Here is a 57,671-nt window from a genome sequence, read left to right on the forward strand (position 1 = left end):
TAAGTCAGGCCGATCGGCAGGCCTTCGATATGTTCGACGGCGGCATTCACCATGCCCATGGAGAAAACAATCATGGAGAACCGCGCCAGCATCAGACTCTCAGCCGTCATCACCGAAGCGAGCGCCAGAACGAGGCCGACGCAGCCGAGCACGACGAAGATGCGGCGCTCGGAGACATGGGCGATGACGATTCCGGCTGCATTGCCGAGCACGAAAACGAGAATGGCCGAGATCAGCACCGCCGCGTGATAAAGATTACCCTCGCTCAAGGCGAGTGCGGCCCGGGTCGTATTGCCGGTCATGAACGAGACGAAATCGCCGGTCAGCAGCAGCCCGGTCGCATCGGTCATGCCGGCCAGAAATGAAATTGAGCCGACGAGGGCGAGCCCGGTCATGGTTCGTCGTGTACGGATGATACGGCGGCGTCTTGCTCTGGTCATTGGCGGAGGGTCCTGAAACCGGATCGGTGAGTTTCCTGCAGGAAGGATAACTCCTCTTCCTTGAGGAATTGGCAAGGAGGGTTGGTGGGGGCGGGACTTGATTGGCAGGCTGTTTTCAATCATAAAACGGCGTCGCTTCAGACTGAAGCTCCGTAAGCGTTTACGTCAATCAACGCGCAATCCGCCGGTCGGGCGCTGCGCGATTATTCGATCGGCATCTTACGGAGCCAACTATGCCCAAAGCCAAACTTCCCAAACGTTACCACATGATCGTCATGCCGCTGATCCTCTCGCTGCTGATGACATCGGTCGTCTCGGCGATCAGCATCGTCCGAGCGCAAGGCCTGACCACGGCTGCACTTGCCATGTGGCCATCCGCCTGGGCGCTCTCCTGGGTCATCGCTTTCCCCGTACTGTTATTGGTGCTACCCCTGGTGAAGCGGGTGACGGCGGCGATCGTAGAGATGTGAGGCGGAAGGCGTCAGCGGGCCGTAGCGCGGCCTGCTGGAGTTGAGTTGGGTCGTTAAATCTTAACCAGAATCAGAACCGCTCCTCCGGTTGGCAAGGCTTGGATCCTGAGTCGGCTGGATCAATCTCTTGCTGGCAGAAGCTCTACCGGAATGCGATTTCAGATAGGCCTCGAATTCGAGGGCTTTGTGCTTATCGGGAAGGGCGCAATACCAGAGCAAATTCCACGGAGCGAATTTGGCGGTGTGGGTGGATTTTCCAGCATTGTGCGCGGCAAAGCGTTGCTTCAGGTCGGCGGTAGACCGGTGTATTCCTGATCGGGAAAATCGATGCTGCGGAGAATATAGACATACCACATCAGCGTTTCAGCCCGTCGTCGCCCTTCGGGCTATGCCGGGCACTGCTTCGTGCTAACGGTTTCTCGCGGCTGCGCCACGCGAAGCCCGTAAGGGCAAAGCGTGGTGGAGCTAAGCGGGAGACAACCTCACCCGACAAAATGGTGTTCCTGGTCAAATATTTATTGAAATTCAATCAGCTATTGGTCTACATATGGGTACTTTCTTGGGTACTCGGAGGCTGTTTTGTCCCTCTCATCCGACCGCAAATATTTGGAGCTTCACGGGAACCAGTGGCGCGTGGTCGTCAATGTCCCGAAGAAGCTTCACGCGAAACTAGGTACAAAGCTAAAGAAGCCACTCGGGACAGATAGTCTTAGAGAGGCGAATCGACTTAAGTGGGATGCATTAGCGGACCTCAAAGCGACCATCGCACACGCGGAAAATCCATCGCTCTCACTGAAGGCCGCGCGATCGGCCAGCCGTCAACAGGCCATACAGCAGGCTGTCCAATTCGCAGAGCAACGCAGAACCGCGTTCGATCCGGCGCAGCGAGACGAGATTGATGAGGAGATCGATTGGCAGGCAGAGTCGCTCGCAGGCCGGCCCATTGCCACCGACGAAGGCGGCTATGAAATTTTCGACCCCGAGCGCTTACGCCTCGCTAAGGATTTCTCCCAGTTAGCGCGTGGGGACAGAACACCGATCGACCTCTATCATGAGAAGTTCCTGGCGATGTCGCACGTCAAGGCTCGCACCCAGGCAGACGACAAGCGAGCTATAAAGCTCTTGAAGGATTGGTGCAGCAAAGCCGGTGTTCCGCCGTATCTCCAGGCAATGACCAAGAAGGAGGCCGTGCGATTCTGCGATGAGCTTCCCACACTCGCGGCCAACCTCTCTCCCGTCACCCTCAACAAATACGTCAGCCGACTTTCAGTCTATTGGACGTGGCTAGAAAACCGCCACGAAGTCGATTCCAACATCTGGCAAGGACGGCGCTTACGTGAGCCTCAGCAGACCACCGATCAAAAGGAACGCCCGTTTACCGACGACGAAGTGGAGATTTTGCTGAAAGGTCCCGCTGAGCAGAAAATGCACGACCTCATGAGGATAGCCGCCCTTTCCGGTGCCCGCTTGGACGCCATCGTGTGCCTCAAGGTGAAGGACTGCCGAGACGATGGGGTGTTCGTATTCAAGCCCCAAAAGAAAGAGCCGGGACCACGTCTCTGCCCCATTCACCCTGACCTAATCGAAATCGTTGAACGGAGGAAAAAGGGTAAGGCACCTGAGGACGACATTTTCCCCGAATGGCCCGGCGTGAAGAAATCGGATTCGCTGCGTGAGCGCTCCTTCAAGACGTCCAACGAGTTCACCGCATACCGCCGCATCGTTGGCGTTGAGGAAAGGCGCGAAGGCAAGCGCCGTGGTCTTGTAAACTTCCACAGCTTCCGTCGGTGGTTCATCACCAAAGCGGAGCAGGCGGGACAGCTAGAAAGCACCATCGCCGTTGTAGTCGGCCACAAGCGGCAAGGGATGACCTTTGGGGTTTATTCGGGAGGGCCGCTTCTTCAGCAGGCGCGCGAGTGCGTAGAGGCCGTCCGGCTGCCGCCGAATCTCTTAGCATGAGCAATTGAAGACTTACTCATCTACCACATCGCCCTGAGCGGATAGTTTCAGAACCACAGGAACTGGCAGATCCGTCACTTTCGCGCTTGTCAATCGGGGATCGCCAACCGAACTTCTGAAAAACTCTAGGAAAAATCTATAAGAAGTCCACCTGCAAGCATCATAAAGGTCCCTATTCGTGGAACCGGATATCTTGCTTGCGGAACCGCACCTCATGTCCGACGTCGTGTAGTCAAAAACAAATGATGCAGGTGTAACAGCCAGCATTTTCTGGCACTGGTCGCCAAGTTGCTCCTGCTCCTGTGGCGTCATAAGGGCTCCAGGCTGATGGCGTTTCGCCTGGATCAGTACGGCCTTCGAGTATTTCACTAACGGGGTCGTCAAAGCGACGTGAAGCACCATGTCAGCGCCAATGCGCTTCTCTTCGGCAGCCCTGCCTCTTCGGTGGCGCAAAATGGAGCTGGACCACTGAATGCCTGCGATGTTTTTATCGAATTCCGCATCCAGGCTTCCGATAAGAACTCCGGTTAAATCGTCCTCATCAACTGTAAGCCCGTCTCGGTATTTGCGCATTGCGCGTGCGACCGCAGCATCTGCCGCCTTCGCGGCCTCTCGCATTGCTTCGTCGAATCCCATTATCACCCAGACCCAGGCCGTAGCCTTCCGTTTAAATTGCTTCTCTCAACGATGATGAGGCTCTTAATGCCAATGTGGTCAAACAGGAATTGCGATCCCAAGAGCAAGCTTGCGGTGCAGCACACGGTGACAATTCGCGCACAAGCACTTCAAGTCTTCCATGCTGGTTTTGTGACCGGGTTCCATATTCGCTACGTGAGTTCGGTGGTGGTGAACCTCAATGCACGCGGCCGCTGCCTCTGGACCATACTTTTCCATCGGGTCAAACTTGCAGTCCTCGCAAAAAAGCCGCTTGTGCTCAGCCATAAAAGCAGCTCGCTTTTCTCTCGCTAGACCAGGGGCTCTTTCACGCTTCAGGTGAGAAACGATTTTCGGGTTGCCTTCAATCCAACTGCGTTCCTCTTCAGTAGGCACAAAGCCTGTCAGCCCTAATTCAATCTTCTTGGGGTCCGGCTTGGGCCGGGCAACGCCCTCCTTTTTCGGCGTGATCCAGAGGCCCGCTTCTTCGAGCAGATCGAAGGATATTTGACCCCATCCAGCGCTAAAGTGCCCAGGGTAAGCCTCTATTCCTAGCGCCTCTTCAAGGGCCAGGCCGAATACTTTTTTGGGTGCAAGGGGGAGGCCGGCATCAGTGAACGCATCATAGTCGCGGGATGGCGCAAAGTTAGGAGCGTCACCTCCTGAAAGAAGCTTCTGGACGGCATTGTGGATATGCGCAGTCGTAACCTTCCTCAGTTCGCTCGCGGGCAGACGAACTATGCCGCCTTTTCGTTCAATGATTTCGCGCACCCTGACAGCCGACGTACCCGGGGTCTCAATCAAAAGCCGCCTCCATGCACCATGGCTTGAACTGCCTTCATTCATCGCCCGAACAAGCTCGTCAAAATCGCGTTGCGACGGGGGATAGGCGATCAAAGGAAAGTTCCCGCTCAGCCAGATCGACCCCCTGCACTGGGCGGCTATCAAGATAGATTCGATAGGAAACTTGCCCATGATCTAGCCGGCTCATCAGCATTTCGAGTGCAGCGCGGTAGTCGCGGTTGCGATCGGTCCCGCTACGGCTGTGAAGGATAAGTCCGAGATCATGCAACTCAACTTTAGCATTGAGCTGCGCACCATCATCGTCAACGAGAATCAATTGGTCAGACATAACGCGAGGTTGCGCAGCATCAGCACAAGTTGTCTAGTCGCAGGCGGACACAAATCCGCTGGGTTAATCCTTCGAGTAGCCTCGTATCTGCTGCAGACGGCGCACCAGCAAGTTTCTTTGTCGTCGTTCTCCTACCATCCTCAAGCTGACCTGCGATCCAGTACGGACCCTAACGGCTATAAAAATTATAATCTATATGCCACTTGACATCTGTATGAGACTGAGGCATCCTCCTGGCATTGAAACAGAGGAGATTGCCAATGTCGCATAATATTATCATTTCTGACGAACTCTTTAGCCGTCTTCAGGCCCGCGCAGTGCCGCTCGTGGACACCATCGAGAGTGTTATTACACGGATCTTAGACGGTGATACAGGCGATAAAATCGATAGCACGCCTGAAGGCTACCGCCTATTTGACCCGGCTTCCCCGCCCAATCTCGGGCATACTTCGGTCTTGTCCGCAACCGTCGATGGTCAACTTCTCAAGTCTGCGGATACGTTCTGGAACAGCATCATTGTCGCCATGATTAGGGTGTTGGCAGCAAGGGGAATGTCAGCGAAGGATATTGACGCCACACTGCCCAGCAACAGCGCAGTGGGCCAGAAGTCAGGCAACGGCTACAAATTCATTAAAGAGGCCGGGGTTTCGATTCAGGGCCTCGACGCGAACAATGCTTGGCGAACCATCTTTCTACTCTCCACGGTGGCCAATATTTCGGTCGACGTGAAATTTAAATGGCAGAACAAAGAGGGGGCCCAAATGCCTGGGGTGATTGGCGCATTCATCATACCGCCAGAGCAGCGCAAAGTTGCTTGAAAAACCAAGGGCCACCGTAGGCATTTAGGCTGGCGACGATAAAACACAAACCCCATCATCCCGGCACTGGCGGCCCCGCAACGGGAGCGAACTTCAAGGCAGTCCCGCTAGCGAACGCAAGGAACGGCTGTGGGGAACTGTGCTACTGGTGGATTGTCCATCACTCATCTCGTCTCTACAAGGCAGCCCCGAGAGGTGCACAAAGGTGAAGGTGATGATGGGGGTCTAAATCAAGAGGTCCATCACTCTAAGCCCGACCGAGAGGCTATAGGGGCAAGTTATTTTCGCCATCTTGGCCGGGTCGAGGAATTGGCTTTTCCGCCACCGGAAGGCTAACGCCGAGCTTTGATAAGCTAACCCTTCCCATCGTCTGGGCGGCAATCTCCTTTTTGCTTTCCGCCACCATCAGGCCGTCATGCATGGGGAGCGCGACAACGCCCTGCGAGATCAGCTCCAGCAATATGGCCACAAGCAGGTTGCTTTCAGTCGCCATTAGCTCAAAGCCCACATTTGTGTCCAGCAAGGGGGCTATAGCAGGATGGGCAACAACAATACCATTCCGAACCTGCGCCATCGTCGAGCCTTCGGGCAATAACGGTTTGGCGTCGTGTGGAAGTCTCCTGGAAATTTTCTCCCGAAAGAACAGTGAGGCGATAACACGCTTGACCCCCTCCCTGTGATCCTCCAGCCCCGGAATGGCATAGAGGTCGCCTTCCGGCGGCGTTGCGCCCCGCCTCACATAAGCAAGACGGAGGAACATAGACGAGAAATCGAGGTCTGCTACCGTTTCACCGCCGATGGTCAGGCGATGACGCTCCACACGTGGCAGGCTCTCCCAGAGGCCACCGTAAAGCCGTCCATGCCGATTGAAGCTGAAAGGAGCAGAGTTTCCAGCATCGAATCGTCGGGTAAGGTGAATCGGTCCTAGCGTCTCGCCATCAACACGGATATCGGCTTTGTCGAGGGCCTGGTTTATCGCCGACATCTCTCCCCTAAGTGCTATGGTCTCTGGTGTGTCTCGGTAGTCAACCAAGGCTCTTTCGCAGTCTACCTCCGCTAGAAGCACGATGGTTTCGCCGCCGCTGGTTCGTCCAACATCCTGCCTCTTGACCTCATGCCGTTTCAGCAGTGACACGAATTCTATCGTCGGAATTAGTCTCGTCCGTTGCTCCTTATAAATGGCACCTTCGACCTCAACGTGGCCATGAGCAGCCAACTCATCTATCGCCCAGCGTAGACCATTGGGGCTGACCTCCTCGCGATCGTAGCGGCTGCGCTTCAATTTCCTTAGCGATATCACGCAGTCGCGGTTCTGGGCTGATCCAAGAACTGCCATGACAAGGTTTGCCATAAGCGTCTCTGTGCACGCCCTTCTCCTTGCGGTCGCATCGGCTCTATGCCGTCTGCCTGGTGTAATGGCTGGCGGAGTCAATGTGGAGAATAGACGGTCTATCAGTGCCGTGAGGTTGTCCCCGCGGGCTACCAGCCAAGGGTCGAAATGACGAGACGTGTCCCGCTCGACTTGGTCGTGTTTTGAGTGTAGCGGCCGCGATGGGCTTCGAATATCCAAGATAAGCTCCAACATGCGCGTCCCCACCCCCGAGAGGAGATCAAACGGAGGTGAGGACTTTTATTTGCTTAGGACGCCTGGGCGATAGGTGGATGGGACGGATGGGGTCCAAAGCGTTGTGTGCGTATGGCGATCACCTCGGGCACCACAGCGCGGGCTAGCTCATTGCAGGCCTTTTCCAGCTCGGCTCCGATCTTCCTCAGCACGTGCCCCGATGAGCGAGGATAAGCGTGAAGCTCAACCAGCCGCGTTCCGCCTGTTCGGGGGTCCCACGCGTCCCACTTACGGTGAGTGCCGCTCGCGAGCCTATGGACGGCCTTAGCGGCCTGCACAATGCGGAACTCTCGGACATTGTGGCTCTTCCAATCGTCCTCGATAAGCGCTGCTACTCCAAGGTAGATGGTGATGATTCGCTGAGCGGGAATGTTCGCTGCTCGCAGCCGCGCAAAGGCAATTCGAGCACGTTGCTCAGCCGACTGGCCGCGCAGGTTGGTTGCTGAGTCCGGCCGCCCAGCGCCGGCCAGAAGATACTCTAGCTGCCAATATGCGGTCCGATATGTGGGGTCTTGCCGATGCTCCTTGACCCAGCGTTCCGCACTTTTGACATAGGGCAGCAATTCGGCCGCTTTATAGGTCGGGTGCCAATGCGAGCCGTGCCGGGACTTGTGCTGGACGTGGTAACGGCAATGGAAATGTGAGAGACCTTGCCCCACCGACCTTTCGGCATGTCTCCTGCATCCGGGCAACACACAACGACGTTTCTCGCCGTCCGGACGGAGGAATTTCGAGGAAAGCGCCGCATCGCTGCGACGCCCTCCATAAGGACCTTCATGCATTCGCGTGTCGTTCCAACGTTTCTCTTAGCCGATCGCGAGCAAAATCGGACGCCTGGTAGTACATAGCGTATTCCTCGCTGGTGTGTGGTTTGAGGGCCAGCAGTTCCGCATCCTTTGCGACGGCCAGATCAAACACAGCCCTAATCTGGTCGCGATGGGCAAAGGGCTTCCTGTCTCGCTTTCTGAAATCCCTTTTCTGTAGATGCGCCAGTCCTTCACCGAACACATGAAGCAGTTCTTCCTGTGGGGCAAAGAGGCCCACCACTGCTCCCACTGAAACATGCGAAAGGGCTTGCTCAATTGCAGTGTAGAGCCCGAGATTATTTGGCCCGTCCAAGAGCACCAGCGGCGCGGCGTCATTTGATGCGAGCAGTTCTCCGTCGAGGCTGACCAATCGCCACGCGTGTACGTGCTGCGGCGCATGAAACGGAGATTTTTGAGTTCCGGCTACTGAGAGAAACAGCTTGCAGGTTAGCAGCGCTTGATCTGTAGCCTTAGGAAGATGGTGGTTTATTTTTCAGTTCCTTCTAATTCACTCGGGACATCCGAGCGCAACAATCACCATATAGACCAAAAAGCCGATCTAGTCACTACAAAATTAGAATAATTTTCGCAGTTCCCCCATTTTGCGAAATAGATATGCCAACAACAGCGTGACCATACCCGGACTATACAGTCCACCACTAAGTAGACCAGCCCACATGACCAAAGATCATGGCGACAATACCCCCAGCAACCTTTAGGCGCCCAGGACAATACACAGGTCAGGACACTCAAACCAAGTAAGGAGATGGCCCACCCCCACTCCACTTAGCCCCGCCCAGGCACCCCAACCCAGGCAGACCGCCCACCCCACTTAGCCCCACCCAGACCAGTGGCCAACCCCAGCACGGCCCCGCCCACGCACGCCACCGACCTGCCCTCAAGGTGTACCGAGTCCGGCTCGTTAGTGCCGCCACCACTATTGCGATTTTCAGCTTGCCTCAAAACACCGGATCGCTAGAGATATTCCTGAGCGCAAACGCGGCGCTACGGGGCGTGGAAACCCCGAACTCGGCGGTATGATCCCCACCGGAAGGGAGATCGATCCTTGACCTTCTCTAGGTCGGGGGGCCTGTGGCGTATGTCCAGGTTCACCGAACTAAAGGCCTCAGGGACCGACCGAGTCGGTTTTCCAACTCCCCGATCAGGGGTCATGGAGGCAAGCTTGCGGGGGCGCACCGCAGGCAGCAGCCCAAAGGGAAGCCGAGATGGAAAACACTGAGACAACGCCGCTGCAAATGAACCGTCTGACAATCGGCGGTGAGCGCGAGCCCATTAGAGAGCTTTTCGAGCTGCTGGCCTGCTACGTTGCGACAGGAGCTGTAGCCTATGGCGTAGTGGTGGGGTCGGGCAAATTGGCTGTCCGGCTGCTACCCGCACTGTCACAGTACTCCAAGGGCTTTCTCGTCTGCCTCGCGGTTTCCTTCGTGGTATTGCTGGCGGCTTCGAACTCCTGGCTAAGGACGGCGAAGGGGCAGCCTATTAGGCGGGCCATCGCGGCGTGGGCATACCCCATCATCCTCGCTGCTGGTCTTTGGGGTGGCTATAGGTATAGCGAATACGATTTCCCAAGAACCGAGCAAGGCCGGCAATACGAGGCCGCGCTGTCAGCGTGCATGGAACATCCGATGTGCGCTCGCCGCCTGCAACGGAAGGACTATTGAGATTAGTTAGCAGCGATCCTAAACCCTTGCGCAGGACCAGAATGAGGGAGTCGGGTCCTTGTTGCCGGTCGTTATTCGCATGGCCACACCTCGGCGAAAGCGTTGTTAATCAAGGTTGGACCGTATTTGTGTCGATCCGCTGGGTGTTCGTTCAACCATTTGCAAATTACATCGACCATCTGGCCCGACGTGGCTCCGTCAGGCACACAACGATTAGTTCGTACAAACGTACCAATCACCTTCAGCTCTCGCGAATCCGGCTCGCGCGTGAGCCCGTAGTCAGCAGCGCTGCTGTCATAAAGGCCTTTGTCCACCACGCCCATCATATAGCCCACCACAAAAAGCCTGTTCGTCTGGCAATACTCAAATAGCTTATTGCCTGTCATGAAGGCCGGATCCGCGTGGGCAGTGGTTGAACTGAAAAGGGCGAGAAGTGGCAGTACGAATCGCAAGACTGCTGGTCTTTTCATCGATTTTCCCTCTCAGCGGGAGTGATTTGCTTGTCCAACGTTATCTGCCTCTTTCACTATCCTGAAGTAGCTGGCACGGCTGATCCCCAACGTTGATTGAATCTGGAGAGGCGTCATTCCTTCGGCCTTCAAGGATAGGACTTTCTCTGCTTTGCTCCGGGCGGTAGGAGCGCGCCCCTTGTACTTACCTTCCGCTTTGGCCTTTGCGATGCCTTCCCGCTGCCTCTCCAGCATCAACTCCCGCTCAAACTCAGCGATAGACCCCAGCAGATTTAGCATCAGCTTTCCGGTGGGCGTGGAGGTGTCCAAATTGAGCGCCAAGATGCGCAGCTCAACGCCCTTCCGCCGAAGCTTCTCCGTGATTGCGATAAGGTCCGCCACTGAGCGGGCCAGACGGTCCAGCTTGGTGACCACCATCACGTCACCTTCACGCACGAAATCTAGAGCCCGCTCCAGCTCGGGCCTTTCGGTGGCGACCGAAGAAAGCTGCTCCTTGAAAATCTTCGTGCAGCCGGCAGTTTCGAGGTCGCGGAGTTGGACCTCTAAGCCGGCCTTTTGGTCGGTGGTCGAGGTGCGGGCATAACCTATCATCACTGCTGTCATCGTGGCGTCCTCAGAGTCTCACATAAATTTTCAGCTATGAGATACCGGTAGTCTCAAAATGTCAACGGCACTTGTGTGAGACCCTCGCGGCGATCTAATGACAGACTCATAAGGGCTTGCCTCAAAGAGACTGCCGTCGCTTTGGGCGCCTCTTGCCCAGTTCAAAGACTCAACTTAGGGTGCAGTCGGTCCCAGATCGGTGGCTCCTTTGCATCTGCTTTATTGCGACGAGACGAACTTAGAGAAAAAGTCCGGAGACTTCCTCATCTACGGGGGTCTGTTCATTGACGGAACGAAGGCTAAAGACTTTTCGCTCGCCGTCGACTCGCTACGGAGCAAGCACAAGGTCCCCCAGGATTATCGGCTCAAATTTAATCCTGGACCGCCAGGCTTCACCCAGGATCAGTTTAACGTGCTGAAGCAAGAGTTGATTGAGCTTGCCGCCCGTTTTGATATTGGCCTGATCGCGTACGTAATCCTACATGACATATCCATTAGCCCCAACTTGGCGAGAAGGAATGGAATCAACGCTGTCTGCTATCATTTCGATTGCATCCTGAACCGATTGCAAGGTTCGGGCTTAGTACTCATCGACCGGTTCAACGATGAGGGGAACGCCATAGAGGCACACCTGCGCGAGAAATTTACCGTTGGGCTGACAGGCATGCCATACGGCGACGGGAATAAACGCTTGGCAAACATCGTAGGCTTTCACTACTCGGCCATTGGGCAGGCCCATTTGCCAAGTGTCGTGGATGTAGTTCTTGGGTCCCTACGGTTTTCGATCAACGCTCACACGCGAAACCGTCCAGAGCAAATTGCCACCGCCGGAAAGTTGCTTGGGCTCATCTCCCCTCTCTTTGTTCGCTTCAAGGATTCGGTTGCGGTGCCAGAGCTTGGATTTCTGTACAGTCCCAAGGTAATCAAGGCTGCTAAATACCGAGACAAATATCGAGGCTTGAAGAACTTTCTTGCTGATGCAGGCATCGAGACAGCGCAACAAATAACTGACCAGCGTACCTACTAAACACGTGGGGCGGCGGCGCGTTGCGAACCGGCAACGGGTCCCATCAAGGGGTACCGGGGGAAATCACGCGGTCACTGGCACGTAGATCGTCTCTCGGGCGTGTGACCCCAGATTTCATTGAAGATATTGCACATCGGAGCTGTCTGTGGGGTAGCCCAGCGAAAGGGAAATTATCGAATGCTTGAACTTTTTGGCGCGTTGATGAGCGATTACATGTCCAGCAATAACCTTCCCATGGACGCAACGGTCTCTGGCGCAGGAGTCATTGCGCTAAAGGCACTTCTTCAGAAACGCGCACAGAAGGCCAGGGATATATTGCTCGAAGAAATCCGGCTCGGCAACCGGCCGATCACCTTCAAGAGTGCTGACGAAGCAGCGGCGATTACCTACAGGTACATGCGGGCAGGCGAGGAAGGAGCAGCAAGGACCAATCTACGGCTCCTCGCTAGGGTAATTGTAGGCAGCGCAGAGGGACCGGGGCTCTATGCTGATGACTTCTTGCGGTGGGCAGATGTCCTGGCGGGGCTAAGGCGAGAGGAAGTCATTGTGCTTGGCGTAATGCAACGCCTTAACGATCAGCCGCCAAATCCTGAACACGCAGAAAATCGCGCATTTTTGTCTTGGAGGGAATGTCGAACCATCTTGAGTGCTGACTATGGCATGGAACCACAGGTGTCTGTTGCCTACGCCAACGCGCTGCTGCGCACAGGTCTCGTACAGCTCGTGTCCGGCTCGATGGAAACTCCAATGGTTCCACACCCCACCACCGCACTGAAGGACCTGTCTGCGCTCCTTTCTGTCGAAGGGATCGTGCGGTCTGAGCAAAGCGCCGTCGCGCCGTAAACATCGCTCGGCCCCCGGGTCCCATCGAGGGGTACCGGGGGGAATCGCGGGGTCACTGGCACGTAGATCGCCTCTGAAATGCGTGACCCCTGGTTTGATTCTGCCTTCCAATTTTGTGCTCCCGCAGCCTTTGACTGAGCAATATTGCGTGGCGAAAAAGCCGGTGCGGCAGGAGCCCCGACCTTTGAACATTCCTGTTGAAAAAAACTGCCTGATGCTATCTGTCGTTGTTCAGAAACGGATTTGGTGCTTGATGGTAATGGGCTTGCGGACAGATTTTGTTGCCAAGTTTCATGGCAGTTGAAACCATTGTTGGGTGATTTGCCTGACGATACTTACAGACGATGCAATATTGGATAATTCCTACGTTCGCATAAGAGTGTCCGCAAGCCTTTCGAAATTGAATAAATGTCCAAACTTGACGCTTTAAAACAGGCAAAATCGCTTTCAGACTTGGCTTATATACTAGGCGAGCAACCTAAAGTACTGTCATATGTCTTATATATGATTCCCAGCACGCTGAAATACACACCATTTCTCATCCCAAAAAAGTCTGGCGGCACGCGCACGATACAGGCGCCCATTGACCGCCTAAAGAGAATTCAGAGGGCACTCGCTGACCTGCTGCAGGACATACAGGAAGAAATCTCCACCAAACGAAAAGTGGATAAGCGGCACGCCGTCTCTCATGGTTTCAAAAGAAAACTGTCGATAATCACGAACGCTCGAAATCATAGAAATAAGACATACGTCTTCAATTCAGACCTTGAGAACTTCTTTCCGTCAATAAATTTTGGTCGGGTTTACGGCTTCTTCGTGCACAATGAGACGTTTTCCTTAGATCCTAAAGTGGCCACTGTCATCGCTCAAATCGCTTGCCACGACAATAGTCTCCCCCAAGGTAGTCCTTGTTCGCCGATCATTTCAGACTACATCGGACACATTCTGGATATGAGGCTTTCAAGACTAGCCTCCCGCCATCGATGTACTTACACGAGATATGTTGACGACTTAAGCTTTTCGACCAGCCAACCTAATTTTCCGAAGGAGATCGCTTATCAACATGAAGGCGATCACAAATGGCTTGCAGGCGATGCGCTGGTTAAAAATGTCTTCAAAACGGGATTTAAGCTGAATCACGCAAAAACGCGTGTGCAATACAAGCTCTCCCGTCAGGAGGCGACGGGGCTGATTGTAAACAGGAAGGTGGGGGTCCCAACCGAATTTTATCATTTAACGCGAGCAATGTGCCACAGCCTATTCAATCAAGGCTTTGCGTTCGTTGTGAAAGATGGAATCGCCCAGCCAGTTTCCGACGCCGTAGTCAGAGGAAGACTGAGTTATATTCATCACGTGCGCTCGATGCAAAACACACTCGAAAAGGGCCCCTCTCTTCAGGGTACAGCCCCATTTCGGTTATATCAACGATACCTCAATTTCAAATCTTTCTACGGCATTTCCCAGCCCGTGATTATTGGAGAAGGTGTCACAGATACAATCTATTTAAAGGCCGCCCTCAATCAGCTTGCCGGAAAATTCCCAAACTTGATAGACGTTGGGCACGGGACAAAAGAACATAAGCTGACGTTCTTTAAGTACGGAAAGTCTAGCCGTGAGCTGATGGGGTTATCAGGGGGCACAGGAGAGCTAAAAAATCTACTCGGTGACTATAGAAAGCGCATTAGTGGCTTTAAGTTCGGTGGGGCAAACCCGGTTATTATTCTTGTCGACAATGATGACGGGGCAGAAAAGTTCTTTAAGACGCTTGGCTCCATGACCAAAACAAAGGTAACGGGGACGGACCCGTTCTACTACGTCTATGCCAATTTATATGCAGTTCCTATCCCGCCCACAGGAGGCCCTGTTGCGGCAATAGAAGGCCTCTTCGATCCATCCTTGTTAAATATTCCTCATGAAGGAAAAAAGCTCGATTTGACGAACAAAGAAACGGATGGAACTAAGTTTTATTCAAAACATACGTTTGCGAAGAGCGTGGTCCGACCAAATCAGGATAAAATTGACTTCACCGGTTTTGAACCGCTACTCCTTGCGATTGAACAGGTCATCGCCGATTTCGCTGGCCGTTTGGCGGCTGGAACCGCTCCTTAGAACTTGTTTTTCGCGCCCTCTAGCCGGCCAAGGCGCGCGCTCGCGGATGCGGCCTGGTGGCTGTCGAGGTGATAGCATTTTAAAGCAGATTGTCGGTCAACGGATGTCCCTGCCCAGTTCTACTCCTGCTTGCTCCGCCATCAGGCGCACGTAGCCGCGAATGATGTTTTCCCTGAATCCAAACCAGCCGGAGCCATAGCCTTTGAGGATGCTTCCATGTCCCTCTTTTTTTAGGGCGAGGAGCCTCTGATTGAATAGCTCTTTGGTCAGCATAAGGCGCTCCACTCGCTGTCGTCGCATCATGATACGCTTATAGGACGCTTCATAAATTTCGGAAAGCTGTCGGCTGTCCGATGTGGTGTCAGCAACCGCCCAGAGCGCCTCTTCGTAATCCGTGGTGTTCTTCGTCTTGCGGGTAGCTTTTTGGTATTGTTGTCTGAGAACGCCCTCTGCCCTTTCCAGCGCCCCCGTGATGCCGGCTCGAAAATGCTCCGAAAGAAGCTTGGTGACTTCCTCCTTATCATCGTAAGCGCTCCAGAACATAGATTCACCGATTAAATGCACATAATGTGGGAAACCATCACTAATCTGACCAATACGGACAAGCATTTCGGTTGGGATCTCCACGTTCGCCTGGTTCGCGACATGGCGAATTATCTCCCACAAGTAGTTATGATGAAGCTTTTCAAGGCTGATTGTTTCAAGGATGCGCCCAGCTGAGGGATGCGCCCCAATCAATTCATCAACAGTCGTGCCGATCCCGCAGAATATGAACTTTACACGCTCCTCTAGTTGGGGAATGTTCTTTATAAACTCTGCGAATTTCTCGCGTTCCGCCGCAGCCCCTATGCGCTCCATCTCATCAATAATGATGATCTGCGGACCAGGACGCTTCTCCAGAACATAGCGAATTATATCCAATGCACCCGTGAGTGTTTGCGCGTCGGGGAGGGTGTGGTGCAGGTCAGCTTCAGCCGGCTTGATAGTGAGCCCCGTACCAAAAACAGTGGCACCGTAGGTCCCTGTCGCGCCGCGCCGCTCGACCCGCTTTGTGATGCTGATAGTAGCGTTGCCAACTGCCGTCATGACCTCAGCAAAGCTCCCGCTGTTTGCACAGGGGACATAGATCGGGGTTGATCTGGAATCCTGATGGAGATGGGCTGCGGTCTCTGCCAAAGAGGTCTTTCCGACGCCGCGATCACCATAAATAAAAACCTGACGCCCTGCCGACGCAAACGCCCGCTCTATTGTGGTCAATGCCTTGGCGCGCCCGAAAAGTCGCTCTGGAGTCTTAATCGTTGCCGAGGGTGTGAAGTTCTCACTTAAAAGCGTCTTAAAATCCGCATCCGACAGTGAAGCAAGCGCCATAGCAAACTCTGAGTTTCAGGTTGATTCGCACGCGCTATTATAAGTTCTGAGGTGCCGGGAGTCATAAGCTTAGGCGCGGGGCGGGAAATTTAAGGTTTTCACCCCGCCACGCAACGCGCCCGAATTCCATCAACAACGCCGTGCCGATCCCGGGTACTGCCTGTGGGTACTTTCTTGGGTACCAAGCCAGAACAAAGGCAGCCGTATCTAGTTGATATTTCATCAACAAAACTTATCAATGGAAATTTGGTGGAGCTAAGCGGGATCGAACCGCTGACCTCTTGCATGCCATGCAAGCGCTCTCCCAGCTGAGCTATAGCCCCATCAAGGCGGTCCGGCGTGGCCGGTCCTGGGATGCTCCGGAGGGCGTTTCCTCTGGAGTGGCGGCTTCTTACTTGCGGTTTTCGCAGATAGCAAGCCTAAAAAATCCGACCCGGAATTTTTTTGTCATCCGGGCCGGCATTTGTCTGATCAGACTTCGTCTTCATCGCCGGTCACGCCGATGATGTCGCTCATGTCGTCATCGTCGTCGTCTTCGTCGGGTGTGAGGAAGGTGTCGTCATCGTCGTCGCCTTCGATTTCGACATCGTCATCGCCCATATCCGGAATGTCGTCGCCAGAGGCAGCGTCATCGGCATCCTCGAGCGAGACCAGTTCCACTTCGGTGTTTTCGGTATCGACTTCCGCAACCTCGTCTTCCTCGGCAACGTCGGCGGCTGCCGAAGTTTCCTCGAAGAAGGATAGGGGATAGGACTTGCCGGTATAAGGAGAAACAATTGGATCCCGGTTCAGATCATAAAACTTCTTGCCGGTTTCCGGATCGGTGCGCTTGGTTCCAAGTTCCGCTTTCGCCACTATAAGCCTCGTGAGAATGGCCGAATCCGCGATTCGGCAAAATGCCGTGCAAGCCGGCGTTCCATCGGAATTTATAAGCCGGTCCCCTTAATCGCTGTGGCTTCCCATGTCAAAGCCAAACTTTATCATCTGAGTGCGGGCGTTTTCGCCTGCCGACGGATGACCGCTCATGGTGTTTGTGATAACGAGCCGCGGCAGTAGCGGAAGCGGGTTAAGACTGCCGCCCGCCAGGCGGAAGCTTTGGAAGAAATGCCCTGCAGTTACAGAGGATTACGCGATGCAAGGTTCTGCGCCGCCGCCGGCCGCCAATTTCCAGCTCTTCCGGCCGCTTCTGCGCAAGGCAATCCCTTTCGCGCGTGACGGCGCATCATCGCAGGATTGATCCCATGGAAACAAAGAGTTTCACCATCGCCATCGACGGCCCGGCGGCAGCAGGCAAGGGCACGCTTTCGCGCCGCATCGCCGAGCGATATGGCTTCCACCATCTCGACACCGGCCTCACCTATCGCGCCACGGCCAAGGCGCTGCTCGACGCCGGCCTGCCGCTCGACGACGAGGCGGTAGCGGAAAAGATCGCGCGTGAGGTTGAACTTGCGGGACTGGATCGCGATATACTTTCCCAACACGAGATCGGCGAGGCCGCCTCCAAGATCGCCGTCATGCCGGCGGTGCGCCGGGCCCTGGTCGAGGCGCAGCGCCGGTTTTCGGCAAGAGCGCCGGGCACAGTGCTCGACGGACGCGATATCGGCACGGTCGTCTGTCCGGATGCGCCGGTGAAACTTTATGTGACGGCGTCGCCCGAGGTGCGCGCCAGACGCCGCTACGACGAGATTGTCGGCAAGGGCGCGACGGCGGATTTCGAGGCGATATTCGAGGACGTCAAAAGGCGTGATGCGCGCGACATGGAACGGGCCGACAGCCCTTTGAAACCAGCTGATGATGCGCACTTGCTTGATACGTCGGAAATGAGTATAGAGGCCGCGTTTCAAGCTGCTCAATCGATCATCGATGCGGTCTTGAGCCGAAATGCCTAAACTCAAGCGATTTTGCATGCTCAGAAGCATGGATCGCTTTAATGCAGCCTGAAATTCCGTCCAAGCGCCGGATTGCCTTCGTGAGAGAAGGCGGACTGGGTTCAGGCCCGTTCAACGCAAACCAACCGGCGCGCACGTGTCCGATTCCAAAGTTCAGGACACGCAGGAGATTTTATGTCAGTAGCTACCCCCTCCCGCGAGGATTTCGCGGCTCTTCTCGAAGAGTCCTTTGCCAAGAACGACCTGGCCGAAGGCTATGTCACCAAGGGCATCGTCACGGGCATCGAGAAGGACGTCGCGGTTGTCGACGTCGGCCTCAAGGTTGAAGGCCGCATCGCGCTCAAGGAATTCGGCGCCCGCGCCAAAGACGGTTCGCTGAAGGTCGGCGACGAAGTCGAAGTCTATGTCGAGCGCATCGAAAACGCGCTTGGCGAAGCGGTCCTGTCGCGCGAGAAGGCTCGCCGCGAAGAAAGCTGGATCAAGCTCGAAGCCAAGTTCGAAGCCGGCGAGCGCGTCGAAGGCGTGATCTTCAACCAGGTCAAGGGCGGCTTCACTGTCGACCTCGACGGTGCGATCGCCTTCCTGCCGCGTTCTCAGGTCGATATCCGTCCGATCCGCGACGTGACCCCGCTGATGCACAACCCGCAGCCCTTCGAAATCCTCAAGATGGACAAGCGCCGCGGCAACATCGTCGTTTCGCGCCGTACGGTTCTGGAAGAATCCCGTGCCGAGCAGCGTTCTGAAATCGTTCAGAACCTCGAAGAAGGCCAGGTTGTCGACGGCGTCGTCAAGAACATCACCGATTACGGTGCGTTCGTCGACCTCGGCGGCATCGACGGCCTGCTGCACGTCACCGACATGGCGTGGCGCCGCGTGAACCATCCGTCGGAAATTCTGAACATCGGCCAGCAGGTCAAGGTTCAGATCATCCGTATCAACCAGGAAACCCACCGCATCTCGCTCGGGATGAAGCAGCTCGAGAGCGATCCGTGGGATGGCATCCAGGCCAAGTATCCGGAAGGCAAGAAGATCTCCGGTACCGTTACGAACATCACCGACTACGGTGCATTCGTCGAGCTGGAGCCGGGCATCGAAGGCCTGATCCACATCTCGGAAATGTCCTGGACCAAGAAGAACGTTCACCCCGGCAAGATCCTGTCCACGAGCCAGGAAGTCGAAGTCGTCGTTCTCGAAGTCGATCCGTCCAAGCGCCGTATTTCGCTCGGCCTCAAGCAGACGCTGGAAAACCCGTGGGCAGCATTCGCCCGCAGCCATCCGGCCGGCACTGAAGTCGAAGGCGAAGTCAAGAACAAGACCGAATTCGGCCTGTTCATCGGCCTCGACGGCGATGTCGACGGCATGGTGCACCTCTCCGACCTCGACTGGAACCGTCCGGGCGAACAGGTCATCGAGGAGTTCAACAAGGGTGATCTCGTCAAGGCCGTCGTTCTCGACGTCGACGTCGAGAAGGAGCGCATCTCGCTCGGCATCAAGCAGCTCGGCAAGGACTCGGTTGGTGAAGCAGCCGCTTCCGGCGACCTGCGCAAGAATGCCGTGGTTTCCTGCGAAGTCATCGCGATCAACGATGGCGGCATCGAAGTGAAGCTCGTCAGCCACGAGGACATCACTTCCTTCATCCGTCGCGCCGATCTCGCCCGCGACCGCGACGAGCAGCGTCCTGAGCGCTTCTCGGTCGGCCAGGTCGTCGACGCCCGCGTCACCAATTTCTCCAAGAAGGACCGCAAGATCATGCTGTCCATCAAGGCTCTGGAGATTGCGGAAGAGAAGGAAGCCGTCGCCCAGTTTGGTTCGTCCGACAGCGGCGCTTCGCTCGGCGACATCCTGGGTGCCGCGCTCAAGAACCGCGGCGGCGAATAAGCCTCGCAGTCATTTCTGAAATAGGGAACCCGCCGGAGCAATCCGGCGGGTTCTTCTTTTCAGGCATCGAAATTTGTTATTCCCAGCCGACCATGCGCTGATAGAGCGCGTAGACCGGATCTGCTGCCGTGTCCGGCTGATGCGCCGCCGGCTCGGCGTCGATCATCCTCGGCACCCTGCGCTCGGGTGCCGCCTCGGCTGCTTCGGCGTCGGGCTCGGGATCCTCGCCGCCGGATTTGGCCTGCTGCTCGTCCTGCGGCGCTCCCTCGTGGTGATGGTGATGCTGGTGGCTCGTTTCGCCGGCCTTTTCGTTCGACACCGTATCCTTGGCGAACTGATAGGGCAGCTGGGCATAGGCCAAGCCCTCCGGCATCTTGGCCGCGAGCGGCACATAAGAAGCCTCGGCCATTTCGGGAGGCGGTATCAGCTGCGGTTGTGCGGCAATTTCTTTGGGCTGCCGGGCAGTCGCAGCAGTTGCCCCTGTGTCCATCTGCGGGGAATGTAGCGTTGCGGACTGTCGCGCATCGGCAGCGGCGAGATCCGCCGGCTGTCTCGTCAAGGTCTCCGTCGCTTCGCTGATGACGACGTCGTCGAGAATGGCATCGATCTCCACCGCCGCCTCGACAGGACCATCCTCCAGGATGGTTTCGACGTCCTGCTCACGGATGATGGAGACGATCATCTCGGAGACCTCTTCGGTCATGGAGGCGACGATTCCCGCCCAGTTCCGGGGAATCACAGGATCGGATTTTTCCGACATTGCATGCTGAATGACGGTCCGCTCCGTCACCTCAACCGTGTCGTCACCCGCACCCTGCTCCGCCGGCACCGATTGCCGGGCTTCAATCTCCGACTTTTCCTGGGCACCCTCAGCTTTTGTCACCAAAGCTGAGCGAATTCGATTTTCGGGCTGCGGGACTTCAGGATCAGCCGCTTCAACGGCTTCGGCCATAACCGCTTCATCGGCTGTCGCAAGCAGCGCGGTCTCGGTTCCGTTGCCGGCGGGCGCAGCTTGCTTTTCCGCCGGCTGGCGGATCGTCGCCGGCAGACTGTTTTCATGCAGCTGGATCTCGGGCCGGGTCTCGGCGCGCATTGGCGAAGCGTCGTTCTGACCATAGGATCGGACGACGGCGCGAGCGGCAAGATCGCGGTCCCTGTAACGCACGATTTCCAGATAGGCGACGATACGTGCCGCCTCGGGCCCCGTCGGGTTCTTCAAGGCTGCGGCGATCATGCGAAGCGGCAGACTGTGCCCTTGCGCGCTCAACTGGCGTTCGGCCTCATCGATCCTCGCAGACGGCAGCCCGCGGATGGCGTCTGCGAGCCGGGCGGCGAAGGCGAGATTGCTCTCGTCCTCGCCGCGATCGAGCGAGATCGAGCGGCCGGCCGCATCGATGACATCGAAAAGGGCTTCGACCATGCGCTCACGCGCCGCAAGGAGCAGGATATTGAGCTTGCCGGCAATGGCGGGATTCAAGTCGGCGGCTTCCACCGCGTTGACGGGTGCGGGGGCGATCACTGATGGACCGAGCCCCCCGGCAACGATTGCCGCGGTCTGACCTTGAGACGAAAAGCTCGCATTGGACGCTGCACGAACGGGGGTCAACATGGCATGCCCTTTCGTAAAGTGACGATGAAAGCAGGCTCTATGAAAGGACCGCGCTCATCCGGCCCCTTGCATCCCGAGCAGATCCTCCTGTCCGCATGACGCAATTGCGGCGCCATCGAATGCATAAAAATTAAATCGAATATTAAGAAACAGACATTAATGAATCGCTAACGCCTGCGGATCCGTTCATCCGCACCTGCAAGAAACAGAGAAGGACAGCAATTCGCTCAGCTGTGAGCGAAGATATCAGCCTCTTCCCAACCGAGCAGGTCGAGCTTGGCGCGGGTCGGCAGGAATTCGAAGCAGGCCGTGGCATGGTCGAACCGGCCGTCGCGGATCAGGCGTACCGTCAGCTTGTCGCGCAACGCATGCAGATAAAGCACGTCGGAAGCGGCATATTCGAGCTGGGCCGGCGACAGCGTCTCGGCCGCCCAGTCGGAAGATTGCTGCGCCTTGGAGACATCGATGTCGAGCATCTCCTTGAGATTGTCCTTGAGGCCGTGGCGATCGGTGTAGGTCCGGCAGAGGCGCGAAGCGATCTTGGTGCAGAAAACCGGGCTCGTGGTGACGCCGAAAGTATGGAAGAGCACGGCGATATCGAAGCGGCCGTAGTGAAAGATCTTTTGATGCGTGGGATCTTCGAGCAGAGCGACGAGATTGGGAGCTTCTCTCTGGCCGGCAGCGATGCGGATAATGTCGGCGGTGCCGTCACCCGGAGAAAGCTGGACGACGCAGAGACGATCGCGCCGCGGCACCAGCCCCAGTGTCTCGGTATCGATGGCGATCGCGCCGGTATAGCGGGCCGCATCGGCCGCGGAAATATCGCCTTCGTGGTAACGTATGGTGGCGGCCATGAGACTGTCTTTCGTTCGGATATTCTCTCGCGCTATAGCGCAAAGGCGCAAAATGCGAAACCGCTTCCTGTTGCGAGGCCGTCAAAATGTCGGCGGCGTGTTGATCCAGAGAAGCACGGTTTCGCCGTCATGGCGGTTGCGCCAGGAATGGTAGCGGCGGCTTTCGAAATAAAGTGAATCGCCCGGGCCGAGGTCGAAGAACTGATCGCTGTCGAGCACCAGTTCCAGCCGGCCCGACAGGACATGCATGAATTCCTCGCCCTCGTGACGATAGGCCCCCTCACTCGCGGCGCCCGGCGCCAGCACGAAACGATGGCAATCCATCATCCTGCGGCCTTCGGCAAGCAGTTGCACCGCGACGCCGGGGGTCGTTTCAGGCCAAGTGCGCCATTCACCTGCGCGCACCAGCGCCGGCACCTCGCCGGTTTCTTCGCCTGAGAGGCGCGAGACGGTGGTGCCGTAATAATCGGCGAGGTCGTGCAGCGTCTTGAAACCGACGCCCTGCGACGTGCGCTCCAGCGTCGAGAGCGTCGAAGCGGTAATGCCGATATCGCCGGCCACTTGGTCGAGCGTCTTGCCGGCTGCATGGCGCAGGCTCCGCAGCCTGCGCCCGACACCGGAATCCTGACTTGCCTCGCCTTCGGCGGAAGGCTCTTCACCCTCCAGCGCCGAGCGGATCGCCACGGGATTGAGGCCGCGCTCGACACGATACCAGGCGATGCGCTTCAGACGCGCCACATCGTCGGCGCTATATTGCCGATGGCCTGTTTCGGAGCGGCCGGGGACCACCAGACCCTGGCTTTCCCAGAGGCGCAGCGTCGAGGCGGAGACGCCCGCCAGCCGAGCGGCCTCCGCCACCTTGTAACGCACCGGCCCGTTATCACTCATCCGTCAATACCCCGATTCTCGTCGCGCGAGCATTCATCAAAACCCGTGATGTTTGAAGCAAAAAATGCCGCTTGTTTTCTTGCAGAAAAAATGTAGGAATTCCAGAAAATCTTACAGAACTTTTGTAGGATTCTCGAGAACCCTCTTAGCACAGGAGCAGATCCGATGACCGCGCCAAACCTTACTGACCGGAAGAACGCGGCGATTTCGCGCGGCGTCGGCATGACCACTCAGATCTATGCGGAGCGCGCGGAGAATGCGGAAATCTGGGACAAGGAAGGCCGCCGCTATATCGATTTCGCCGCCGGAATCGCCGTGCTCAACACCGGCCACCGTCATCCCAAGGTCATTGCGGCGGTCAAGGATCAGCTCGAGCGCTTCACCCATACCTGCCATCAGGTGGTTCCTTATGAGAGCTACGTGCGCCTCGCCGAGCGGCTGAACGTGCTGGTGCCCGGAGATTTCCAGAAGAAGACGATCTTCGTGACCACGGGCGCCGAGGCGGTCGAAAACGCCGTCAAGATCGCGCGCGCCGCCACCGGCCGCTCTGCCGTCATCGCCTTTGGCGGCGGCTTCCACGGCCGCACCTTCATGGGCATGGCACTGACCGGCAAGGTCGTGCCCTACAAGGTCGGCTTCGGCGCGATGCCGGGCGATGTCTTCCACATCCCCTTCCCGGTCGAGCTGCATGGCGTTACCGCGGAGCAATCGCTGGCGGGGCTGAGGAAGCTTTTCGCCGCCGATGTCGATCCGCAACGCGTCGCCGCTATCATCATCGAGCCTGTGCAGGGCGAGGGCGGCTTTTACCCGGCACCCACAGCCTTCATGAAGGCTCTGCGCGAGGTTTGCGACCAGCATGGCATCCTGCTGATCGCCGATGAGGTGCAGACCGGTTTTGCCCGCACCGGCAGAATGTTCGCTATGGATCACCACGAGGTGGCCGCCGACCTGACGACGATGGCGAAAAGCCTTGCCGGCGGCTTTCCTCTCGCCGCCGTCACCGGCCGCGCCGAGATCATGGACGCACCGGGGCCGGGCGGGCTCGGCGGCACCTATGGCGGCAATCCGCTGGGCATCGCAGCCGCCCATGTCGTCCTCGATGTCATCGACGAGGAGGAACTCTGCAGTCGCGCGAGCCAGCTCGGCCACCGGCTGAAGCAACGCCTGGAATCGCTGCGCGAGAGCGTGCCAGAGATCGCCGATATCCGCGGGCCGGGCTTCATGAACGCCGTCGAACTCAACGACCGGACGACGGGATTGCCGAGCGCCGAATTCGCCAACCGCGTGCGGCAGATCGCGCTCGACAAGGGCCTGATCCTGCTGACATGCGGCGTCTACGGCAATGTCATCCGCTTCCTGGCGCCAATCACGATCCAGGACGAAATCCTCGGCGAGGCGCTCGACATTCTCGAGGCCTCGATGCTGGAAGCAGGCGCCGGCAGGTAGCCGCGTCGGACCCGGATTTCAATGGCAGCCGCTCCTAAGGAGATATGACATGGCCTTCACCACCGCCCTGACGAGACACGTTCCTTTCTCTTCGCCGTTTCTGCGCGATGCCGGTTACATCAACGGCGTCTGGACATCAGGCGATGCCACAAAAACCTTCGACGTGCTCAACCCGGCAACCGGCGAGCTGCTTGGCTCCCTGCCCGATATGGGGGCAGCCGAGACGCGTGCGGCGATCGACGCGGCCCATGCCGCCCAGCCGGCCTGGGCCGCCCGTCCGGCCAAGGAGCGCAGCCGGATCCTGCGCAAATGGTTCGACCTGATGGTCGCCAATGCCGACGCGCTGGCGGCGATCCTGACCGCCGAGATGGGCAAGCCCTTCCCGGAAGCGCGCGGCGAGATCCTTTATGCCGCGGCCTATATCGAATGGTATGCGGAAGAGGCCAAGCGCATCTACGGCGAGACGATTCCGGCACCCTCCGAGGACAAGAGGATGATCGTCATCAAGCAGCCGGTCGGCGTCGTCGGTACGATCACGCCCTGGAATTTCCCGGCCGCGATGATTGCCCGCAAGATCGCGCCGGCGCTTGCAGTCGGCTGCACTGTCGTATCGAAGCCGGCCGAGCAGACCCCGCTGACGGCGATTGCCCTTGCCGTGCTCGCCGAACAGGCCGGCATTCCCGCCGGCGTCTTCAATCTGATCGTCGGTCTCGACGGCCCGGCAATCGGCCGCGAGCTCTGCGGCAATGGAAAAGTGCGCAAGATCAGCTTTACCGGCTCGACCGAGGTCGGCCGTATCCTGATGCGGCAATGCGCCGACCAGATCAAGAAGGTGAGCCTGGAGCTCGGCGGCAACGCACCGTTCATCGTCTTTGATGATGCTGATCTCGACGCCGCCGTCGAGGGCGCGATCGCCTCCAAATACCGCAATGCCGGTCAGACCTGCGTTTGTGCCAACCGCCTCTATGTCCAGTCCACCGTCTATGACGCCTTCGCGGCGAAGCTTGCCGCCAAGGTGAAGGAGATGCCGGTCGGTGACGGCTTCAAGCCTGATGTCGTCATCGGTCCGCTGATCGACGAGCAGGGCCTTGCCAAGGTGGAAGACCATGTCAGCGACGCGCTCGCCAAAGGTGCCAAGGTGCTGACCGGCGGCGAGCGCATCGAGGGCACCGGCACCTTCTTCGCGCCGACGGTGCTGACCGGCGTGACCCGCGGCATGAAGGTGGCGCGCGAGGAAACCTTCGGGCCGGTGGCGCCGCTCTTCCGCTTCGAGACGGTCGAGGATGTCATCGCCCAGGCCAACGACACGGAATTCGGGCTCGCCGCCTATTTCTATGCCGGCGACCTGAAGAAGGTCTGGCGTGTGGCGGAAGCGCTGGAATACGGCATGATCGGCATCAATACCGGTCTGATGTCGTCCGAGACGGCGCCCTTCGGCGGCATCAAGCAATCCGGCCTCGGCCGCGAGGGCTCGCGCCACGGCGCTGACGACTATCTGGAGATGAAATATCTCTGCATCGGCGGCGTCTGATCCGTCGTTCCACCCGCGCGCGGCCTGCGCTGCGTGCGGTCAGTAATGCGGCGGTCGGGTGATTGCCGGAGCTTCCAGCGTCTGCTCCTCGAGCGACAGGAAACGTTCCGTCAACCGGTCGAGCTTGGTGCGCATCTGTTCGACGATCTTCCATTGTTCGGCGAGCTGATCGGAAAGCTCTTCGATCGTCTTTGCCTGATAGGCCAGCATTTCCTCCAGCCTGGTGATGCGGTTGGTCTCGTCGGACATCGAGCCTCCTTTGCCGACAGCGGCAGAACAGATGTTTTTTCCAAAGCGGAAATAGGCCGGCCCGTCAATGCTTTCGACTGCCCGCGGGCCATGCGGAAATCTGAACCGTTTGGTTACTAAAAGACCTTGCCGTGCCTAATGTTGTGGGGTAGGCCCTTATCCATCAGGGAGGATTACTGATGGATGCAGGAAACGGCTTTCTTCATCCGGACCGGCTCTTTCCGGCCGATCCGGCGACACGGACCATTGCGCGCGACCTCTACGAGACGGTGCGCAATCTTCCCATCGTCAGCCCGCACGGGCACACCGAACCGTCCTGGTTCGCCGATGACAGGGCCTTCGAAGACGCGGCATCGCTGCTGGTCATTCCCGATCACTACCTCTTCCGCATGCTGCACAGCGTCGGCGTCGCCTTGGACGAGCTCGGCGTACCGCGCCTCGACGGCAAGCCGGTGGCTCAGGGGCGGGCAATCTGGCGGACCTTTGCCAAACATTACCATCTCTTTCGCGGAACGCCCTCGAGCCTCTGGGTGGACCACGCGATGTCGGCCGTGCTCGGCTGCACCGAACCGCTGACGGCGGATAATGCCGATAAGCTCTACGATCACATCAATGCCCAGCTCGCCCGTCCCGAATTTCGCCCGCGGGCGCTGCATCAGCGATTCGGCATCGAAACGATCGCGACGACCGAAGGCGCGCTCGATCCACTTGTCCATCATCAGAAGATGGCCGCGGACGGCTGGATCGGCAAGGTGCGCACTACCTACCGGCCGGACAGCGTCACCGATCCCGATGCCGTCGGCTTCCGCGATAACCTTATCAAATTCGGAGAGATCACCGGCGCCGACGTGACGCGTTGGGACGGCCTGATCGAAGCGCACCGGCGCCGGCGCGCCTATTTCCGTCAGTTCGGCGCCACTGCGACCGATCATGGCGTGCCCACGGCCTTTACGTCAGATCTGCCGCCTGCTGAAAAGCAGGCGCTGCTCGACAAGGCATTGAAGGGGCCGCTTTCGGCTGCCGATGCCGAGCTTTTCCGCGGGCAGATGATGACCGAGATGGCCGGTCTTTCGGCCGAGGACGGCATGGTGATGCAGATCCATGCCGGCTCGAGACGCAATACCGACAGCGGGCTCTTTGCCACCCGCGGCCCCAATATGGGCGCCGATATCCCGACCCGCACCGACTGGGTCGGCGGGCTCAATGCTCTGCTTTCCAAATATGGCCACGCGCCGGGCCTGCGCATCCTGCTGTTCACGCTCGACGAAACGACCTATGCCCGGGAGCTGGCGCCGATGGCCGGCCATTGGCCCTGCCTGATGATCGGCCCGCCCTGGTGGTTCCATGACAGCCCGCTCGGCATTCGCCGCTATCTCGACCAGGTGGTTGAAACGGCCGGTTTCGCCAATATGGCGGGCTTCAACGACGACACGCGCGCGTTGCTGTCGATCCCCGCCCGCCATGACGTCTGGCGCCGCGAAGTCTGCCGTTTCCTCGCTGGGCTCGTCGCCGAGCACCGGATCTCCGGGAAGGAAGCCCAGATCGTGGCGCGCGAACTCTCCTATGACAATGCAAAGAAGGCCTATAAGCTGTGAGCGACAGACTGCAGAACGTGACTGGCCTTGCGCCGACGGCGAAGCTTCCCGCCTATGACAGGAATGCGCTGAAGGCCGGCATCCTGCATCTTGGCCCGGGCGCTTTTTTCCGCGCCCATTTCGCACCCTTCACGGATGCTGCGCTGGCGGCCGCCGGCGGTGACTGGGGGATCGAAGTCGCGAGCCTGCGCACGCCTGATGTCGCGGATAATCTCTCCGCCCAGAACGGGCTCTATACGGTGCTGATCCGCGATACATCGGGGACGACGGCTGAGGTGGTCGGCTCGATCCTGAAAGCGCATGTCGCGCCGCGCGATCCGGCCGGGCTGCTGGCGCGGCTCGAGGACCCTGCCATCCGCATCGTCAGCATGACGGTGACGGAAAAGGCCTACGGCTTCGATCCCGCAACGGGCGGCCTCGACCTCAAACATCCCGACATCGTCGCCGACCTCGCCAACCGCCACGCGCCGCGCGGCGTCATCGGCTATCTCGTCGAAGGTCTTGCGCGCCGCCGGCAGAAGGGCATAGCGCCCTTCACGCCGCTCAGCTGCGACAATCTGCCGAGCAATGGCGCGGTGCTGAGGCGCCTCGTACTGGAATTCACCTCACGCATCGATTCCGACCTGCATCGCTGGATCGAAGCGAATGTGCCCTTCCCCTCGACGATGGTCGACCGCATCACCCCGGCGAGCACTGAAGCGACCTATGCCGACGCCGAGCGGCTGACGGGCCGCACCGACATGGCGGCGATCGAGACCGAACCTTTTACGCAATGGGTCATCGAAGATCATTTCGCCAATGGCCGCCCGGCCTGGGAAAAGATTCGCGGCGCACTGATGGTCGAGGAAGTCTCGGCCTACGAAAAAATGAAGCTCAGGATGCTGAACGGCGCCCATTCGCTGCTTGCCTATCTCGGACATATCGGCGGCTATGAATTCATTCGCGACGTCATGGATGATGCCGGCCTGGCCGCACTTGCCTACCGCCACATGCACGCGGCGGCGCGCACCCTTGATGCGGTGCCCGGCATCGATCTCGATGATTATGCCAATGAGTTGATAGCACGCTTTGCAAACAAGGCGATCGCACACCGCACCTATCAGATCGCCATGGATGGCACGCAGAAACTGCCGCAGCGACTGCTGGAGCCGGCATGCGAGGCGCTTGCCCTTGGCGACCGGGCGGAGACCTATGCGATCGCGGTTGCGGCGTGGATGCGCTATGCGATCGGCAAGCATGGCAATGGCGAGCGCTATGAGCTGCGCGATCCCCGTGCTGCTGAGATCGCCGCGTTGATTGCTGATGTCCCCCGCACCGGACCGGCGATATCGGCTGCTCTGTTCACCCTCCCCGGCCTTTTCCCGTCGGCTTTGACCGGGCATCGGGCCTGGACGCAGGATGTGTCGGACAAACTCGAGATCCTGATCCAGGACGACCGGCTGCCGTTGTTTTGAGCAGTTGGAAGCATTTCAGGTGGTTCCTATCGCCTCCCTGATCGCTTTTCTCGGGCCTCAGGGAGGCGTGCACGCCAGCGGCGCGTTTGGCAAGAACATCAACCCCGCTCTCCGTCATCCCAGGGCCTTGAGCCTGGGATCCATACCTCTGCTGCTGATGGATGGGGCATGGATGCTCGGCTCAAGGTCGAGCATGACGGAGAGTGGGTAAGCACGAAAACCATTCGCCCCGCAGATGCCCGTGTCAGCGACGCCATTCGCTGGCGATACCAGACAATCCATCAGGGGCCGAACTGAAACGGCGAAGCTAGAGCCTTCCCTGATCAGATTGAATCATTCTGTTGGCTCAAACGGAGTCGGATGGTCGACCGGCCGGCGCGCGTCGTAGCCCAGCTCTACGGCCAAGCCGGCCGGTCGATCAGCCGGCCCGTTTCAGCCAACCCGAAGGGCTGGGCATCTTTTCGCCAGGATCAAAGGCGATCGGCTCGCACGTACCTCGGGGTATGCCCGTCGCCAATCGCCTTTGCCCTAACGAAAACCTGCTCCGGCAGAATGCTTCAATCTGACCAGGAAAGGCTCTAAGTGCACCCGCGCCGCTCTCTCAACCGAGCCGTCCTATCAGCCCTTCACGCGCGCCATCTCGGGATCATAGAGCGGCGCCAGCGATACCTTGCAGGGAATGCGTTCTCTTGCGACGTCGAGCTCATAAGTGCCGGAGAGGAGGAAATCCTCCGTCACGCCTTTCGGGTTGCGGACATAGCCGTAGCCGATCGGCTTGCCCAGCGTATAACCGAAGCCGCCGCTCGAGAGCCAGCCGACACGTTCGCCGCTGCGATAGATGGTTTCGCGGCCGAGCAGCACCGTATCGGGATCGTCAGGAATGAAGCAGGCAAGGCGCTTTTTCACGCCATCCCTCAGCTGCCGTTCGATCGCCTCGCGGCCGCGGAAGGGAATGTTCTTGCGCATCTTGACCGCCCAGCCGAGGCCGGCTTCGACAGGCGTATGATCAGGACCGATATCGGAGCCCCAGGCGCGATAGCCCTTTTCCAGGCGGCAGCTCTCGATGGCGCGATAACCGGCATTGACGAGGCCGAACTCGCCGCCTGATGCCATCAGCGCGTCATAGACTGTGGTCGCATATTCCACGGGGACATGCAGCTCGTAACCGAGCTCACCGACATAGGTGATGCGCAATGCCCGCACCGGGCAGCCTGAGATGCCGATGGTTCTGACCTGGCCGAAGGGGAAGGCCGCATTGGAGACATCGCTGCCTGTCACTTTTTCCAGGACGGCACGCGAATTCGGCCCCATCAGCGACAGAACGGAATAGGCTGAGGTGACATCGACCAGCTCGGCATGCATTTCGGCCGGAATGTTGCGTGCTATCCAATCGAAGTCGTGGGTGGCGAAACCCGTACCGGTGACGATGTAAAATTCGTTCTCGGCGACACGGGCGACCGTCACGTCGCATTCAATTCCGCCCTTGTCGTTCAGCATCTGCGTGTAAATCAGCGATCCCACAGGCTTGGCGACATCGTTCGCACAGATCCAGGACAGCGCCGCCTCGGCATCCCTGCCCCTCAGCACAAATTTGGCAAAGGACGTCTGGTCGAAGATGACAGCTGCTTCGCGCACCGCTTTATGCTCGCGGCCGACTGCGTCAAACCAATTCTGACGGCCATAACTATAGACATCCCGCGGCTCCTCGTTGGCGAAGAGATCAGCAAACCAGTTCGGCCGTTCCCAGCCGAGCTTTTCGCCGAAGCAGGCGCCCTGCGCCTTCAGCCGGTCGTAGAGCGGCGATTTGCGGCAAGGGCGGCCGCTCGAATGCTCCTCGAACGGCCAAGCCATCGTGTAGTGCTTGCCATAGGCTTCGAGTGTGCGGGTCCGCACCCAATCCGTGTCGAAATGCGGGCGTCCGAAACGGCGGATATCCACCGGCCAGAGATCATAAGGCGGCTCGCCCTTCGTCACCCACTCGGCAAGCGCCATGCCGGCGCCGCCGGCCGAAGCGATGCCGAAGGCGTTGAAGCCTGCGCCAACGAAGAAGTTCTTCAGCTCCGGCGCCTCGCCGAGAATGAAATTGCCATCAGGCGTGAAACTCTCCGGACCGTTCAGCAACTGCTTGACTCCGACATTCTCCAGCGCTGGGACGCGGCCGAGCGCCTGTTCCATGATTTGCTCGAAATGCTCGAAATTGCTGTCCAGCAGCATGTAGTGGAAGCCTTCCGGAATCCCTTGCTCCGCCCAGGCAATCGGGTTCGGCTCATAGCCGCCCATGACGATGCCGCCGACCTCTTCCTTGTAATAGGTCAGCCGGTCGGGATCGCGCAATGTCGGGAGGTTGGACGGCACGCCAAAGGATTCGGTGATGACGTATTGATGTTCCACAGAGACCAGCGGCACGTTGACGCCGAAGCGGCCGGCAAAGGCACGCGTCCATTGGCCGGCGCAGACGACAACGCGCTCGCATTCGATACGCCCTTGAGCCGTGACGACGGCGCGGATCCTTCCTTTGTCGATCTCGAGATCGATGACCTCCGTATCCTCGAAGATCGAAACGCCTGACATGCGGGCGCCTTTGGCGAGCGCCTGAGTAATGTCGGAAGGGTTGGCCTGACCGTCTGTGGGAAGGAAGGCGGCGCCAACCAGATCATCTATTGTCATCAGCGGCCAGAGATCGAAGGCTTCCTGCGGCGTCAGCAATTGCATTTCGAGGCCGAAGGATTGGGCCGTGGTCGCTTGGCGCTTCACTTCCGTCCAGCGCTCTTCATTGCAGGCAAGGCGCAGGCCGCCATTCATCTTCCAGCCGGTGCCGAGGCCGGTTTCCTCTTCCAGCCGCTTGTAGAGATCGACGGAATAGCCGAGCAGCTGGGTGATGTTGGCGCTGCTGCGCAGCTGGCCGACGAGACCGGCGGCATGGAAGGTGGTGCCCGAGGTCAGCTTCTTGCGTTCCAGGAGGACGGTGTCGGTCCAGCCGAGCTTGCCGAGATGATAGGCTGTCGAGCAGCCGATGATGCCACCGCCGATGACCACGGCCTTTGCCGTCTTCGGTAATTGTCTCGTCATTTATTGATCCTGTTCAAAGACTTGGTAGGCGCGCTCGAAGCGTCTGAGATTCTCGGCCGTATAGGCGGCATAGTCGAAATCGATGCTGGAATGGATTTCCGAAATCATGCTCCAGAGCGTCTCGCGCAGGAGCGAGGCGCATTTCATCGCGGCATATCGCCTGATGAGGTCGTCGGTGGGCGGCCGGCCGAAATAGATCTCCAGCATCATTCGCTCGGCCACTACCGGAAGTTCGTTGTTGGAGGCCAATCCACCGAGATCGAACAGCGGTGTGTTGAAGCCGGCATAATCCCAGTCGATCAGCCAGAGCCGGCTACCGTCGTCGAGAAAATTGGCTGCCAACAGGTCGTTATGGCCGAAGGCGATTTCGAAAGGTCCTGCCGCTTCTTCCAGCGTATCGGCCTTGTCGATGAGTTTTGCAAGCAAGGGAAGATAGGCGCTGCCTGCCTCCTTCAGACTGGCGGCATAATCGCGGATGACATGAAAGACCCAAAAGATCATCGCCGGACCGCGAAAATGCCGGGCGATGTCGTGGTGGCAGGAGCGCACCAGCGCGACCACCCGGGCAAGCATGTCAGGCGCCCTGATATCCGCCGACAAAAGCGCCCTCGCCTCGATATATTCGAGCACCAGCACGCCGGGCGAATGGTGGATGACGGCGGGCGACAGGCCGGCGGCATGTGCGGCCCGGCTGGCGGCAAGCTCGTTCTGACGGCTGATGTGATGGATCGGAATATCGGTGCCGAGCCTCACCACGCAACGTGCGACAGCGTCGCTGACCAGATAATTCCTGTTGGTGATGCCGCCTTTTATCGGCGATATTTCGATCGAGCCCCGCCAGATGCCAAGCGCATGAATCCTATCCTCAGGCGTCATGCCAACCCCTCCTACGGCCCCTTCCGAAATGATGGGACAGAGCAGGATCGGCTGTCAAGCAGCGGCGGCAGCGCCACGCACCGTTCCGGGTCCGCGGAAAAGCTCCCGGAGTGTCAGATCGCTTTGCCGGCGGCGTCGAAAACGTGGCAGCGGGCGGGATCGAAGTAAGTCTTCACATTGGTGCCGTGCTCGACCTTCTGCTGGCCGTCGAGAGCAATCGTCAGGAGCTGTCCATCCGGTGTCGTGGTATAGAGCATGGTGGCGCCGCCGAGATTTTCGACGAGATCGACATTGACCGTCGAGAGCGTGATCGCACCCTGCGCAAGCGAAAGATGCTCGGGGCGGATGCCGAAGGTGACGGCCTCACCGGCCTCGCCTTTCAGCCGGCGCGGCAGGCGAACCGAGTCGCCGCAGACTTGAATGCTGGTTTCGGCGTCGCCGACCTCTTCGATGCGGGCCTTGAGGAAATTCATCTTGGGGCTGCCGATGAAACCGGCGACGAAGCGGTTGGCGGGGTTGTTGTAGAGATCGAGCGGCGCTCCGACCTGCTCGATGCGGCCCGAATTCAGGACGACGATCTTGTCGGCCATCGTCATGGCTTCAACCTGATCATGCGTGACATAGATCATGGTGTTGCCGAGTTGCCTATGCAGGCGGGAGATTTCGACGCGCATCTGCACGCGCAGTTCGGCATCGAGGTTCGACAGCGGTTCGTCGAACAGGAAGATGCGCGGCTCGCGCACGATGGCCCGGCCGATCGCCACACGCTGGCGCTGGCCGCCGGAGAGCGCCTTCGGCTTGCGCTCCAGGAGCTTTTCGATCTGCAGGATTTCGGCAGCGCGTTTCACCTTCGGCTGGATCTCGGCCTTCTTGTAACCCGCGGTCTCGAGGCCGAAAGCGAGGTTCTTGTAGACGGACATGTGCGGATAGAGCGCATAGGACTGGAAGACCATGGCGATGCCTCGCTTGGCGGGGGCCACTTCGTTCATGCGCTCACTGTCGAGCAGGAGCGCGCCGGCCGAGATCTCCTCGAGGCCGGCGATCATGCGCAAAAGGGTCGACTTCCCGCAGCCCGAGGGACCGACGAAAACGACGAATTCGCCGGGATCGATCGTCAGGTCGATGCCATGGATCACATCGAAGGCGCCGTAGCGCTTCTCGACCTTCTGAAGAATGACACTGGTTGCCATCGTCTCAAAACCCTCTCTTGGCGGTTACTTGGCCGGTTACTTGGTTCTTGCGCGCCAGTCGGCGTATTTGGGACTGTCGGGACCGACCGGCAGCGGCACTTCGGCACCGCTATCGGAAGACTGATAGATGGCGGTGACGAGCTCGAGCGCGCGGCGCGCATCGCTCGTGTTCACCGGCAGCTGTCCAGTGCCGCTGAGGAAGGCATGGAACTGGCCCATCTGGGTGGTGAAGCGCGGCGCGACCGGCTGCCAGTCGCCGACCACGCGGTCTATCTTTTCCTGAACGTCGTCATTGGCGGCGATGATTTTCCAGGGATCCTTGCCCGGCGTGTAGGGCTCATGCGTGCTTTCGAAGGTGACATTCTCGAAGTGCAGTCTAAGCCGGCTGATCTGTTCCTGCGAACCGAGCGTGCAGGACAGCGAGACGAAGGCGCCGTTTTCCATCAGCAGGCTGGCGGAGGCGCAGTCCTCGACCTCGATATCGTTGACGCGGGTGGCGACGCGGCCGAAGACCCTTGCAGCCGGCCCCATCAGATGCATCAGCATGTCGTGCAGGTGCAGGGCGTGGGTGACGAGCACGCCACCGAGTTCGGTCGCCCATTTGCCACGCCAGGGCACCGCGTAATACTCGGGCTTGCGCAGCCAGAAGGTTTCGACGGAAGCCGTATAGGGCTTGCCGGCAATGCCGGCATCGATAATCCGTTTGGCCTTCTGGATGCCGTCGCCATAGCGGTACTGGAAGATTGGCATCAGCACGCCCTTTGCCGCCTTTTCCGCCTCCATGATCGTATCGACGCCGGCGAGCGAACCCGTCAGCGGCTTTTCGCAGACGACATGTTTGCCGGCACCGAGAGCGGCGACCACCTGTTCCAGATGAATGCCGGGAGGGGTGCAGATATCGATGATGTCGATCGTGTCGTCGGCCAGCAACTCCTCGAAGGAGGTCGTGCGGCGCTCGATGCCGAACTCGTCGCCGACGGCAGCCAGACGTTCTTCGTTCAGATCGCAGATCGCCGCTACCTTGAACTTGTCGGAATGTGGCAGATATCCTTCGACGATATGCGAACGGCCGATGCCGCAGCCGACGATCGCGACGGTCTTCATGCTCATGTCTCTCTTTTCCATTGCCGCCATCAGCGTTTCATGCCCGTCGTGGCGATGCCCTCGATCAGCAGGCGCTGGAAGAACAGGAAGAAGAAGAACACCGGCACGAGCGTCAAGGTCGACATGGCGAACAAGCCGCCCCAATCCGATGCGCTGGTGGAATCGACGAAGGTACGCAGGCCGAGCTGAATCGTGTAGGTGTTCATGTCGTTCAGGTAGATCAGCGGGCCGAAGAAATCGTCCCATGTCCAGATGAAGGAGAAGATGGCGGCCGTTGCCAGCACCGGCAGCGACAGCGGCAGCATGATCTTCCAATAGATGCGCCAGGCGCTGCAGCCGTCCATCATCGCCGCCTCGTCGAGTTCACGCGGAATACCTCGGAAGAACTGCACCATCAGGAAAATGAAGAAGGCGTCACTCGCCAGGAACTTCGGCACGACGAGCGGCAGGATGGTGTTCACCCAGCCGAGATCGAGGAAGAGCACATATTGCGGGATCAGCGTCACGTGATAGGGGATCATCAGCGTGCCGAGCATGATCGCAAACCAAAAGTTCCGGCCGGCAAACCGCAGCCGCGCGAAGGCGTAGGCCGTCAGCGAGCAGGCGATGACATTGCCTGTCACGACAAGCACCGAGATGACGAGCGAATTCCAGAAGAACCGGCCGAAGCTGACATCTAGCCCGGTCCAGCCGCGCACGTAAGAGGAGAGATCGATCGACGACGGGATGAGCGAAGTCGATGAGAAGATCTCGTTTTCTGGCCTGACCGATGCCGAAACCATCCACAGCAGCGGATAGAGCATGAGAAGCGAGGCGGCGATCAGCAGCGCGTGGATGACGAGCGAGGCCGGCAGGCTGCGTTTGGTAATGTCCGATGGCGGCCGGGCCGCGGTGACGGAAGCGGTCGTCTCAGTCATCGTAGTGCACCCAGTAACGCGAGGTCAGGAAGGAGAAGGCGGTGAAGATCGCGATGATCACCACCAGGATCCAGGCAAGCGCCGAGGCGTAGCCCATGCGGAAATTGCCGAAGGCCTCCTGATAGAGATAGAGCGTGTAGAAGAGCGTCGAATTGATCGGGCCGCCGGTGCCGCCGGATATGATGAAGGCCGGCGTGAAGGCCTTGAAGGCTTCGATCGTCTGCACGACGGCGTTAAAGAAGATCACCGGCGTCAGAAGCGGCAGAGTGATCTTGTAGAACTGCCGGAATTTCGAGGCGCCGTCGAGGCTCGCGGCCTCATACATATCCTGCGGGATCTGGCGCAGACCTGCCAAAAAGATGATCATCGGCGAGCCGAACTGCCAGACCGACAGCGCCACCAGCGTGTAGATCGAATAGTTCGGGTGCGAGATCCAGCTTGGACCTTCGATTCCGAACTGCGAGAGCGCGGCGTTGACGAGACCATCGCTGGCGAAAAGCTGACGCCATAGCACGGCGATCGCGACGCTGCCGCCGAGGAGCGACGGCAGATAGAAGATGGCGCGATAGACGGTCAAGCCGCGCAGGCCGCGGTTGAGGGCCATGGCGACCAGCAGGGCGAAGGTCAGCTTGAACGGTACGGAGAAGACGACGTAAGTCAGGGTGACGTCCATGGCGGCCGAGAATTTCGGATCCGCCGTGGCGATGCGCACGTAATTCGCCATTCCCACCCACCGCGGCGACTGGAGCATGTCGTAGTCGGTGAAGGAGAGGTAGAGCGAAATCAGGGCCGGCCCGAGCGTCAGCCCGAAAAAGCCGACGAGCCAGGGAAGGAGGAAGAGATAGCCGGGAGCATTGGCATTCCAGAGACGCCTGAAGCGTCCTTCGGCCACGGCCCCCTGATATCTTTCCACTGATATGGCCCCTGCGGGCGTGCGCATCGCATTGCTCATACGGGATCAGCCTCGTGCGAGAATCTGCGTGATTTCGGTGACAAGCTGCTTGCCGCCGTCGGAAGGAGCCAGTTGTCCGAAGCCGACCTGTTCGGCGATATTGCGCAGCATCAGATCGGCTTCACCGGCACCGGCCGGCGGCGGCGGGGGCAGTTTACCGGCGAGGTCGCCAAGGCCGCTGACATAGGCCAGCGCGACCTTGCCGTTCTCATCGAGCTTCGTCGCGACGACCTCGCGCATGGCGGCCGATTCCGGAATGCCGCGCTCGACATCGAGAAGCAGCGCTGCTTCGGGGTTCTTGACGAAGAAATTGACGTAATCCACCGCCTTGTCCACCGCCTTCGACTGGGCCGAAACCGAGAAGAACATCGAAGGCTTGCGATAGTGGCCGCCCTTCGAATCCGGCTTGATGCGCATGTAGTTGGTGAGCGCCAACTTGTCCTTGTTCATGGCCTGATAGGCGACGAACTGGTTGGAATGGGCAAAACCGGCCGCCGACTTGCCGAGCGATACGGTGTTGGTTTCGATATCGTTCTTGTCGAGAGCCTGGATATCAGCGGGAACGCAGGCGCCAGCCTCGCGGAACTTGGCCCACATGTCGTACCATTCCGAGGCGTCCTCCACACCGAAACCGATCTTGCCGTCGGCGGTATAGAGCGCCTTGCCGCGCTGGCGCAGCCAGTTTTCGAACAAGGGTTCCGAGCCGCTGCCGTCGGCGATACCGAACATGCCCTTGCGCTTGCCTGCTTTGGTGATCTCCGCACCAATGCGGGCGAATTCTTCCCAGGTGGTTGCCTGCGTCGGCAGATCGACGCCGGCCTCCTTGAAGGCCGTGGTGTTCAACACCGTTGCAGCCGAATTCGCGCCCAGGCTGACGCCGTAGAGATGGCCGTCGACGCTGCCGCCTTCGATCTGAGCCTTGTCGAAATCGTCGAGATTGAGCTTGGCCGGCATGTAGGATTCGAGCGGTGCGAGCGCGCCGCGCCGGGCGTATTGAACGATGTAGCGATAGTCCATCTGAATGACATCGGGCGCGTTGCGGCCGGCGACCTGGGTCGCAAGACGCGGCCAGTAATCGCCCCAGCCCAGGAATTCCCCGGTGATCGAGGTGCCCGGGTTCTTCGTCTGGTAGAGCTGCGACACCTTGTTGGTACGGTCGGCGCGCGGCTGCGAGCCCCACCACAGGAGACGCAGGCGCGTTTCCTGTGCCAAGGCACTGGTTCCGAGCGCCGACAGCGACAGAAGCGCCGCCCCTCCCGCAACGAAATTACGTCTGCTTACACGTAGAGTCATGTTTTCCTCCTCCAAAGGGAAGCGCCTCCACACGCTTCCAAACTAGTTTTGCTTGCGCAAATAACTAATTGGTTACAAGCTAAGAGCAAAGCGGCAAGCCTGTCAAGCGGTGTCGGTCAGAGCATGAGGTCGAAAGTGTCAGCGGTTTTTGGCGGCATATGCTCCCGGCATTCTGTTGCAGCGAGCCGCCCTTCCAAATTCGGTTTTTACAATTTCGCACCGAAGGCTTATGAGCGCAACACGTGAAGACAGGGGTGGAGCGATGAACGACAGCGGGGGAAACAGGGACAGGAAACAGGCGCGGCGACCGTCTGCGGAACGGACGACCCAACGCGATCCGGAGCGGACACGCGCCGCTATCCTTGAGGCGGCAACCCGGGAATTCGCCGAAAACGGCATGGGCGGCGCCCGTGTCGACGCCATCGCCGAGCGCGCCGGCACCAACAAACGCATGCTCTACCATTATTTCGGCGACAAGGAGCAGCTCTACCTCAAGGTGCTCGAAGAGGCCTATGTCGGCATCCGCACGGCCGAGCGCGCGCTGCATATCGGCGACCGCAGCCCCGAGGAAGGCATCGGCGAACTCGCACTCTTCACCTGGCGTTATTTCCTCCAGCATCCGGAATTCCTGAGCCTGCTCGGCACCGAAAACCTGCACCGCGCCCGATGGCTGCGCCAGTCCGTCCGGCTCAAGGAGCTGCATTCGCATCTGATCGGCGAGCTTTCCCAAGTCTTGGATCGGGGAAAGAAACAAGGCGTCTTCATCGAGACCGCCGATCCGCTGCACGTCTATCTGACGATCGCCTCGCTCGGCTATTTCTACCTCTCCAACCAGTACACGCTTTCGACAATCTTCGGCCGCGACCTGATCGAGCCGGCCAATCTCAGTGCCTGGGAGAGGCATATCGTCCACGTCACCCTCGCCTCGATCAGGCGCTGAATTCCGAAAGCAGGATTTGCTATTGACAGGCTCGCTGCTCTTCTGCCATCAAGTAACCGTTTAGTTACCGGCTTGGGAGGGCCGGGCAAGGACGCCCGCTCCCGCCGCAATAAATTGCAGGGAGGAAAAATGGCACGCTTGGGGATCATCTTGCATGGCGTCACCGGCCGCATGGGTTACAATCAGCACCTGGTGCGCTCAATCCTGGCCTTCCGCGACCAGGGCGGCATCACGCTGAAGTCGGGCGAGAAACTGGAGATCGACCCGATCATCGTCGGCCGTAACGGTGCGAAGATGGAAGAGCTGGCGAAGAAGCACAATATCAAGCGCTGGTCGACCGATCTCGACGCCGCTCTCGCCAACCCCGACGATACGATCTTCTTCGATGCCGGCACGACGCTGATGCGCGCCGAGCTTCTGTCCAGGGCGCTCGACGCCGGCAAGCACGTCTATTGCGAAAAACCGATTTCCGACGATCTGCAGGTGGCGATCGATCTCGCCCGCAAGGCACGGCGCTCCGGGCTGAAGCACGGCGTCGTGCAGGACAAGCTTTTCCTGCCCGGCCTACGCAAGCTGGCATTGCTCAAGGATTCCGGCTTCTTCGGCAAGATCCTCTCGGTGCGCGGCGAATTCGGCTACTGGGTGTTCGAAGGCGATTGGGGCGTACCCGCCCAGCGTCCGTCCTGGAACTACCGCAAGGCCGACGGCGGCGGCATCATCCTCGATATGCTGTGCCATTGGCGCTATGTGCTCGACAATCTGTTCGGCGAGGTCAGGGCCGTGTCCTGCCTCGGCGCCACCCATATCGGCCGACGCGTCGACGAGCAGGGCAAGCCCTATAATTGCGATACCGATGATGCGGCCTATGCAACCTTCGAACTCGAAGGCGGGGCGATCGCCCAGATCAACTCCTCCTGGGCCGTCCGCGTGCGCCGCGACGACCTCGTCACCTTCCAGGTCGACGGCACGCATGGCTCGGCCGTCGCCGGCCTGACGAAATGCTGGAGCCAGCACCGCGTCAACACGCCGAAGCCGGTCTGGAACCCGGACCAGCCGCAGACGATCGACTTCTACAAGACCTGGGACGAGGTTCCGGACACCCAGGCCTTCGACAATGGCTTCAAGGCGCAGTGGGAAATGTTCATCCGCCATGTCGTCGAAGATGCGCCCTGGCCCTACGGCCTGGAAGCCGGCGCCAAGGGCGTGCAGCTTGCCGAACTCGGGCTCAAATCCTGGGCCGAGCGCCGCTGGCTCGACGTTCCCGCATTGGAGTTCTGAGCCGTGACGACGATCAATCTCCCCCTGGACGGCAAGATCGCTCCCTACACGCTGAGCGGTATGCCGATCGAGCTGAAAAAGCGCGATGCCAAGACCTTTCCGCGCATCGCCTTCGCCGCCGCCCATGTCGTTGCCGATCCGTTCGCCGACAACGACCCCTGGCTGACGCCGGCGATCGACTGGGAGCGGACGCTCGCCTTCCGCCACCGGCTCTGGGATCTCGGTCTCGGCGTCGCCGAAGCGATGGATACGGCGCAGCGGGGCATGGGTCTCGGCTGGCCGGAGGCGCGCGACCTCATCCGCCGGGCGCTTGCCGAGGCGGCGGGCCGCGAAGATGCATTGATCGCCTGTGGCGCCGGCACCGATCATCTATCACCCGGTCCCGACGTGACCATCGACACGATCATCAGGGCCTATGAAGAGCAGATCGAAACGGTCGAGGCGGCCGGCGGCCGCATCATCCTGATGGCAAGCCGGGCGCTTGCCGTCGTTGCTAAGAGCCCGGACGATTATGTCAGGGTCTATGACCGTATCCTTCGCCAGGTCAAGGAGCCGGTCATCATCCATTGGCTCGGTGAAATGTTCGATCCGGCGCTCCAGGGTTATTGGGGCAATGACGATCATCTGAAAGCAATGGAAACCTGCCTGCAGGTGATCGAAGCCAATGCTGCCAAGGTCGACGGCATCAAGATCTCCCTGCTGTCGAAGGAGAAGGAAGTGGCGATGCGCCGTCGGCTGCCGAAAGGCGTGCGCATGTATACCGGTGACGATTTCAACTATGCCGAACTGATCGCCGGCGACGAAGAGGGCCATTCTGACGCATTGCTCGGCATTTTCGATGCAATCGCGCCGGCAGCTTCCGCCGCGCTCGAAGCACTCGGCCGCAAGAGCAACCTTGAATTTTTCGACCTGCTCGAGCCGACCGTGCCGTTATCGCGCCACATCTTCAAGGCGCCGACCCGCTTCTACAAGACCGGTGTCGTCTTCCTCGCCTATCTCAACGGCCTGCAGGACCATTTCGTCATGGTCGGTGGGCAGCAGAGCACGCGCTCGCTGGCGCATCTGGCCGAACTCTTCCGACTGACCGACAAGGCGCGGGTTCTTGCCGATCCGGAACTTGCCGCTAGCCGCATGCGCCAGGTGCTCGCCGTCCACGGCGTCAACTGAAGCCAGGACCGGACGGGAGAGACTGACATGCAAGTCGAAGGACTTTCGATCAATCTGGCGACAATCCGCGAACAGTGCGGTTTTGCCGAAGCGGTGGATATCTGCCTGAAACACGGTATCACATCGATTGCGCCCTGGCGCGATCAGGTCGCCAAAGCCGGCCTCGACGAGGCGGTGCGGATCGTCAACTCGAACGGCATCAAGCTGACCGGCCTTTGCCGCGGCGGTTTCTTTCCGGCGGCAAACGGTGCCGACTGGCAGAAGAACCTCGACGACAACAGACGCGCCATCGACGAGGCGGCAGCCTTTGCCGCCGATTGCCTCGTACTCGTCGTCGGCGGTCTGCCCGGCGCTTCGAAGGATCTCGTCGCCGCCCGGCAGATGGTGTTGGACGGGATTGCCGCCGTGCTGCCGCATGCGCAGGCCGCAGGCGTGAAACTCGCGATAGAGCCGCTGCATCCGATGTATGCCGCCGACCGCGCCTGCGTGAACACGCTCGGCCAGGCCCTCGACATGTGCGATGAACTCGGCACCGATGTCGGTGTTGCGATCGACGTCTACCACGTCTGGTGGGATCCCGATCTCGCCAACCAGATTGCTCGCGCCGGGCGGATGAAACGCATCTTCGCCCATCACATCTGCGACTGGCTGGCCCCGACCAAGGACATGCTGCTCGACCGCGGCATGATGGGCGATGGCGTTATCGATCTCATAGGCATAAGACGGATGATCGAGGCCGCCGGTTTCTTCGGCGCGCAGGAAGTCGAGATCTTCTCGTCTGAAAATTGGTGGAAGCGTCCGGCCGACGAGGTGATTGCCACCTGCGTCGAGCGCTTCCGGAACTGCTGCCAGATCTGATTTCAATATCCAATCGTTTCATCCCGTATGAAGGAGGAATCATCCGATGGAGAAACGCCGTTTCGCCCTGATCGGCACCGGAAACCGCGGCACCACGATGTGGGGCAAGGATCTGCTAGCCGGCTGGCGCGAACATGTCGACCTCACAGCCATCGTCGAAAAGAATTCGCTGCGCGGCGAGCGCGCCCGCACCATGATCGGCAGCAATGCGCCGCTCTATGCAAACATCGATTCCATGCTGGCCGAGCAGAAGCCGGATCTCGCAATCGTCTGCACGCCCGACCATACGCATGACGATATCATCGTACGGGCGCTGGAATCCGGTATCGACGTCATTACCGAAAAGCCGATGACCACCTCGATCGAGAAAATTCGTCGGATTCTCGACGCCGAACAGCGCACCGGCCGCCGGGTCGACGTCTCCTTCAACTATCGCTACGCGCCGACGGCGGCGAAGATCAAGGAATTGCTGAATGCCGGGGAGATCGGCCGGGCGACCTCGGTCGACTTCCACTGGTATCTCAACACAAAACACGGCGCCGACTATTTCCGTCGCTGGCATGCCTATACGGAAAATTCCGGCAGCCTGTTCGTCCACAAGGCCACCCACCATTTCGACCTTCTCAACTGGTATCTCGACAGCGATCCGGAGGCCGTCACCTCTTTCGCCGATCTGCAGAACTACGGCCGCAAAGGTCCTTTCCGCGGACCCCGCTGCAAGCTCTGTCCGCATGCGCAGGAGTGCGACTACTATCTCGATCTCGAAGCCGATCCCTTCCTCGATCAGCTCTACGAAGATCCGTCCAAGATAGACGGTTATTTCCGTGACGGCTGCGTCTTCCGCGAGGATATCGACATCCCCGATACGATGGTCGTGTCCATCCGCTACCGCAACAATGTCCACGTCTCCTATTCGCTGAACACCTTCCAGCCGATCGAAGGCCATCATCTGGCGTTCAACGGCACCAAGGGGCGCATCGAGATCCGGCAGTATGAAGCCCAGCCATGGGAAGAGCCGAAGCAGGATACGATCCTGCTCATCCGCAATTTCCCGAACGGCAGGGAAGCTGTCGAACGCATCGTCGTGCCGCATTTCACCGGCGGCCACTACGGCGGCGACGACCGGATGCGCAACATGATCTTCAAGCCTGATATGGAAGACAGGCTTGGCCAGCGCGCCGGCACCCGGGCGGGCGCCATGTCGGTGCTCTGTGGCATTGCCGCGCTGACGAGCTCGCGCACCGGCAACGTGGTCGATATCGCAGATCTCATGCCCGAGCTTGCCAATGACGGTTCGCCCAATTCGCTGAGGTCGCCGCGCTGACACGTGTCCCTGAACGGGGATGCGTCAGGCGATCTTTTCGAGATCCTGCCGGTCGATCTGGTAGAGCAGCGGCCGGCCGGTCACAAAACGCTCGACCTCATCGGCCGCCATCGCGCCGAGACGGGCCCGTTCAAGGCCGATGGCGCCGGCAATATGCGGCGTCAGGAAAACATTCGGAAGATCGTAGAAGACCGAAGCCGCCTCCGGGATTTCCGGATCTGTCACATCGATGACCGCATCGATGCGGCCGGTCTTCAGCTCTGAAAGCAGGGCCGCCTCATCTATAAGGATGCCGCGCGCCGTATTGATGAGCGTTGCTCCATCCTTCATCAGCGACAGTCTTCGCGCATCGATCATATGATGCGTCGAGGGCAGCGACGGAGCGTGCAGGGAAAGGATATCCGCCCGCCGCATCAACTCGTCGAGATCGACCTTTTCTGCTCCCAAACCGGCTGCCTCGGCGGCGTCGAGCATGGGATCGAACAGCAGCAGCCTATAGTCGAAGGGCTTCAAGAGTTCGATCACCCGCCGGCCGATGCGCGAGGCGCCGATGATGCCGAGGGTGCGGCCGTAGTTGCCGATCGCTTCGCGCTGCAGCGGATAGGTCCGATCGCGGTTGCGGTCGGCAACGTAGAGGTCGCGGAAACGGAAGGCGCGTTTGCCGGCGAAAAGGATTGCTGCAAGCGTGAATTCGGCGACAGGCACGGCATTGGCCTCCGCCGCATGGCTGACTGCGATGTTACCGGCTTCAAATATGCCTTCGTCAATAATGCCCTTCACCGTGCCAGCCGCGTGCACAATGAGGCGGAGCCGCGGCGCGGCAGCGGGAATTTCAGTCCCGACATAGGGCGCACCCCAGCCGGTGATCAGAATTTCGGCTTCAGAGAGCAGATGCCTCGCCCTCCCGTCATCGAAGCGCTGCAGCGGCTCGCGATCCAGCAGGCGGCCGATCGTGTCGAGCCGGCGCAGGATCTCATCGGGCAGGACGTGTTCCGTGCGCGACGGTTCCATGGCAAGGACGATTGCCGGGCGACTCATGGCATCTGACCCGGCGCTTCGATGGCGCTCACGGTCACCCCCTTTTCACGTACCAGAGCCTCCAGCGCCGCAATATCAGGCGCTTTCGGCGGCCGTGTCCAAGCGGAGGAAACGGCGGCGGGATCGTCGAGCGCCAGCACCGCCGTTCCCAGGATCGTCTCACCGGCCGGGATCTCGCCACGCAGCTGCGGCACGATGGTCTTGGCGACGATCACATTGGTGTTGGGCTGAGCCTTTTGCGCAAGTCCGATACGTTTGACCGAAGAGCCGAGATCGAGAATGCCGGTGAAATCGGCTTGGCCGATCGCATAGGCTGCCCCCTCCGAAGCCGACGGCCTGTCCTGCTCGAAGTCGCGGCGACCGATGGCAAAGCCGCCTTCGGCAATCCGCAGCGGCCGGCCTGACCTGATCCGGTGGAGGCGGATATGCCAGGGGGCGGTTGGTACGAGCCAGGTTTCGACGTCGACATCGGGGAAGGGCGACCATTTCGAATGAAGTACATCACCCGCAAGCCGGGCTTCCTCATTCGTTTCGCGCACGCGGTAGTGCCGGCCGTCATCGCTGAAAGCCAGCATGGAATCGAAGGCGGCAAGCGCAAAACCGCGCTCATCGGACTCGACGCTGAAGCCGTAACGCGTTGAATAAGCAAATTTCGAGTATTTCTCGGTACCGAAACGCATCTGCAGGTTTTCCTGGCCGGAGGATAGCGCCACGACGTCACCGCCTGTCCGCATGAGAACCATGCCGGGATGACATTGGGACACGACCTCGGACACCGGTTCCGGCGCCTTTTCGCTGGCGGTCCAGAAGGGATGGTCCTGCCCGATCGCCAGCGGCAGGAAGGCCTTCAAGGCCCAATAGGGCGAGCCGGCGGAATTATAGCTCTCCGACATCAGCAGGTTCGGATAGCCGAAACCGATCGATAAAACGCCATCGCGATCAGCAATCGGTTTGTCCCTCCACCAGCGCAGATGCTGCAGGCAGAGATGCTTGACCTCGCCCCATGGCAGGGCTTCGACATCGGCAAAGGCAAGTGCCGACCAGAAGCCGGCGCAGGCAAAACGATAGGTCAGGCTGCGTCCGAAGGGAATGGTCGCCCCGTCGGCGGCAAACCAATGACGGAAGTCCCGGGCGAAAAGTGTGGCGCGCTCGCGGTAGCGCTCTGCGTAATCGTCATCGACGAGTTTCGAATATATCAAGCCATAAAAATGCATGGCGAAAGGAATGTAGTGGTCGATGCGGCGCACGTTTCCGTCGCGATACCAGCCATCGCCGATATAGAAGCCTTCGAGTTCCTGCAGATATTGCCGCGTCAGGCTGCGGTCGAAATCGGCGCCGAGGCGATCGAGCGCGATATCGACGAATATCCGAAAAAATTTCCAGTTGTTGTCGGCGTAATCGAACTGCCTGGCATGTTTGAGATAGGCGACGACATTGCCGCGGGCGCGCGCATCGAGCGGCTCCCAGATCTTTTCCGGCACCAGCGCCAGGGCAAAACCGAGGGCGGCAAGTTCGACCATGCGCTGGTCGCGGCCATTGACCGTTCCCCAATATTCGGGATGGGCGGGATCGGTGCCGTTTGCGAGACCTTCGGCAAAACGATGCCAGTGAGAAAAGTCGCCGCCGCCGGCGCCAAGCGGCGCCAATCCCCAGAGCGGCCGGGCAAAGCCCTCGAGATCGGCGGCTGCTCGGTCGAAATGGGCGGCGGCGCCACTAAGCCTCACGCGGGCATTGCCCTGCGAAAAACAAGGAAGCAGCGGATCGAAGAGAGCAAGCAGAGCGCGGCTCATATCGGCGCGGGTTTCAAGCGGATTGCCGGCGAGCGGATTGGCGCTGGCGGGATCGTAGGTCATCGGCACCTCTTACATATTCTCGGCATTGGCAACGGTCCCTCCCGGAACGGCAACGACCGCCTGGCAGATGTGCCGCGCAGCCGCTGTCCTGTTGCGGAAACGGGACAGCATCAGGGATACGGCTTCGCGCGCGAGAGCGGCGCGGTCGACGCGCATGGTGGAAAGCCGCGGATTGGTCATCAATGCGCAGGGCAGATCATCGAAGCCGATGATCGCGAAATCCTCGGGCACCCGCAGGCCGGCCTCAGTGACGGCTTCGAGGACGCCGACCGCAATGAAATCATTCATGCAGAACGCCGCGGTGAAGCCGGCATTCTCAGCCAGGACTGCCGCGGTGCGTTCATGGGCCTCGCGGCTTGCGCTGCCCTGGAGCGCCAGCGAAACGAATCGTGCCTCGGCGTCCGAGACGGCGGCGATCGCCGCCTCGAAGCCACGAATGCGCTCCCGGATCGTATGGCGGTGGGAGCCGCTCAGATGAAGAATGCGGCGATGGCCGGCCCTCGTCAGCCGGCTGGCAGCCTCGTAGGCGCCGAAGAAATTAGCCGGCGAAACACCATCGAACTGCATCCTGGGATCAGTGCCATTGACAAGCACGGTCGGCGTCGTGGTGACCTGCAGCCAGTCGCGCAAGGGTTCGTTGGGATCGATACCGACGAGAAAAAGGCCCTCGGCCCCCGCGGCCCGCATATAGTCGCGCACCGCATCCGGCGTGATCCGATCCTCGCGGACCAGCCGAATTTCGAAGGGCATACCCGCTTGGGACGCTCCAGTGCGCAAGCCGTCGACGATCGCTTCATAGAAGACGCTGAGCCCGCCCGTGACGCCGTCGCTGGCAATCAGCGCCAGCCCGCCGGCAACAGCTTCGGCGGCAGGTTTGACCGGATAACCGTGCTCGGCCGCCACCTTCAAGATCTGCCGCCGGACAGTTTCGCTGATCCCCGGTTCGTTGGCGAGTACCCGCGACACCGTCGAGACGGAGACGCCCGCCAATGTGGCTATGTCGGCCTGTCGCAGCCGTTTGACTTTTTCATCGCTCATAGGCAAATCTTATGCAAATAATGCAAATTTGCAATACAAACGTTATTTCTTGCAATAAATTCTTTTTTGCGTAACCTGTCTGGCGGAAATGCCCGCCGCCATTGAGGATGGCAGCGGACATAGTGGGACAAGGGAGGATATCATGCAGGTTAATCGCCGTTCATTTTTGATGGGTTCAGCCGGCGCAGCCGCCGGCCTTGCCTTTGGCGTGGGAAGCGCCATTCCGGCCTTTGCCGAGGGCACGCAGCTCCGAGCCATGTGGTGGGGATCCAACGACCGCGCCAAACGCACGCTCGATGTCGCCAAGCTCTATCAGTCGAAGACACCTGACGTTACGATCGTCGGCGAATCGCTTTCCGGCGAAGGCTACTGGACGAAGCTCGCGACGCAGATGGCCGGCCGGGCCATTCCGGATATTTTGCAGCTCGAGCCGGGAACAATCTCCGATTACTCCAAGCGCGGCGCCTGCCTGCCGCTCGACGAATTCGTCCCCTCGACGCTCAAGGTCGACAGCTTCGGCCCCGACATGCTGAAACTAACCACCATCGACGGCAAGCTCTATGGTGTCGGCCTCGGCCTCAACTCGTTCTCCATGTTCTTCGACACGGTCGAATTCGAAAAGGCGGGCATTCCGCTGCCGACGACCGATCTCACTTGGGATGAATATGCCAAGCTTGCCGTAGAACTCGCCAAGTCCTCGGGCAAGGGCGGCGGCCCCTATGCGGCGCGTTACAACTATGTGTTCGACGCGTGGCTGCGCCAGCGCGGCAAAAGCGTCTTTGCCAAGGAAAGCGTGGGGCTCGGCTTCACGGCCGACGATGCCAGGGAGTGGTTCGACTATTGGGAGAAACTGCGCAAGGCGGGGGGCACGGTTGCCGCCGACGTCCAGACGCTCGATCAGAACACCATCGACACCAACTGCCTCGGTCTTGGCAAATCGGTGATCGGCATGGCCTATTCCAACCAGATGATCGGCTACCAGCTGATCATCAAGAACAAACTCGGCATTACCATGCTGCCGCGCGAAAAGAAGGGCGGTCCTTCCGGACACTATTACCGCCCGGCACTGATCTGGAGTGTCGGCGCGACCACCAAGCAGGGTGAAGCGGCCGCGAAATTCATCGACTTCTTCGTCAACGATATCGAAGCCGGCAAGATTCTCGGCGTCGAGCGCGGCGTGCCAATGTCGCCGGCAGTGCGGGAGGCCATTCTGCCACAGCTGAATCCGACGGAGCAGGAGACGGTCAAATACGTCAACATGCTCAAGGATCAGGTCGGCGAATATCCGCGGCCGGTGCCGATGGGTGCAACCCAGTTCGACCAGCGCGTGCTGCGCCCGATCTGCGACGAACTCGCCTTCGAACGGATCTCGCCCGCCGATGCGGCGAACCGGCTCGTCGAAGAGGGCAAGGCAACACTCAAGGGATGATCGCTTGCCTCATATGAAAGGAGAGGCCCTCAAAACCCCGGCGGGCCTCTCCTTGCTAAGCAACATCAGTTGGCGGCCAGGCTTTCGACAACGCGCCAGTCAGGCCGGCCGAGGTCGAAGGGCCAGGCGTGCACGTCCCTGTCATTGAAATAGACAACTTCCTGAAGGTTCGGGAAAGCGCTCTGTTTCAACGTCGCGGTTTCGATCCAAGGCCTCATATAGGCGTCGCCGCCTTCGTAGCCGAGTTCGGCGACCCAGATGGGCTTTCCATAGCCGGCGACGAGATCATACCCCTGCTTCAGTGCTTCCGAGAAGGTCCGGTGCTTCTTATAGGCAAGCTCGTCGTAGCGCTGGAGACCGAAAACCGAAAGCCCGACAAGGTCGACGTAATCGTCGCCGGGATAGTAGTCCTGTAGGCCTGGCAGGCCCTTCGGAGACCACATTATCTCGGTGCCGGGAGCCTCCTCGCGGACAATGTCCATCATTCGCTTATAGGCTGTGATATAGTCTTGCGGGTTCCAGCCGGCCCACGAAAACCGCCCGGATTTGTCTTCCATCTCCTGTCCCCAGCGGATGATCACCGGGCTTTTCAGCTGCGATATCATCTGCGCGATCGCCCGCATGTTGACATCATAGTCGCCGCGCAGAACCTTTGCGCGAAGCTGGCCCGAGGGCAGCCGCCAATCGACGTCCCAGGACCAAGGCTCCACCGTTATCAGCAGGTTGCGGCCCCTGGCCTGCGCATAGGCATCGGCAACACGCAGCGTCTCCAGATCGACGTCTTCCCACGGCAGGAACAAGGCTTCGGTCGAGACATTGGCCTGGGTGCCGAAATCCCCATGCGGGTCGTAAGCGCCGAATTTGACGCCGTCGGCATGAACGACCGGCCGTTTGTCGATGATCGTCCGAGCACTCGCCGCCGGGTTCGGCGCAATGCCCGCAAACTGCACCTCGCTTCGGCCCGGCAGGTCGGCGACGCACAAAAGCAGCAGCGCCAGCGCGGCAGTCGGAAGGTGGTTTTTCATCAGCTTCTTCATGCCTCACCCTCCTCTTCGGGCTGGCTCCTGGTTCAGCAGGACCTGCTTCAGTTCATAGGCCTTGGCGCTGACGGTATCCGTGGAGACGAGTTTGCGAAATTCGTCATCCTGGTGCACTGATGAATGGCGGAAGACGTACCAGTTGCCGCTCGGCTGGCGGCGCTGGTAGATCGTGTTGCCGATCTTGCGGTGCCCGAAACAGGTGCTGGCGCGCGCCGCCCCCTCGGCATTCGTCCAGGTTGCGCGCATGCAGAGCTGGCCGAGATCGTCGACCACCCATTTGCCTTCGGCGAAGGACTGTTTGCCCTTGTCATTAACCCAGGCGACGAATCGCCGGCCATCCTCGAAGAAGCGCCCGCCGCCGGTGTCCCAGGTCCAGGTCCTGTCACCGTAAATCCGATAGAGCTCATAGGCGCTGAGCGGCGTCGGCGCCTTCTTCTTGGCCGCCTCGGCAGCCTGCGCTGCCAGCGGCAAAAACAGGCTGAGAGCAAGGGCTGCTCCAACTGATCTCGACCCGATACGCATTACATCCTCCTCCTTGAACTGGCCGTTCAGCCGGCTCACACACCTTGTTCGTCCCGTCCCGCGCTTCCGAACCCATTCCATCTTACGCGGAACTTCACGGTCCGTGTTTTGCCGCCACCGAGGCCGGCACCGGCCACGGCAAATTGCGATTGGCTGAAACTGATGAACGTCTGGCCATGGGAAAGGGCCTCGAGACTGCGCAGCCCATGGCTGCCGGCCTGCATGCCGCCGGTGATGCAGATTGCAAGCCCCGTCGCCGTCGCAAGCCACAGCCCGCCTCACTGCGGCAGCAACGGCAGGCCGTTCTCGATCGCATGACGAACGATGATCAGCACTGTCAGCGCCAGATAGATCGCGAGGTTAATCGCCGCGAAAATATAAAAGCCCTGGGCTGCATCAGCATCGTCGGCGAACACCATGGCAACGGCGCAAAGGGCGGCGAGCCCGATATAGGGGGCGACGACGCGCAGTGGCAAAGACTGCTGCTCCTGCCGGCCTTTCGGTGTGATGCGGAAATCGACGAAGGAGCCGGCGATATAGTCGCGAATGGCTGCCAGGCTGCCGGCGAGCGACCAGGGCCAGCGCAGGAAGATGAAGGCAAGTCCCTCCCAGCCGAACAGTTTTGCATCGTGCGGCCTGAAGGTCGCCGTCGCCCGCCAGAAGAAGGCAAACAGCATCAGCACGATGGAGATCGGCGTGAAATGCAGCAGGAAATCCGGATAGGTTACGTTGACGAAGATATGGCCCGTCAGCAAAGCAGCAACCGGCAGCAGAAACATCACCGCCATGAAGGCGGAGAACAGTGGGTACCACAGCTGCGAAAAGACGAACTGGAATTTTAGCCGCCGCCAGGGCAGATGGGGGACGTAGCGGCGGGAATATTGCAGCAGGATGGTGACGAGGCTGCGCGACCACTGGAATTCCTGCACGGCCAGATCGACGAAATTCGCCGGGCCGTCGCCATGCGCGATGGCATCAACGGCATGGACGCCGCGCCAGCCGCCGGCATTCATCATCAGCGTCGTCGAATGATCTTCCGCAAGTTCAGGGCCGAGGCCACCGATCTGGCGAAGGGCCGATGTGCGGACCGCATAATGGGAGCCGATGCAGAGCGGGGCCCAGCCATTGTTGTAACCGGTCTGCAGCGAGCCATGGAGACTTGCCTCCGCATAGAGCCTGCCGCGGGCGGCCCAGCTCGCCGCAGCATTCGCGTCACAGATGCTGGGAGCGGAAACATAGCCGACACCAGGATCGGCGAAGGGGCGCAGGACTTCACGGAGATAGGTCGGTGTCGGCACATGATCGGCATCGAATTGGGCGACGAAATCATAGCGCGCATAGCCGAAATGGTCGTAGAAATAGGCAAGGTTGCCTTCCTTGCACCGCGTCCGGCGCGGCCAGGTCTTTCGATGATACTCTGCCACGCCTTTTCGGGTGGAGATCAGCACGCCGTGCTCGGCGCACCAGCGCATGGTTTCCTCCGAAGGATCTTCGTCGGCCAGCCAGACATCAAATTCGACGCCGGTCTGATCGAGCATCGCCTGGAGCGTAGCGCGGACGACGGCAAAGGGTTCGGACGGCGCCTTGGTGACGACCATCGCCACGCGTCCTTCCGGCAGCCGTGTATGCGAACTGATCGTTCTCGCATCGAGGAAGATCAGGATGAAATAGGCTGGAACGAGGGTGATCCAGGCAAGCACGATTGTGATGAGCACGAAAGCCGCCCAGGAAATGATATGAGCGGACTGGCACCACCAGATCCAGAAATAGCCGAGTGCCGCCAGCCAGCAGACGATGCCGAAACCATAGGCGACACGATTCCATCCGGTGAATACTGGGTTGAATGGGTCGGCAGCAGCTTTCGCCGTTCTGACCCGGTAACCGAATTCCGAAAGCAGACTCACGCTGGCACCTCCAGCCCGAAGGTGGGACCGGCAGTGCGGATGATCGTGTCGATATCCGAGAGTGTGGGCGTGAAGCCGAGTTCCGCCTCCGCCCTCGCCGTGTTGGCAAAAAGGATCGGCGGGTCGCCGGCACGGCGGGACCGATACCGAACGGGCACGTCACGGCCGGTCGTGCGGCGGATGGCGTCGAGAATCTCGCGCACAGAGGTGCCCCGGCCGGAGCCGAGATTGACGCTGAGCGACGCCCCGTCTGTCATCAGGTGATTGACGGCGGCCAAATGCGCCTGCGCGAGATCGCTGACATGAATGTAGTCGCGGACGCAGGTTCCGTCCTCGGTCGAATAGTCGGTGCCGAATATGTCGAGCCGCTCCAGCCTGCCGGCGGCGGCGAGAAGGGCGCGGGGGATGAGATGTGTCTCCGGCTCGTGACGCTCGGCGAGCTCGCCATCCGGATCGGCGCCGGCCGCGTTGAAATAACGCAGGGCGGCGAAGCGGATGCCATAGGCGGCAGCAAAATCCTCAAGAGCCATCTCGAAGATCAGCTTCGTACGACCATAGGGGTTGACCGGCTGCTGCGGGCTTTCCTCCCGTATCGGCAAGGAGGCGGGAACGCCATAGGTGGCGCAACTGCTTGAAAAGACGATCCGGTCGATCTCTTGGTCGAGACAGGCTTCGAGCAGCGTGAGGCTACCGACGACATTGTTGCGATAATATTTCCTCGGCATGTCGACGGATTCGCCGACATAGGCGTTGGCGCCGCAATGGATGACGCAATCGGGCGAAAATTCGGCCATCGTCCGGCGCAGTGCCGCTGCATCGCCGAGTTCCCCGCGGACGAGCGGCCCCCAGCGGACGCTGTCGGCATGTCCGGTCGACAGGTTGTCGTAGGTAACCGGGATCATCCCGGCGCGCGACAGCGCCTTGCAGATATGACTGCCTATGAAACCGGCGCCGCCGGTGACGAGAATGCAGCGGGGCATCTCATACGGCCTCCGCCCGCGCTGTGCCGGCAAGCAAGCCGTCGAAATATTCGACGGTGCGAGCCAGGCCGGCTTCGAGCTCGATACGAGGCTGCCATCCCAGCTCGGTCATCGCCCGGGAAATGTCCGGCCGCCGCTGGCGGGGATCGTCGACGACAGCAGGCAGGTGAACTATGCGGGAGCGCGAATTCGTGAGATCCCTGATGATTTCCGCCAGGCGCCGAACGGTGAACTCACCGGGGTTCCCGAGATTGATCGGGCCGTGGCATGCGTTGCCGGCTGCCGAGAAACGCAGGAAACCTTCGACGAGATCATCGACATAGCAGAAAGAACGGGTTTGCTGACCATCGCCGTAGATCGTCAGGTCGGCATTGCGCAAGGCCTGCACGATGAAGTTAGAGACCACCCGGCCGTCGTCCAGACGCATGCGCGGCCCGTAGGTGTTGAAGATGCGGCCGACCTTGATGTCGATGCCGTAGGTCCTGTGGTAGTCGAAAAGCAGCGTCTCGGCGCTGCGTTTTCCCTCGTCGTAACACGCTCGCGGCCCGATCGGATTGACATTGCCGCAATAGGATTCGCGCTGCGGGCTCTGTGTTGGGTCGCCATAGACCTCCGATGTCGACGACTGAACGACGATCGCGCCAGTTTTGCGCGCGCAATCCAGCGTGTTGACGGCGCCGAGGACGTTGGTGAGCAAGGTGCCGACCGGATCCCGCTGATAGTCGGGCGGAGAGGCGGGAGAGGCGAAGTTGAAAATGAGCGAGGCTTCGATATCGAAGGGCTGACGGACATCGTGCTCGATGATCCGGAAGCGGGCGTTCGACGCGAGATGCTCGACATTCGCACGGCGGCCGGTCGAAAAATTGTCGAGACATATGACGCTGTGGCCGCGCAGCAGAAGCCGTTCACACAGATGCGAGCCAAGAAACCCGGCTCCGCCATTGACAAGAACGGTGCCCAGATCCCTGAGCACCGGTATGCCCTTTGCTTCAGAATAACCTCCGCTGGGAACGAAACTACGCATTACAAACTCCCTCCCCATTCTCTAGTCTTTTGATTTAGTTACGCGCTTCACTGCCTTTGTTACCTGATTGATACTCACCACAGCCAAGTACCCATAGACGAATAATCAGAGGTTATTCTTCATGCAAGCGAATTACTATTAGAATGATAAGACGAATGTTACCGCGGTCAACTTTAAAAACGTGAGATATCCGAAATAACTACGCATTTGTTCTTCGACTTAACAAATGATTAATCATTTTGACGCTTTTTCTCACGCTGAACGTGTATCGAGACATTCCGCAAGCTTTGCTCAATAAAGATGGGATAGACACAGGGAGGGTTGGCCGCGCGAACTGCACGATCGGTCTTGCATCCGGAAGCGCCATATGCGAGGGGTTTTGGCCATGTTCAGAAAACAAGCTGCAACGCAGCCGAACCGCTGGCGTCTAACTCACTTTGGAATGTTTGCTTGCCAAGCGACGCTGCTTGCGATCGGAGCAGCGGCCTGCGCCGTCGTTGACGACGACGTAGCCGCCGTCGCGAAGAAGAACGTCGTGGTCGCCGAGACGCCACGGGTCTCGAAGGCTTACGCCTACCCGGAAAATCGGGCCGCCCGGCCGGCCACGGCACGAGCCAGCGTGGTCGCCTATCACGGGTCTGCGCCTTACATCTGTTCTCCAAGCGGTTTCGGGCAGAAGTCGCGCTGCTTTGCGCGTCCCTCGATCTGAAGCAAGAGTGTCACTGCATCGTTCCCAAATCGGGAATCGATTTGCAGCGCGCCTGAAAAGAGCCGTGGGACTCAGTTGCGCCACCGGCTGGACATGTCGTCATCGCCGACCGGGTGATCGTTGAAGAAGCGGGACGCAGCTTCCGTTCGGTTTCGGACGTTCATCTTCTTATAGATGTTGCGGACGTGGACCTTCACCGTGTTTTCTGAGAGATGCAGCTTGTCGGCAATAATCTTGTTCTGCGTCCCCTTGCAGATGAGGTCCAGGATCTGAACCTCGCGGGTCGTCAGAGCCGAGATGCTGTCGCGTCTCAGCTTGAGCGCACTGTTGCGTGCGACGTCAACCGATTTCGTCTGATAGAGTGAGGGCTCCAGCTCGGCCCCCTTGTTGTTGAGGCGGTTGAGAAGCGCCGAGGGAAAATGCTCCCCGCCCTTCATCAGCAGATCCACCGCGGCCATGAAGACGTCGAGTCGGAGGTTGAGCGGCAAGACACCGTCGATGATCCTTGCCTCCACCAAACGGCTGACATAGGGTTCCATCATGTCGATGGCCTCGACGACAAGTCCGATCGAGGTTTCCGGGTGATTTTCCCTCACTGCCTGTAGCGCGTCTTGCAGCTCAGGCGCAGGTATATGGTAGAATAAAACAAGCTTTAGATCGCTGGTATCTTTTTCCAGCATCGGATGTGCATTCGTTATGCTTAGCACATCGCAGTTTGGGAATTTCTTTGCCAGCGCCTCCACCATGCATTCTGAAAACAGATCGGCCTTGGCAACTACAAGGATAGTATCTCCGGATGGGCTAGACTTTCTTGCCTGGTCCGTATTCTCCATTCCTGAGCCTGTCATGAACATATACGCCTCCCCTAGCGGTACACTTTACTCAAACGTGAAGCGATGGCAGGTATAAGTTAGTATGAAATGCCAGTCCTCTTATGTCATCGCCTTATTCTTTAGACATTTCTTAATTATGTTAATACGGATTGAGAAGGAAGGAAATGGCCCAAAGTGATTAGTTTTCGCGAGTGAAAAACGATACCATACCACGTTTCAGTTGTATTTTGTTCAACTTGATACTTGGAGGTTATATTTGCTCTCAATATAGAGAATCGTGCGAATGTAATATTTCAGTACAAATTGTAATGTTTTTATCATCTGCCCCCGGCGGTTATGAGACAGGGGAAACGCCCCCAAATTTTTGCTCAGGCCTTGGCGGCGGCTGGCGGAAACTAGCATTACCGGTTGCTCACGCACGCCTGGATCGCTGGGACGGCAGGGACCGGAAGATCACCGCCATCCCGATGCCGAATATTTTTCAGCCCTAACTGGTATTTGTCGGATCCACATTTTTTTGGCAGTCATAGGTCGTCGTCAAAGTGGTCACATGTAACTCAACCAAAATACGGGCTGAGTTCTCCTTGTCGTTTGCAGGATTTGGAGCGGGATTGTGCGGCCCAGTACTGGGTGCGTACGTTCACAATGCCGATCTGGCCAAAAAACGCAGCGAAACTGCAGATGATTAGTATCAACAGATATGCGCACTGATCTTCAGCGAAATTGCAGAAGTGGCTTCAGGAACGGGAGGCACGGTCGATACCTTCCAGGGCAAGGAAGAATATATCGTATTCATGGTCCTCGGCGCGGATGCCGAACATCGCGGAGCGGCCGGCCGGGCCGCATCTAGACCAAACCTGTTGAACGTGGCCGCTGACGCGCGCCAAGCGCCGCTTCTGCATCGTCGGCGACCGCACGCTCTGGCAGACGCTTGT

49 protein-coding genes, 1 tRNA gene and 3 pseudogenes (2 of these 53 cut by a window edge) are annotated in these 57,671 nt (G+C 59.2%); 22 read left to right on the forward strand and 31 right to left on the reverse strand.

The genetic code is table 11. The features are described from left to right. Positions 1-440: the 5' portion of a YoaK family protein gene (locus FFR93_RS19875; protein WP_138394459.1), read on the reverse strand. It extends 283 nt beyond the left edge of the window; only the first 440 of its 723 coding nucleotides appear in the window; its start codon is at positions 438-440; the stop codon falls past the left edge of the window. A gap of 233 nt (positions 441-673) precedes the next feature. Between FFR93_RS19875 and FFR93_RS19880 the strand changes: the two genes are divergently transcribed. Beyond that, positions 674-910, forward strand: a complete 237-nt coding sequence (locus FFR93_RS19880) for a DUF2798 domain-containing protein (RefSeq protein ID WP_138394460.1) — start codon at positions 674-676, stop codon at positions 908-910. 60 nt (positions 911-970) lie between these two features. On the opposite strand, the pseudogene FFR93_RS19885 reads toward FFR93_RS19880, so the two are convergent. Next, positions 971-1,266: pseudogene (locus FFR93_RS19885) on the reverse strand (GIY-YIG nuclease family protein). Positions 1,267-1,489: 223 nt separating this feature from the next. Between FFR93_RS19885 and FFR93_RS19890 the strand changes: the two are divergent. Then, complete coding sequence (locus FFR93_RS19890) at positions 1,490-2,869, forward strand: tyrosine-type recombinase/integrase (protein ID WP_138394461.1); 1,380 nt, start codon at positions 1,490-1,492, stop codon at positions 2,867-2,869. A 12-nt stretch (positions 2,870-2,881) separates the two neighbouring features. Here the strand turns inward: FFR93_RS19890 and FFR93_RS19895 are convergent, their stop codons facing one another. Together FFR93_RS19895 and FFR93_RS19900 are read right to left on the reverse strand one after the other, a co-directional pair. After that, complete coding sequence (locus tag FFR93_RS19895) at positions 2,882-3,505, reverse strand: hypothetical protein (protein WP_138394462.1); 624 nt, start codon at positions 3,503-3,505, stop codon at positions 2,882-2,884. 78 nt (positions 3,506-3,583) lie between these two features. After that, positions 3,584-4,420: a hypothetical protein gene (locus FFR93_RS19900; protein WP_138394463.1), complete on the reverse strand. Its 837-nt coding sequence runs from the start codon at positions 4,418-4,420 to the stop codon at positions 3,584-3,586. 495 nt (positions 4,421-4,915) lie between these two features. On the opposite strand from FFR93_RS19900, the gene FFR93_RS19905 reads away from it, so the two are divergent. Further along, positions 4,916-5,473 (forward strand): hypothetical protein, encoded by a 558-nt coding sequence (locus FFR93_RS19905; RefSeq protein ID WP_138394464.1) that lies wholly within the window; start codon positions 4,916-4,918, stop codon positions 5,471-5,473. A gap of 265 nt (positions 5,474-5,738) precedes the next feature. Here FFR93_RS19905 and FFR93_RS19910 read toward each other — a convergent pair whose 3' ends face one another. Both FFR93_RS19910 and FFR93_RS19920 read right to left on the reverse strand, forming a co-directional pair. Further along, positions 5,739-6,824, reverse strand: a complete 1,086-nt coding sequence (locus FFR93_RS19910; RefSeq protein WP_138394465.1) for a hypothetical protein — start codon at positions 6,822-6,824, stop codon at positions 5,739-5,741. Positions 6,825-7,871: 1,047 nt separating this feature from the next. Beyond that, on the reverse strand, positions 7,872-8,273 hold the full coding sequence (locus FFR93_RS19920; RefSeq protein WP_138394466.1) for a hypothetical protein: 402 nt from the start codon (positions 8,271-8,273) through the stop codon (positions 7,872-7,874). A gap of 856 nt (positions 8,274-9,129) precedes the next feature. Here FFR93_RS19920 and FFR93_RS19925 point away from each other — a divergent pair. Then, positions 9,130-9,585, forward strand: coding sequence for a hypothetical protein (locus tag FFR93_RS19925; RefSeq protein ID WP_138394467.1), 456 nt, complete (start codon positions 9,130-9,132; stop codon positions 9,583-9,585). 71 nt (positions 9,586-9,656) lie between these two features. Here the strand turns inward: FFR93_RS19925 and FFR93_RS19930 are convergent, their stop codons facing one another. Continuing rightward, positions 9,657-10,055: a Rap1a/Tai family immunity protein gene (locus FFR93_RS19930; protein ID WP_138394468.1), complete on the reverse strand. Its 399-nt coding sequence runs from the start codon at positions 10,053-10,055 to the stop codon at positions 9,657-9,659. A gap of 12 nt (positions 10,056-10,067) precedes the next feature. Beyond that, positions 10,068-10,658 (reverse strand): recombinase family protein, encoded by a 591-nt coding sequence (locus FFR93_RS19935; protein ID WP_138394469.1) that lies wholly within the window; start codon positions 10,656-10,658, stop codon positions 10,068-10,070. 208 nt (positions 10,659-10,866) lie between these two features. On the opposite strand from FFR93_RS19935, the gene FFR93_RS19940 reads away from it, so the two are divergent. The 3 genes from FFR93_RS19940 to FFR93_RS19950 all read left to right on the forward strand — a co-directional run bounded on the left by FFR93_RS19940 (position 10,867) and on the right by FFR93_RS19950 (position 14,637). Continuing rightward, positions 10,867-11,685 (forward strand): DUF3800 domain-containing protein, encoded by an 819-nt coding sequence (locus FFR93_RS19940; protein WP_171049219.1) that lies wholly within the window; start codon positions 10,867-10,869, stop codon positions 11,683-11,685. Positions 11,686-11,862: 177 nt separating this feature from the next. Then, positions 11,863-12,528, forward strand: coding sequence for a hypothetical protein (locus FFR93_RS19945; protein WP_138394471.1), 666 nt, complete (start codon positions 11,863-11,865; stop codon positions 12,526-12,528). Between the two features lie 408 nt (positions 12,529-12,936). Then, positions 12,937-14,637 carry a retron Ec67 family RNA-directed DNA polymerase/endonuclease gene (locus FFR93_RS19950; protein WP_138394472.1) on the forward strand — a complete coding sequence of 567 codons (1,701 nt, stop codon included), beginning with the start codon at positions 12,937-12,939 and terminating at the stop codon, positions 14,635-14,637. 96 nt (positions 14,638-14,733) lie between these two features. Here the strand turns inward: FFR93_RS19950 and FFR93_RS19955 are convergent, their stop codons facing one another. From FFR93_RS19955 to FFR93_RS19965, 3 genes are all read right to left on the reverse strand, one after another. Beyond that, entirely contained in the window at positions 14,734-16,005 is a 1,272-nt protein-coding gene (locus FFR93_RS19955; protein ID WP_138394473.1) for an ATP-binding protein, read from the reverse strand. Between the two features lie 247 nt (positions 16,006-16,252). Beyond that, positions 16,253-16,328, reverse strand: a tRNA-Ala gene (locus FFR93_RS19960). A gap of 148 nt (positions 16,329-16,476) precedes the next feature. Continuing rightward, a complete protein-coding gene (locus tag FFR93_RS19965; protein WP_064707529.1) occupies positions 16,477-16,860 on the reverse strand; it encodes a TIGR02300 family protein in 384 nt (127 codons plus the stop codon). 386 nt (positions 16,861-17,246) lie between these two features. Between FFR93_RS19965 and cmk the strand changes: the two genes are divergently transcribed. After that, the gene (gene cmk, locus FFR93_RS19970; RefSeq protein ID WP_138394474.1) at positions 17,247-17,894 is read left to right on the forward strand and encodes a (d)CMP kinase; all 648 of its coding nucleotides are present in this window, start codon (positions 17,247-17,249) and stop codon (positions 17,892-17,894) included. 174 nt (positions 17,895-18,068) lie between these two features. After that, positions 18,069-19,772, forward strand: a complete 1,704-nt coding sequence (rpsA, locus tag FFR93_RS19975; protein ID WP_064707527.1) for a 30S ribosomal protein S1 — start codon at positions 18,069-18,071, stop codon at positions 19,770-19,772. A 76-nt stretch (positions 19,773-19,848) separates the two neighbouring features. Here rpsA and FFR93_RS19980 read toward each other — a convergent pair whose 3' ends face one another. From FFR93_RS19980 to FFR93_RS19990, 3 genes are all read right to left on the reverse strand, one after another. Beyond that, complete coding sequence (locus FFR93_RS19980) at positions 19,849-21,381, reverse strand: hypothetical protein (RefSeq protein WP_138394475.1); 1,533 nt, start codon at positions 21,379-21,381, stop codon at positions 19,849-19,851. A gap of 227 nt (positions 21,382-21,608) precedes the next feature. Beyond that, positions 21,609-22,235 carry a ribonuclease D gene (locus FFR93_RS19985; RefSeq protein WP_138394476.1) on the reverse strand — a complete coding sequence of 209 codons (627 nt, stop codon included), beginning with the start codon at positions 22,233-22,235 and terminating at the stop codon, positions 21,609-21,611. An 81-nt stretch (positions 22,236-22,316) separates the two neighbouring features. Then, positions 22,317-23,123 carry a MerR family transcriptional regulator gene (locus FFR93_RS19990; RefSeq protein ID WP_064707524.1) on the reverse strand — a complete coding sequence of 269 codons (807 nt, stop codon included), beginning with the start codon at positions 23,121-23,123 and terminating at the stop codon, positions 22,317-22,319. A gap of 165 nt (positions 23,124-23,288) precedes the next feature. Between FFR93_RS19990 and FFR93_RS19995 the strand changes: the two genes are divergently transcribed. Continuing rightward, positions 23,289-24,569 carry a 4-aminobutyrate--2-oxoglutarate transaminase gene (locus FFR93_RS19995; RefSeq protein ID WP_138394477.1) on the forward strand — a complete coding sequence of 427 codons (1,281 nt, stop codon included), beginning with the start codon at positions 23,289-23,291 and terminating at the stop codon, positions 24,567-24,569. A gap of 49 nt (positions 24,570-24,618) precedes the next feature. Then, the gene (locus tag FFR93_RS20000) at positions 24,619-26,100 is read left to right on the forward strand and encodes an NAD-dependent succinate-semialdehyde dehydrogenase (protein WP_138394478.1); all 1,482 of its coding nucleotides are present in this window, start codon (positions 24,619-24,621) and stop codon (positions 26,098-26,100) included. Between the two features lie 39 nt (positions 26,101-26,139). Here the strand turns inward: FFR93_RS20000 and FFR93_RS20005 are convergent, their stop codons facing one another. Further along, positions 26,140-26,349 carry a SlyX family protein gene (locus tag FFR93_RS20005; RefSeq protein ID WP_064707860.1) on the reverse strand — a complete coding sequence of 70 codons (210 nt, stop codon included), beginning with the start codon at positions 26,347-26,349 and terminating at the stop codon, positions 26,140-26,142. Positions 26,350-26,528: 179 nt separating this feature from the next. Between FFR93_RS20005 and uxaC the strand changes: the two genes are divergently transcribed. The 3 genes from uxaC (at position 26,529) to FFR93_RS41945 (ending at position 29,695) form a co-directional block, all read left to right on the forward strand. Next, positions 26,529-27,944 (forward strand): glucuronate isomerase, encoded by a 1,416-nt coding sequence (uxaC, locus tag FFR93_RS20010; protein WP_138394479.1) that lies wholly within the window; start codon positions 26,529-26,531, stop codon positions 27,942-27,944. Continuing rightward, the gene (locus FFR93_RS20015; RefSeq protein WP_138394480.1) at positions 27,941-29,398 is read left to right on the forward strand and encodes a mannitol dehydrogenase family protein; all 1,458 of its coding nucleotides are present in this window, start codon (positions 27,941-27,943) and stop codon (positions 29,396-29,398) included. Before uxaC ends, FFR93_RS20015 begins: the two co-directional genes overlap by 4 nt. A gap of 168 nt (positions 29,399-29,566) precedes the next feature. Continuing rightward, entirely contained in the window at positions 29,567-29,695 is a 129-nt protein-coding gene (locus FFR93_RS41945; protein ID WP_281407908.1) for a hypothetical protein, read from the forward strand. 321 nt (positions 29,696-30,016) lie between these two features. Here FFR93_RS41945 and FFR93_RS20030 read toward each other — a convergent pair whose 3' ends face one another. From FFR93_RS20030 to FFR93_RS20060, 7 genes are all read right to left on the reverse strand, one after another. Further along, positions 30,017-32,467 carry an FAD-dependent oxidoreductase gene (locus FFR93_RS20030; RefSeq protein WP_138394481.1) on the reverse strand — a complete coding sequence of 817 codons (2,451 nt, stop codon included), beginning with the start codon at positions 32,465-32,467 and terminating at the stop codon, positions 30,017-30,019. After that, positions 32,468-33,343 carry a phosphotransferase gene (locus FFR93_RS20035; protein WP_138394482.1) on the reverse strand — a complete coding sequence of 292 codons (876 nt, stop codon included), beginning with the start codon at positions 33,341-33,343 and terminating at the stop codon, positions 32,468-32,470. It lies immediately after the preceding gene. Between the two features lie 113 nt (positions 33,344-33,456). After that, positions 33,457-34,533, reverse strand: a complete 1,077-nt coding sequence (gene ugpC / locus FFR93_RS20040) for a sn-glycerol-3-phosphate ABC transporter ATP-binding protein UgpC (protein ID WP_138394483.1) — start codon at positions 34,531-34,533, stop codon at positions 33,457-33,459. Between the two features lie 36 nt (positions 34,534-34,569). Beyond that, on the reverse strand, positions 34,570-35,643 hold the full coding sequence (locus FFR93_RS20045; RefSeq protein WP_138394484.1) for a Gfo/Idh/MocA family oxidoreductase: 1,074 nt from the start codon (positions 35,641-35,643) through the stop codon (positions 34,570-34,572). 23 nt (positions 35,644-35,666) lie between these two features. After that, positions 35,667-36,554 (reverse strand): carbohydrate ABC transporter permease, encoded by an 888-nt coding sequence (locus FFR93_RS20050; RefSeq protein ID WP_064707515.1) that lies wholly within the window; start codon positions 36,552-36,554, stop codon positions 35,667-35,669. Then, the gene (locus tag FFR93_RS20055; protein WP_171049220.1) at positions 36,547-37,506 is read right to left on the reverse strand and encodes a sugar ABC transporter permease; all 960 of its coding nucleotides are present in this window, start codon (positions 37,504-37,506) and stop codon (positions 36,547-36,549) included. The genes FFR93_RS20050 and FFR93_RS20055 overlap by 8 nt, the downstream gene beginning before the upstream one ends. A gap of 6 nt (positions 37,507-37,512) precedes the next feature. After that, positions 37,513-38,799 (reverse strand): ABC transporter substrate-binding protein, encoded by a 1,287-nt coding sequence (locus FFR93_RS20060; RefSeq protein WP_138394486.1) that lies wholly within the window; start codon positions 38,797-38,799, stop codon positions 37,513-37,515. Between the two features lie 262 nt (positions 38,800-39,061). Between FFR93_RS20060 and FFR93_RS20065 the strand changes: the two genes are divergently transcribed. From FFR93_RS20065 to FFR93_RS20085, 5 genes are all read left to right on the forward strand, one after another. After that, entirely contained in the window at positions 39,062-39,739 is a 678-nt protein-coding gene (locus tag FFR93_RS20065) for a TetR/AcrR family transcriptional regulator (RefSeq protein ID WP_064707512.1), read from the forward strand. A 129-nt stretch (positions 39,740-39,868) separates the two neighbouring features. After that, a complete protein-coding gene (locus FFR93_RS20070; protein WP_064711884.1) occupies positions 39,869-41,017 on the forward strand; it encodes a Gfo/Idh/MocA family oxidoreductase in 1,149 nt (382 codons plus the stop codon). Positions 41,018-41,020: 3 nt separating this feature from the next. Beyond that, on the forward strand, positions 41,021-42,184 hold the full coding sequence (locus FFR93_RS20075) for a dihydrodipicolinate synthase family protein (protein ID WP_138394487.1): 1,164 nt from the start codon (positions 41,021-41,023) through the stop codon (positions 42,182-42,184). Positions 42,185-42,211: 27 nt separating this feature from the next. Beyond that, positions 42,212-43,042, forward strand: coding sequence for a sugar phosphate isomerase/epimerase family protein (locus FFR93_RS20080; RefSeq protein ID WP_138394488.1), 831 nt, complete (start codon positions 42,212-42,214; stop codon positions 43,040-43,042). 46 nt (positions 43,043-43,088) lie between these two features. Then, the gene (locus FFR93_RS20085) at positions 43,089-44,366 is read left to right on the forward strand and encodes a Gfo/Idh/MocA family oxidoreductase (protein WP_138394489.1); all 1,278 of its coding nucleotides are present in this window, start codon (positions 43,089-43,091) and stop codon (positions 44,364-44,366) included. A gap of 24 nt (positions 44,367-44,390) precedes the next feature. On the opposite strand, the gene FFR93_RS20090 is transcribed toward FFR93_RS20085, so the two are convergent. Genes FFR93_RS20090 through FFR93_RS20100 form a run of 3 tightly spaced genes read right to left on the reverse strand, consistent with a single transcriptional unit; the run spans position 44,391 to position 48,295 of the window. Continuing rightward, positions 44,391-45,404 (reverse strand): hydroxyacid dehydrogenase, encoded by a 1,014-nt coding sequence (locus tag FFR93_RS20090; protein ID WP_138394490.1) that lies wholly within the window; start codon positions 45,402-45,404, stop codon positions 44,391-44,393. Continuing rightward, the gene (locus FFR93_RS20095; RefSeq protein ID WP_138394491.1) at positions 45,401-47,257 is read right to left on the reverse strand and encodes a DUF2264 domain-containing protein; all 1,857 of its coding nucleotides are present in this window, start codon (positions 47,255-47,257) and stop codon (positions 45,401-45,403) included. The genes FFR93_RS20090 and FFR93_RS20095 overlap by 4 nt, the downstream gene beginning before the upstream one ends. Positions 47,258-47,266: 9 nt before the next feature. After that, positions 47,267-48,295 (reverse strand): LacI family DNA-binding transcriptional regulator, encoded by a 1,029-nt coding sequence (locus FFR93_RS20100; RefSeq protein WP_138394492.1) that lies wholly within the window; start codon positions 48,293-48,295, stop codon positions 47,267-47,269. 142 nt (positions 48,296-48,437) lie between these two features. Here FFR93_RS20100 and FFR93_RS20105 point away from each other — a divergent pair, with 142 nt between their 5' ends. Then, on the forward strand, positions 48,438-49,724 hold the full coding sequence (locus FFR93_RS20105; protein WP_138394493.1) for an ABC transporter substrate-binding protein: 1,287 nt from the start codon (positions 48,438-48,440) through the stop codon (positions 49,722-49,724). Between the two features lie 65 nt (positions 49,725-49,789). Here the strand turns inward: FFR93_RS20105 and FFR93_RS20110 are convergent, their stop codons facing one another. The 5 genes and pseudogenes from FFR93_RS20110 to FFR93_RS20130 all read right to left on the reverse strand — a co-directional run bounded on the left by FFR93_RS20110 (position 49,790) and on the right by FFR93_RS20130 (position 55,194). Continuing rightward, positions 49,790-50,761, reverse strand: a complete 972-nt coding sequence (locus tag FFR93_RS20110) for a glycosyl hydrolase (RefSeq protein ID WP_138394494.1) — start codon at positions 50,759-50,761, stop codon at positions 49,790-49,792. A gap of 3 nt (positions 50,762-50,764) precedes the next feature. Continuing rightward, positions 50,765-51,286 carry a DUF995 domain-containing protein gene (locus FFR93_RS20115; protein ID WP_064711918.1) on the reverse strand — a complete coding sequence of 174 codons (522 nt, stop codon included), beginning with the start codon at positions 51,284-51,286 and terminating at the stop codon, positions 50,765-50,767. 35 nt (positions 51,287-51,321) lie between these two features. Further along, positions 51,322-53,190 (reverse strand): annotated as a pseudogene (locus FFR93_RS20120) (glycosyltransferase family 2 protein). Then, on the reverse strand, positions 53,187-54,170 hold the full coding sequence (galE, locus tag FFR93_RS20125; RefSeq protein WP_138394495.1) for a UDP-glucose 4-epimerase GalE: 984 nt from the start codon (positions 54,168-54,170) through the stop codon (positions 53,187-53,189). The pseudogene FFR93_RS20120 and the gene galE overlap by 4 nt, the downstream one beginning before the upstream one ends. A gap of 1 nt (position 54,171) precedes the next feature. After that, on the reverse strand, positions 54,172-55,194 hold the full coding sequence (locus FFR93_RS20130) for a UDP-glucuronic acid decarboxylase family protein (RefSeq protein ID WP_138394496.1): 1,023 nt from the start codon (positions 55,192-55,194) through the stop codon (positions 54,172-54,174). A 442-nt stretch (positions 55,195-55,636) separates the two neighbouring features. Here FFR93_RS20130 and FFR93_RS20135 point away from each other — a divergent pair, with 442 nt between their 5' ends. Next, entirely contained in the window at positions 55,637-55,903 is a 267-nt protein-coding gene (locus FFR93_RS20135) for a hypothetical protein (protein WP_245296597.1), read from the forward strand. Between the two features lie 71 nt (positions 55,904-55,974). On the opposite strand, the gene FFR93_RS20140 is transcribed toward FFR93_RS20135, so the two are convergent. Then, positions 55,975-56,757, reverse strand: coding sequence for a response regulator transcription factor (locus FFR93_RS20140; RefSeq protein WP_064711896.1), 783 nt, complete (start codon positions 56,755-56,757; stop codon positions 55,975-55,977). A 699-nt stretch (positions 56,758-57,456) separates the two neighbouring features. Between FFR93_RS20140 and FFR93_RS41525 the strand changes: the two are divergent. Then, positions 57,457-57,671 (forward strand): annotated as a pseudogene (locus tag FFR93_RS41525) (AAA domain-containing protein); its annotated part runs 122 nt beyond the window's last position; the annotation flags it as partial.

The organism is Rhizobium sp. MHM7A, assembly GCF_005862215.1.
GTDB lineage: Bacteria > Pseudomonadota > Alphaproteobacteria > Rhizobiales > Rhizobiaceae > Rhizobium > Rhizobium bangladeshense.

Bases quoted from the DNA above. Each gene is read 5' to 3' on its own strand.
- rpsA (WP_064707527.1), top strand. From the start codon at position 18,069: ATGTCAGTAGCTACCCCCTCCCGCGAGGATTTCGCGGCTCTTCTCGAA.
- FFR93_RS20080 (WP_138394488.1), top strand. From the start codon at position 42,212: ATGCAAGTCGAAGGACTTTCGATCAATCTGGCGACAATCCGCGAACAG.
- cmk (WP_138394474.1), top strand. From the start codon at position 17,247: ATGGAAACAAAGAGTTTCACCATCGCCATCGACGGCCCGGCGGCAGCA.
- FFR93_RS19980 (WP_138394475.1), bottom strand. From the start codon at position 21,381: ATGTTGACCCCCGTTCGTGCAGCGTCCAATGCGAGCTTTTCGTCTCAA.
- FFR93_RS20085 (WP_138394489.1), top strand. From the start codon at position 43,089: ATGGAGAAACGCCGTTTCGCCCTGATCGGCACCGGAAACCGCGGCACC.
- FFR93_RS20090 (WP_138394490.1), bottom strand. From the start codon at position 45,404: ATGAGTCGCCCGGCAATCGTCCTTGCCATGGAACCGTCGCGCACGGAA.
- FFR93_RS20110 (WP_138394494.1), bottom strand. From the start codon at position 50,761: ATGAAGAAGCTGATGAAAAACCACCTTCCGACTGCCGCGCTGGCGCTG.
- FFR93_RS20060 (WP_138394486.1), bottom strand. From the start codon at position 38,799: ATGACTCTACGTGTAAGCAGACGTAATTTCGTTGCGGGAGGGGCGGCG.
- FFR93_RS20115 (WP_064711918.1), bottom strand. From the start codon at position 51,286: ATGCGTATCGGGTCGAGATCAGTTGGAGCAGCCCTTGCTCTCAGCCTG.
- FFR93_RS20035 (WP_138394482.1), bottom strand. From the start codon at position 33,343: ATGACGCCTGAGGATAGGATTCATGCGCTTGGCATCTGGCGGGGCTCG.
- FFR93_RS20095 (WP_138394491.1), bottom strand. From the start codon at position 47,257: ATGACCTACGATCCCGCCAGCGCCAATCCGCTCGCCGGCAATCCGCTT.
- FFR93_RS19895 (WP_138394462.1), bottom strand. From the start codon at position 3,505: ATGGGATTCGACGAAGCAATGCGAGAGGCCGCGAAGGCGGCAGATGCT.
- FFR93_RS20030 (WP_138394481.1), bottom strand. From the start codon at position 32,467: ATGACGAGACAATTACCGAAGACGGCAAAGGCCGTGGTCATCGGCGGT.
- FFR93_RS19930 (WP_138394468.1), bottom strand. From the start codon at position 10,055: ATGAAAAGACCAGCAGTCTTGCGATTCGTACTGCCACTTCTCGCCCTT.
- FFR93_RS20100 (WP_138394492.1), bottom strand. From the start codon at position 48,295: ATGAGCGATGAAAAAGTCAAACGGCTGCGACAGGCCGACATAGCCACA.
- FFR93_RS20105 (WP_138394493.1), top strand. From the start codon at position 48,438: ATGCAGGTTAATCGCCGTTCATTTTTGATGGGTTCAGCCGGCGCAGCC.
- FFR93_RS19925 (WP_138394467.1), top strand. From the start codon at position 9,130: ATGGAAAACACTGAGACAACGCCGCTGCAAATGAACCGTCTGACAATC.
- FFR93_RS20140 (WP_064711896.1), bottom strand. From the start codon at position 56,757: ATGTTCATGACAGGCTCAGGAATGGAGAATACGGACCAGGCAAGAAAG.
- FFR93_RS41945 (WP_281407908.1), top strand. From the start codon at position 29,567: ATGGATGCTCGGCTCAAGGTCGAGCATGACGGAGAGTGGGTAAGCACG.
- galE (WP_138394495.1), bottom strand. From the start codon at position 54,170: ATGCCCCGCTGCATTCTCGTCACCGGCGGCGCCGGTTTCATAGGCAGT.
- FFR93_RS19905 (WP_138394464.1), top strand. From the start codon at position 4,916: ATGTCGCATAATATTATCATTTCTGACGAACTCTTTAGCCGTCTTCAG.
- FFR93_RS19985 (WP_138394476.1), bottom strand. From the start codon at position 22,235: ATGGCCGCCACCATACGTTACCACGAAGGCGATATTTCCGCGGCCGAT.
- FFR93_RS19945 (WP_138394471.1), top strand. From the start codon at position 11,863: ATGCTTGAACTTTTTGGCGCGTTGATGAGCGATTACATGTCCAGCAAT.
- FFR93_RS20050 (WP_064707515.1), bottom strand. From the start codon at position 36,554: ATGACTGAGACGACCGCTTCCGTCACCGCGGCCCGGCCGCCATCGGAC.
- FFR93_RS20135 (WP_245296597.1), top strand. From the start codon at position 55,637: ATGTTTGCTTGCCAAGCGACGCTGCTTGCGATCGGAGCAGCGGCCTGC.
- FFR93_RS19910 (WP_138394465.1), bottom strand. From the start codon at position 6,824: ATGGCAAACCTTGTCATGGCAGTTCTTGGATCAGCCCAGAACCGCGAC.
- FFR93_RS19880 (WP_138394460.1), top strand. From the start codon at position 674: ATGCCCAAAGCCAAACTTCCCAAACGTTACCACATGATCGTCATGCCG.
- FFR93_RS19990 (WP_064707524.1), bottom strand. From the start codon at position 23,123: ATGAGTGATAACGGGCCGGTGCGTTACAAGGTGGCGGAGGCCGCTCGG.
- FFR93_RS19955 (WP_138394473.1), bottom strand. From the start codon at position 16,005: ATGGCGCTTGCTTCACTGTCGGATGCGGATTTTAAGACGCTTTTAAGT.
- FFR93_RS20000 (WP_138394478.1), top strand. From the start codon at position 24,619: ATGGCCTTCACCACCGCCCTGACGAGACACGTTCCTTTCTCTTCGCCG.
- FFR93_RS20070 (WP_064711884.1), top strand. From the start codon at position 39,869: ATGGCACGCTTGGGGATCATCTTGCATGGCGTCACCGGCCGCATGGGT.
- FFR93_RS19935 (WP_138394469.1), bottom strand. From the start codon at position 10,658: ATGACAGCAGTGATGATAGGTTATGCCCGCACCTCGACCACCGACCAA.
- FFR93_RS20130 (WP_138394496.1), bottom strand. From the start codon at position 55,194: ATGCGTAGTTTCGTTCCCAGCGGAGGTTATTCTGAAGCAAAGGGCATA.
- FFR93_RS20055 (WP_171049220.1), bottom strand. From the start codon at position 37,506: ATGAGCAATGCGATGCGCACGCCCGCAGGGGCCATATCAGTGGAAAGA.
- FFR93_RS20065 (WP_064707512.1), top strand. From the start codon at position 39,062: ATGAACGACAGCGGGGGAAACAGGGACAGGAAACAGGCGCGGCGACCG.
- uxaC (WP_138394479.1), top strand. From the start codon at position 26,529: ATGGATGCAGGAAACGGCTTTCTTCATCCGGACCGGCTCTTTCCGGCC.
- ugpC (WP_138394483.1), bottom strand. From the start codon at position 34,533: ATGGCAACCAGTGTCATTCTTCAGAAGGTCGAGAAGCGCTACGGCGCC.
- FFR93_RS20045 (WP_138394484.1), bottom strand. From the start codon at position 35,643: ATGAGCATGAAGACCGTCGCGATCGTCGGCTGCGGCATCGGCCGTTCG.
- FFR93_RS20005 (WP_064707860.1), bottom strand. From the start codon at position 26,349: ATGTCCGACGAGACCAACCGCATCACCAGGCTGGAGGAAATGCTGGCC.
- FFR93_RS19950 (WP_138394472.1), top strand. From the start codon at position 12,937: ATGTCCAAACTTGACGCTTTAAAACAGGCAAAATCGCTTTCAGACTTG.
- FFR93_RS19995 (WP_138394477.1), top strand. From the start codon at position 23,289: ATGACCGCGCCAAACCTTACTGACCGGAAGAACGCGGCGATTTCGCGC.